A 54,765-nucleotide genomic window follows, 5' to 3' on the forward strand; every position below is an offset into this window, starting at 1 on the left:
CCCTCGGCTCGTCGCATTTGCCGGTTCCCGAGCAATGCTTGGCGCTACAGCCAGCCAACCTTGCGGAACCTGGCGTAGAGCACGAGGCAGACAAGGCCAATGCCCGCCAACACGGCGGGATACCGTAGCGGGCGTGGAGCTCGGGCATGACATCGAAGTTCATGCCGTAGATGCCGGCGACGGCGGTGGGCACGGCGAGAATGGCCGCCCAGGCGGCGAGCTGGCGGGTGATGACGCCGGTGCGTTGCTGCTCGATGAGGTTACTGAATTCGAAGACCGACGTCAGCACCTCGCGCAAGCCGCCGGTCATCGTCTCGACCCGGCGAACGTGATCGAGCACATCGCTGAAATAGTGTCGCGCCTCGGCATCCACGCCTGGCAGGTCATGACGGGCGAGCTTGCGGGCAACCTCCTCCATCGGCACCAGGATGCGGCCGAATCGCATCAGCTCGCGGCGCAGCGTGAAGATCCGCGCGATCTCCGCGCGGCCGAGAAACGCATCGAGCGTGCGCTGCTCCATCGAGGTGACCTCATCCTCGATTTCGGCAACCACCGGCACATGGCCATCAACGATGAAGTCGAGCACGGCGTGGAGCACATAGTCGGCTCCCTGGCCGAGCAGGTCCGGCGAAGCCTCAAGCTGTTCGCGCAGCGGCTGGTGCGAGCGGGTCGATCCCTGCCGCACGGTGATGATGTGGCTGTGGCCGAGAAAGATTGCGGTCTGCCCGTAAACCAGCCCGCCCTCCTCCATGTGCGCGGTACGGCCGATCACGAACAGCTGGTCGCCATAGACGTCCACCTTGGGCAACTGCCCGTCCTTCAGCGCGTCCTCGACGGCGAGCGGATGGAGGCCATAGAGCCGCTGGAGCAATTCGACGTCGGCGGCGCAGGGATCGGCAAGCCCGATCCAGACGAATTCGGAGCGATCGGTTGGGCAGTCGACCCGCTCGTCGATGGCGATCTCGCGTACCCGGCGGCCGTGGCGATAGAGGTAGGCGGCGATCAGCGGCACCGTCAATCCTCGGCGCCGAGCGGCCTGACTGCCCGGGCCGCGGCCGACGCGATCGCCCGAGCCGCCAGGAACGATCCGACTTCGTGCCGGCTGTCGAGCGGCGACCGATCGATCGGTTCGCATATCGGCTCCAGCTTGCGGTCGCGTTGAGCATCGGCATCGGCATCGGGGGTCCGCTGGGTACGCTCCAGAAGCCGCGCACCGTGGACCAGCAGCAGGATACCGGCGCAGGCGAGCACGAAGGTCATCAACCCCGCGGCGAACTCGCCCACCTGCGCCGGGCCGTGCTTGGCCTGTTCGTAGATGGCTCGGTGGACCGCGGTGGAGCCGATCGCCGCGACCAGCCCCAGCACGCCGGCGAAGCGATAGTGCTTGTCAGTCATCATCGGTGTCCTCGCCTTCGGTCCGCTTGGTTACGAGGCTCAGCCGCCCCTCCAGCCGAGCGCGTTGGGGCAGCCGCGGCCGAAAGACGGTGCGATTGCTCGTCAGCTTGGCAAATCGGCGATGAAGCAGTTCACGGTCGAACGGCATCATTGCACCGTCGCTGTCAGGACGGGGGCATCGGCACGAGGCCGGCGGGATGAGGGCGCACTGCTGCGCCGCCAGCGCGCACTGACCGCCACCTCGTCGAACAGGTGCTTCCCCCAGATCGTCAGTGCAGCGCCGGCGCTGCCGCTCAGGAAGCCGATCGCAGCGAGCGAGAAGAGGGTCGGGCCGGGCGTGGCCATGGCAGGCGGCGGCGTGGCGAACAGCCGCGCGAGCGCGGTGTAGGCGAGCGCCCACCATGCCAAGCCCAAGACCCGCAATCCTACATCAGCTTTCCACGAACGATGCCAATCCACGCCACAATCCTCATTGCGGCATGCCAGCTATCGGGCGCGGCGTAGCAATTCGAGATCGATTCTCAGGAAAAGCATAGTGCTGACGTAGTGATAATCGTCGTTTGGCTGTGCACAGCAGAGCTCCATGTAACTTCGGCATGACACAAAACCGACGTTTAGCCTGCCCCGCGCATTGCCCAATTTAGGCCCTCTGTTCCGCTCAATCAGCTATCGCCGGCAGGCAGATCAGAAGCTCTAACGCAATGCAGCGGTATTGCGAACCAACCGCTGTCGAGAACCCGATTGGCCAGGCCCCGTCCCGCATCGCGCTGCCGCCACTGAACGCAATCATCAACCGTCAGATTGCTCGGTGCTTGGTTATGCAAGCGAAATGCGTTCGAGAAGGCGGGTCGTTATCGCAGCCCCGCGCTCGCCACCGCAGTTTGTAAGCGCAGCATAGCCATGACCCGCCATACTATCGATAACCGCACTCGCGAACCAAAGGGTGTTGGACCCATCGTGCGTGAGTCTGCTCGCCGGCGCGGTAGATGGTCCGTCAAGGCTCCAGCCTCCGGCGTAACCCAGATCCGGCTCGCCTGCCATAGACAGATCATATGCCGTTCAGAGAGGTACGCAATGTCGGCTTGTGGGCGACTGCCGCCCGGCTGCTTTCCTTCCCAATAGCGGAAGGACAGCAGCCGGATTGCGAGGGGCGCAAGCGAGCTTGGCGCATATGTGACGGGGGCGTATGCCCTTCGTATGCCTCAGATCCAGCAAACCTTCGCCAACAGGAAGGATGGACCGATTTACATATCAGTCGAGCCATGGCCCGAGTGCTTCGAACTGGAGCCCGGCGATGAGCTTACGCTGATCTGGAACGCGAGGGCTGTTGGCGAGACGGCTCAAGTAGACTTTATCAACGAACGAGAACTGATCGTTCATCCCGAAGGCGCGATCGATCAGATGCAGTTCCTGATCAACGGGAAACCCGCGAGGGAAAAGAGTTGGGATTTCCGGCATCAGTGAAAAGGGCTGTCCAAACGCCTAGCGGCTGGTCCGAATGCAGCCAAATGGCTAAATTGGTGGGTTTCCGTCTGGCGGCTTTCGGCGACCAGATGCATGGAAGCTGCTGCACAATGAGGAACGCCGGGTGATCATGCTAGCTCTTATACTGGCGCAAGCCACTGATACCGTGTCGCTAGCGCAAGTCCGAGAGATGGCGCCTGCCGTGGCAGGCGAAGTCATCCTGCGCAATCAGCCGCATGGTCCGATCGAGGCGTTCGAAGCGCCGACTGGCGGAATGAACGCTCCAGGCATGGTGGACGGACAGCTGATTGAGCGGCCTATAGTAATTGGTCCTGGGTGTGTCCGAACGCGTTGGACTGTGAAGTTCCAGGCAGCGCCAGGGGCAGACATCAGTGCCGCTACGGTAATTGGCACTTACGCCGCACGTGAGATTTCTTGGTTCCTGCAAGATGCCTGCCCGTCGGGAAGATACGTGCATCTGAGCTCTGGAGTCACCGTAGATCAAGGATGGGAGGCACTTGCAAGTCTCAGAGAAGTGAGTGCCGCAGCGAGTCGGACGCGGTTTCAATGCGCTGACACGACGTCGTCTGGCCTGTGCAAAGGCAGCAAGGCAATCGGTGCAGCTCTACGCACGTTACTGCCATGGGCAGTCACCCGGGATGCCGACGAAGTGAGAGTTTGGTTGGGTGTGCCTGGCGATGCCATCGTCACCGAAGTGCGCTTCAATCCGAAGCATTTGTCGCGGGTGATCGTCACGCGCAAAGTACCAGCGCCATTCTAATGTTGAGTCTGCTTTCAGAACCCGGTTTTCGGTCGCTCAACGGCTGAATGTGGGCGACAGCGGAAAGGCCGTCCGTGGAGGCCGCTTTGCCAATCGCGGATGTCGCAACCTGGTGGAAAACGGACAGACGACTTCGGTTGATCGCGCTACTTCAAGGCGGATACCCAGCACGGTGCGAGCTTCATGAATGACCCGTTGATCCATTCGGCAATGGGTGAGTCGTCAGCTGAGGTGAGCGTCATCGACCCCATCGAGTAAGATGCGGGTGCCGTCAGCGAGTAGATGGACCCATCAAGAAAGATCCTCGTCTCTTTCGGAGAGAATCCTGGGACGGACATCTTCGGCATTGGCAGTTCCTGCAATCGTGCGATTACCTCCCGCACGGCCGGGCACGACTTACTAGTTGTCCATCTAGTTTTCGCCTTCGATCCTCGAGACACTTGAGTGAGTTTCAGCGTGTATTCGAAAGCGGGCCCCTCACTCTCGTTCGTTGCGATCTGCACGGATTGAGTCGTGTGGCTTAGGGAGCCCTCGCGCCGGAATTCGGCCCATTGCCCAGGAAGCGGCGTCTGAGCGTAAATTGCAGCGGCGATCATTATTGAGAGCATCGTATTACCTGCACAGTTCGGCGGCATGCTCGCATGAGCGCGGGAAAGTCCGCAAGTAGGCGACTGCGGAATGGCCGTTTTCCTTCCCAGTAGCTGCCTGTCGGCTTCCGGGCAGTTCACATACGCTGGGCGCAACGGAACGGCTTCAGGTGGTGGGTTGAAGACAGGCGGGTTTTGATTTGCCGGCGCAGTACAGCGGACGAGCAAGTGTTTTGAATTATGCTGCCAGAAAACAGTCTACCGCGCTCCCTCGGATTCCGACGGCCACGGCATCGACCCCACGAACACGGTCTAGGTCTGCATCGTGAGCCGCTAAGATAAAGATGTGGGCTCCGGGATCGTAGGCGACGATGGTCCATACTCCATCGTCCACTACGATGATCACATCCCTGATGATGACTTCGCCGGTTTCATCATCGCCATCGCGTACCTTGGCGTTGTGTGGTCGAACTAAAGCAGCCTGCATTTTGATTAGGCGGTCCAAAAACCAAGATTGTGGCAGAGCCGAACCCACCGCACCTTCAGGATGCGCCGGAGCAACGTAAGCTGCGATTTCTGCATCCACTCGTCGTTGTAGGTCTGAATGCAAGGTTTCCATTGTCTTGGAATAGGGGATGATCAGACGGACGTGAAGCCGTGGCGCTTGCCAACGCATTGGATGTCGGCGAACGGCAGCTATCGGCCACGAGCCACAGCGGCTTGAATGTCCAGCATTGGGCTACTGCCGACCGGCGGCATGCGGCGGCCGTAGCTGCGCCAATCATATCAGGCTCAACCTGCTTGTAAGCAGACGTTTAAAGAGGAATATTGAGCTATGGTCCCGGCGCGATATTCCATCCTGCTAATCGCCCCTGTTCTATGCGGTTGCTCACAGCAGCAAGGAAATGCACGGGCTTGCACGCCACCTCACACAAGCTGGGGAAAGCCGCATCCGCATCTTGGGCCGGATCGTCTTGAGATCGGTGTCGCGGTGGATCATGACGGAAAGCTGTACCTAGACGGAAGGCAGCTGAGCACAACCAAACTCGCGGCAGAGCTAAAGAACATTGCGACCGTAAAGAACCCTGAACCCTCAGTTTTGCTCGAAACAGAAATGGGGGCACCATGTCACGTTGTCGACCAGATCCGATCGCTGATGGAGCAGGACCTTGCTTGCACTAAGGGCGGACATTGCGACGAGGGAGTCGCGTCGATCTGGAGCAAGCTGCCTTATACTGGACATGGTGTCCCTTAGCAGCTGCGAGCGCCAAAATAAGTATCATGCCTCTCCACCGTCCCAAGTCTTGAACCTTGAAGTCTAAAGAAACGCTGCACGTGAGCAAGAGGCAGGGCCAAGCGCAGTGAACGCCCGCACTTCGTGCGCCCCGGACACGCAGTCAATTAGGATGGCGCCTCTAGTACCCGCGAGTGACACTCCGGAACCTAGCACATAGGGCTTGGGCTAGAACGGTGGCGGGGCCTTGTAGAGCATTTCGACACGAACAAGCTCGGCAAGCTGCCCCGTCGTAACATTGACTTTCCACATTAAAGTATCCGGTCCTGGGGGAAAGTAGGTAAGTTCGTAATGCTGCCAGAGCCCCGTTGATGGTAATTGCTCCACGGCATACGGCCGACCGAAATCCATAGCGAGGAAAGAGCGTCGTGGTGCAACCTCGGTCGCTGGATAGAAGGCGGGCGCTCCGGCAACAAGCTCGAACGTTAAGTTTTCGCCCGCTTTAATCCTTATTTGTGCGTTTTTTAGTTTTGCAATCAATATTGCTGCGTCGGCAGACGTTATTGCGTTGTAGTGAGCAGTCTGAGGTTGCGGCGCGAGTGCAGGAGCGATGCACGCCTTGGCCGCGTTGGTCATTTCGGCCGCTGCAATCGTCAATTCTGCTCCGGCTTCTTCTGGATTGTGGAAAGACGGAGCGCCGCGTACTACTTCAAGCCTGGCACTTCGCAACCCACAACGAACAGCACGTTGTTTGAGGCGTTCCGCGACGCTGACGCGGCCTTGGAACCGCCAATCCTCCGGCTGGTGGTTAATCGTCGGGGCGGTGACTGCGGCAAGCAGCAGGACGCTGACAACAGCATTCATCCCATCAACTCCGATTTAAAGTTCCAGCAGCGTAAATGTTCTAGGCGATTAGGCGAACGCGTCCGCTTTTCACACGAAGTACAAGCTGCGTATGGGTTGCATTTGACCGATTACGACTGGGTGTAGGTTAACGTGCGGGTCGATCGATGAAGCGAGTAGCTTAGCCTATGCCGAATGGCATCATCTGTAATGCGAAGAAGCTCGGCCTGCTTGATGTCGTCGGGCAGATTGATCGTCACCGACTCCGCTCCTACAGCTGTTGCAGCGGTCCAGTCTAGTGAAGGGTACTTCGCCGCCTGGGAGGCGGCAAAGCGACTAAGCCGGATGGAAGAACCGCGCAGGGTGAGCGTATGCTCTCTGCCGATGGTCAGTGATCGAGAGGAATGCGCGTTGCTGACTGCTACTGACGCGCCTATGAATAAAATCGCGGCGACGGTTAATTTAATCCGGGGAGACATCGGCACTCTCCTAATGACGAGCTCTCCGACCCGCCGTGTCCACCATACGCGAACAGCGGCCGCCTACAATGGCCAGCTTGAAGAACGATCGCACCAGATCTTCGATTGAGTGCTGGCAGCTAACCAAAGTCTGTAGACTGGGCGGTCGCCAGAAGGTGCACCGATGAGGCGACCGCTTCGATCTCGGAAAGCGGTAGCTGGTTGAGCATGGCAGAACTGATCTTCACCGTACCATGCTTCCTTGCTGAACGATCGTCTGCAATCGGGAAGCGTGATGGTAGGCCGGAATGGCGAGAACTGGGCGCTGTAAGCCTGGCCGCTTTCAAAGTCCGCTTTTCGGCCCACGAATGTCGCGACCTGGTGGTTAGCTGCCCTTCGCTGAACAGCTTACGAGGTCAAAGAAGTCTTTCCAGCCGAATGCTTTGTCGCCAGCACCTGCCGAGTCCGGAAAAGCATATGCGATGGCGCGCGGTCGCCCCTGTTTGGAACGCGATCAATCAGGTCATAAGCAGCATCAAAGCCGAGGTATTGTCTGTTGCCTTGTGGGCGGGGGCCACCATCCGGGCTGGGCGGCTGCCACCCCTTTGCCGTCACCTCTACCGTCGAGGCGACATTCTGAAGGCCATCGGTGCCGCCATTCCATGGCAGCCACCAGGACGTCTCGCCTGACCTTCGATCGCGGATCGCTAGGGCAAGGCCACTTGGCCAATCCGGCCCGCTGTCGACCGGGCGGTAATAAGCGGTCCAATCAGGATGGTGACGCAACACGTAGTATGCCCGCTCGACAGGACATTGGACGACCGAAGACGCGGCAAGCGCAAGCAATCCGAACATCGTCATGGTCGACTCCTGAGAAACGATCCCATCCTAGCCAAGATCGGAACGTCCACAATTGGGCGATCGCGGACAGGCTGCTCCTGGCCCCTGCTTTCCGAGCGCGAACGACTCAATCTGGTAGCGAGCGGAATGGCGGCTTTCCGGATCAATGTGTAGAATGCGGACGGCGGGCGTGGCATTGACCTCTCATGTCAGATCAACCGGACCTGCGTTTTTGTGGCTTCTCGCTCTGGGTGGATCGGCGTCAGTTTCCAAATACGTCGGATGACTTGGACGGCAACTGGCTGGTCGTTCGGGCGCGCATGGAAGCGAGCGGTGCGCGCGTAGAGTGTGAAGGGCCGGTTCTAGAGACCACGGACATCAAGCGGTTCCGCGAACAACTGGCCGCGATGGTCGCGGTCTTATCAGGTGAAGCCACGCTCGCGGGTTCTGAACCGGAAATCAATATTGTTTTGACACTGCGAAAGATAGGCCACGTTGAAGGGGCTATTGAACTTACTGCTGACCACGTGAATCAAGAGCATCGCTTCGCAGTAGAGGCGGACCAGTCCTACCTACCCGGACTTGTTCAATCGTGTGATTCAATTCTGGAACGATTTCCGGTGATAGAAGCGGGGAGCACGGCTGAACGAATGGTATGGTAGGCGAATAGGACTGCTGAGGTCGGACGTCCGCAGATAGGGCGCTTTCAGCCTGGCCGCTTCTGGGGTCCGCTTTGCCGATCGCGGACGGCGCGACCTGGTGGAAAGCGGCCTGAAGGAAATCGGCCGATGGAGCGGATCGGGACAGGCGTCTCGACCATCTTCTGACCGGTGTAGCTACCACCACGAAACTTCAGACATTGTGGCGTCTGGAAATCCATCTCGCGGGCAAATACCAGGCTCCGCATCTGATAAGTCCGCTTTACTGGGTGACTTCTCAGAGCCGCTCGCATCGCATTGGCGTCAGCAATTTGGATCCCGTTTAGGCGAGGCTCGGTCCCGACATTGGTCTCACGTCCAGTGGCACATTCGACAATGTAAACATGAGGGTAGACCTCCCAACGGGCAATCCGCTCGGCATCTTCCCGGCTGATCAAAGCCTGCAGCATGACCCAAGCTCCCGCGGCATCAGGGCGAGCCGATGAGGCTTCAGGATCGTTGTGAATTTCTTCCGGTGAGGCGGCGCGGGCAACGACTTGTGTCGGATTGATCCCCACCGAGCACCCAACGAGCATCGTTGTTAAGCCCGCTGCTATAATGAGTGGGAAGTGCTTCACCGCCTCGGTATACTGATTGTAGTTCATGTCCGCTATTGGGCGCGAGACGACTAGCCGCTTCCAGGGCCGGCTTCGCCGATCGCGAACGTCGCAACCTCGTGGAAACCGGACTGTCTGCTTTCGGATGGGTGACTGGCGATGGCGAACCTACTGATGCCTTGCGTCATGGGTAAAACGTAGGTGGCGGCTTGGCTGTCCGTCATCAAGAAATGCGAGTATATCGGACGACAGCCCGCGTAGTCGCTGGGCAACGTGTCGCGACTGCACAGGCGACCAAAGCCGCGCCGGCAGCCACCACGGCGCGCCCCAAAAGCAGATATATTGCGTCGGTCGCTTGACGACGTTTGCCGCTCGCACCCAATTCTGCGATCCCGTAGCGAGACGACGCTCAACTCGCATTTGGAGGGAGGGCCGGTGATATTTGTCGAAACTAAAGGTAATTCCCTCGACTTCTTCCTCTGTTGCACGTTCCAGCCTAATCTCTCTGGCTGAGATCACGTCGCTCTCGTCTCCCATGTACCGCGACACGCGCTCGAAGCCTTCCCTAAAGTAAAGCGGCAGGACCTCCCTGATTATCTGATCTACCAGACCAATCAGGGATGGACCGCCTAAGCGAGACCATGTTTCCAAGCTGGTTTTCAAGGTATTTGCCATTCTACGGACCTAACCCGACCGGGGAACCGGAACGAACAGCGTGTTGCGAGCAACCCATCAGAACTATTGGACGGCAGAAGGTGGGCGATCATCGCCGCTTAAACGCGATTGTCTCGCTTGTTGCGAAAGGCGGACCAACCACCGCCTCATACCAATCGCTTCGAAATTCCGGCAGAGCCGAGAGGTGGGCAACAAGTGCCTGCCACCCATCCGCCTCTTCGTGGAAGGTCCAGACGCAGCCCTGTATTTCCACGTTGCAGCAGATCAGGTCCGTTGTGATCTCGTCGCGCTTGTAAAAGGCGACTGCGTCGATCTCGGAAAGCGGTAGCTGATTGAGCATGGCAGAACTGATCGTCACCGTACCATGCTGCCCTGCTGAACGATCGTTCGCAATCGGGAAGCGTGATGGTGGCCGAGAATGGCGAGAAATGGGCGCCTGCCGTCCGTCTGCTTTTCTCCCCCGATAGCCGGCGGTCGGCTTTCAAGCGATGCGATCGCCTCGGGAGCGTCGGAACGGCTTGAGGTGGTGGAAGGCGGAACGAGCGCTTTAGAGCAGCGAGGGGTGGAAAGCTGCCGTCCTTGCGGCGATGATGCCGCATGACTGATGCCACAGAAATTGGAGTGCCATATCCGAGCGAGATGGCGGGGCCCGTCGACAAATGGTCTGAGCAAATCTACGCGGCCTTTTGCGATTGGCCTATCGCCCGGACGGGTGAGTGGACCCGCTGGGAGCCGGGCTATCTCTTGCTGACGATCACGCACGTCGACGCCAGCGAGGTGGAGCCGATTGTGCTGTATTCCGCCGATGAAGAACTGACCGTAGCGTTCGGTTATTGGGAAACTCACAACCCAGCCCCGTATGAACTCTGGGACGCGGAGGCAGGCGTGATCGCCAAACACGCCAAATTGCTTGTCGAGCAATGGTTAAACGGTAGCATTCGCACTGCCGTCCTCACTGATGCAACCGGCAAATGGTGCGGAAGTACCACCATTGAGCCGGGGGAGCTTGCGCCGCAGTTGGAGGCTGCTGCACGGTGGGTGCGCGACTTTCATCCGGAGCAGGTGGAAGTCCGCACACCTCGCAAGCGCGATTGGAAGACCTACCCTATCGAACCAGAGTGGCTGAAGCTGGCCGCGCTCTCGCCCAATAGGCTACCGGAATAAACGACGACAACGTCTGCTTTTAAGCAGGAGATAGAGGCAATCTAACGTCGGCGATTGGCCGACTGCCGTACGTCGCTTCGGATCACTACCGATCAGCAGCGCGAAGGTCGCGACGTGGTGATTGGCTGCCGTTCCGTCGCTGGGCTATCTTGCCGCATGGTTGATCGCACGATGCTCCAATTCGACTATGAGGACGTTCACGGGCAAACGGTGAGCGGGGTCGTGGGGCGCAGAGATGGGCCTGCCGGTTGGGATTCCATCGCCTTTGTAATCGAAACTCGTGCCGTCGTGCTTCGGGTTGATCCCAACACCGATGAAGTCGTCGTCACCTTGGAAGATGCCCCCGATCTTGCAAGCGACTGGATTGAAGTCGCGGAGATTGCCGGCGCCATCGGCTTTGCGCTCGGATGGTGCTGGATAGGTCGGAACTACCGTGGCTACCTCGACATGTTTACGTTGTCATTTTCCGACATCGACCCGCAAATCTGCTTCCTTGGCGAGGCCTCCACGCTCACTATCAAACACATCATCGCGAGCCGCTGAACGTCTGTAGTTGGGCGCTTTCAGCCTGGCCGCTCCGCGGGTCCGCTTTTCATCTCGCGAATGTCGCGACCTGGTGGCTAGCTGCCGTTCGATGTCGTGTCGTCGGTCGTAAGCAGCTCCGGCTTCTCAATTAAGCGGCCTTGCGGAACATCACTGGCGATCATGCCGGTTTTCGCCATCAGCCAGAGCCTCCAGAGCAAAAAGCACATCCATAATGCCGCGATCACGATGCCCGGAATGCGCCACCAGTCCCCGAAAATGGGGGTGGCGAAGAGGGGAAACGCGCCAGCAGCATACAGCAGCTTGCCCGCGTAGAGGCTTCCGGACTGGACTTCATCAACCCAGATGCGGAACCGCTGATAGATCGTCACGAAGCCTCCATTCAGCGAAACCTAACAGGTTCGCCAATGTCGGCAATTGGGCGGAAGCTGTCCGGCTGCTTCTGGGTCGGCATAGGCGATGGCGGCCGCTGGGGAGACGTGCTGGAGTTTTTGAGGCAAATTCCGGCAAAGTCTCAAATGCTCCCGATCTTACCACGGATCCGCGTCGTAAGACTCGCGATTTCATCGCTGAGTCCCTTTACCTCCAGCGCAACGACGCCAAACGTTCTGCCCTCATTGCCTGCGCGAGCAGCCTCGATTTGAGCGTTGATCGCGATCAGACGTACCCTGTCGTTTACCTGTCGCAGCTCATCGGTCAGTCTTGCCGCCACTTCCGAAGCCTGGACAGTCTTGGCGAACTCCTGCCCTGCCGATATAGCCATGACCTCCGTGCGCTCTGCGGTGTCGGTCAGCTCGGCCTCAAAGGATGCGACCAGCGCGTTCATGCAATCGAGCATGTCGGTTGCGACGAAGCGAGCCAAGGCGGCGATATCGTCTTTGAGCAGGATCAGCTCATCACCACGTCGAAGCAGCGTACCCGCGTCATGTTCGAACCGCTGGCAGACCGGCTCGTAGTGATTGAGCCTCGACGCCATATGCTCAGTCAGCCAGGAAGATAAACGGCGATCTATGTCGATCATCGAATGGTCGCCGCCGATGCCGCGCGCGAGACGACGCCATTCCTCAAAGGCTTCGACAGCAGAGGCGAGATACTTAGCTCGCTCGCGGCCGCTGGCATCCACCGCAAGCAGGAGAAACATGGCGACCCGGTGCGAAAAGAGCCGCAGGCGACCACCCTTGTTTATAAGGCGGCCGAGCAGCCCTTTCCATGCAGCGCGGACATGGGGATCGTCTTCGGGGCGTTCGAACGTGCTGGCCGTTGCCAGGCTGGTGGCAACGATTTCTTCCACAACGCCCCTTCGCGACACAGCCGAACCATAGCTGTTGTAGGGCGTGTTGCAATGGGGACAGGATGCGATCACCGTATCGGTCGTCTCGTATAGCGCGATGACGTGGTTCGGGTAGCGCTCCGACTGCAACTCTGAACGGCGAGGTCTGCGTTCGGGAAACGTCTCTCTATAGTTGGAGCGGCCAGATCTGGGTGACAGTGGAAGGGCAGCTTTGGAAAGGCATGCTGCGACAGCCAACATTGCGCGGCGCTACCTTTCCCAGAAAGGAAGGTCGAACGAGAAAGCCGGAGCGTGACGGTGGTGTCGCCACCGCTGAAAGAGCCGCGTTCCCAAAACGTGTTCCCGATTGAGTTTTCCCGAAATTGCCTGCCGGACATGGAAAAATGGGAATCGTGCGGTTGGCTCGAATGGCCGGTTCCGGGATCGCGCACACACAGACTGAACGGCCGGGAGTGGACGCATCCGGCGTCTTGCTACGGGTTTGCACTCACTCCGTCTCGGCGGCGGACCTCGGCCAGACGTCCTCGGGGATCTCGTCGAGCAGGCTCTTGCCGCTGGCAAAGCGTCGACCGAGCGTCTCCACGAAGCCCTCATAGCGCTTGCGCCCCTTCACCTGCGCCGCCGCCTGATCCTCGTCGGGAAGCGGAGGCGTCACGGACAACCAGAAGCGCACGAACAAGGTCAGCGCCTCCGTTGTAAGACCCGTGTTGCGCTCCAGCCGCTGCACCTGCCGCGACAGCCGATCGAGTCTCCGCGCGAACGCCGCCTCCATCCGGTCGGCGCCGTCGGGTGACAGGTAGGACGCCACCGCCGCCTCCACAATCGCCGATCTTGATATACGCCGCCGGATCGCCAGCTCATCGACCTGCTTGGCGAGTGTCGGCGGGAAATAGACGTTGAGCCGGGTTCGCATGACGGCCTCCTACAAGTCGATGCCATCGCCCGGATCGAGCGACGCTTGGCGTGCAAGCCCCTGTATCCGGCGGCGCACGGCCGCCTGCCGCGCCGCGTCGTCCTGTTCGTCGTCGACGATCGCGAACTCTTGGCTCGGCGGTGCGGTCGTCTCCGGCGCAATGGCGACATGCTCCGGCAGCTCGGGCTCGCGGCGCAGCCCGCCATTGGCGGCGTCCTCGGCGTCCCGGACAATGCGCGCGACCTGCTTCGGATCGGCGGATGCCTGCCGCCCGGTCCAGTCGTCGGGCCTGACCTCGGCGGCCTCCGGCGCTGGCGCCTCGGCGATCCGCTCGGCCAGGCGGCGATCCTGAAAGTACCGCGCCTTCTTCGCCCGGATCGGATGAACGCCTGCCACCATGACGATCTCGTCGTCGGGCGGAAGCTGCATCACCTCGCCGGGTGTGAGGAGTTGGCGGGCGGTCTCGGACCGCGACACCATCAAATGCCCGAGCCACGGCGACAGGCGATGCCCGGCATAGTTCTTCATCGCCCGCATCTCGGTGGCGGTGCCGAGTGCGTCCGACACGCGCTTGGCGGTGCGCTCGTCGTTGGTGGCGAAGCTCACGCGGACATGGCAGTTGTCGAGGATCGCATTGTTCGGTCCGTATGCCTTCTCGATCTGGTTGAGGGACTGCGCGATCAGGAACGCCTTGAGTCCGTAGCCCGCCATGAACGCCAGGGCGGACTCGAAGAAGTCGAGGCGGCCGAGCGCGGGAAACTCGTCCAACATCAACAACACGCGATGGCGGTTGCCCTTCGGGGTCAGTTCCTCGGTCAGCCGGCGCCCGATCTGGTTGAGGATGAGGCGGATTAGCGGCTTGGTGCGCGAGATGTCGCTGGGCGGGACGACTAGATAGAGGGTCGCGGGCCGATCGCCTTCGACCAGATCCGATATGCGCCACTGGCAGGCCCGCGTAACCTGCGCCACGACAGGATCGCGGTAGAGGCCCAGAAAGGACATGGCCGTGCTGAGCACGCCGGACCGTTCGTTGTCCGATTTGTTCAGCAGCTCGCGCGCGGCCGAGGCCACGACGGGGTGGACGCCGGCTTCGCCGAGGTGTGGCGTCGCCATCATCGCGGCCAGCGTCTGCTCGATCGTGCGCGACGGGTCCGACAGGAAGCCGGCAACGCCGGCCAGCGTCTTGTCCGGCTCGGCGTAGAGGACGTGGAGGATCGCGCCGACCAGCAGCGAGTGGGAGGTCTTCTCCCAATGGTTCCGGCGCTCCAGCGAGCCTTCGGGATCGACCAGCACGTCCGCGACATTCTGCACGTCGCGCACTTCCCACTGGCCGCGCCGCACCTCCAGCAACGGGTTATAGGCGGCCGACTCCGCATTGGTCGGATCGAACAGCAGCACGCGGCCGTGCCGTGCGCGGAAACCGGCGGTCAGCGTCCAGTTCTCGCCCTTGATGTCATGGACGATCGCGGATGCCGGCCAGGTGAGAAGCGACGGCACGACTAGACCGACACCCTTGCCGCTTCGTGTAGGCGCGAAGCACAGCACATGCTCGGGGCCGTCGTGGCGGAGATACTCGCGCGCGAGCTTGCCGAGGACGACGCCGTTCGGGCCGAGGAGCCCGGCCGCGCGCACCTCCCGCTCGCTCGCCCAGCGCGCCGACCCGTAGGTCTCGGCGTTCCTCAGCTCCCGTGCGCGCCACACCGACATGCCGATGGCGACCGCGATCGACGCGAACCCGCCAGACGCAGCGATATAGGCGCCAGTCAGGAATATGCGGGGCGCATAGGCGTCGAAGCTAAACCACCACCAGAAAAAAGCGGGCGGCGGATATACCCGCCAGCCGAGCGCCTCGAACCAAGGCGGCCCCAGCTCGGGCTGATAGGCGAGCGCGGCGGCAGTCCATTGCGTCGCGCCCCACACCCCGGCGAGCACGATCAGAAACACAATGATGATCTGGCCCCAGAGTATCTTGGTCGCGGACATGGATGTCTCCTTATTCAGATGCCGAGGCCGCGCTTGCGGCCGAGCGTCCAGTCGATGCCGCCGCCGGCGCGGACGACGCCGGACACCTGACGGCCGAGCTGCTGTTCGAGGGTGCTGGCCCAGGGGACGAGGCGAAAACCCAGGCCATCGTCGATCATGGCGAAGCGGCCGGACGCGAGCGCCAAGCGCTGGCGAACGACGCCGGCCACCTTTTCGCCGGACGCGGCGGGGCGGTAGGCAAGCCCGGTCTCGCCCGCAATCTTCGCGCCGACGGTATCCAGCTCGCGCTTACGCAACGTGTCGAGCATCCCGCGCTCGAACACCGTCCGCTCGCCGAAGCGACGCGCCAGTCCCTCGCGGACGAGATGATCGGTGCGGGCGTCCATTGCGCGGCGCACCTCGGCGCCGAACCCGCCGTCCGCGACACCGGCGCCGCGCTCGATAAGGCGATGGTCGAGCCAGGTCGCGCCGGGCGCCCTGACCTGCGCGGCAAGATCAAGGTCCGATCGCGTGGCGAGGATAAGGGTCGGCTTCTCCTCGCCGGCCCGTTCGATAGCGCGCAGCTCGACGATGTCGCCGAGCTTGGGGCTGTGCTCCAGCGCCTCGATGCCGGGCAGCCGGACATGGTGGGTGCGGCCATCGGTGCCGTCGATCACGGTATAGGCCGTGCCGGTCAGTTCGTCGTGCAAGCCCTTGTCGATCAGCCGGCCGGCGATCGGCTTCTCGGGCGCGCTGGTGACGACGGCGTAGCTGTCGAGCGGCCGGTCCTGCCCGCGATCCTTGAGCGCCGCGCCGATCGTGCGGATGATGTCCCCGCGCGTGCCCAGCTCGCGCAGCTTTGCCACCGCGCCCTCCGCCACCGCCCATCGGCCCGGATCGCCCTCGGCCGCGAGCCCCATCGTCTCCAGATGCTGCAACCGTCCGATCATCAAGCGGCGGAGCTTCGGATCGTCGGGGCCGGGCCGCTCGGGGCGCAGGTCGATCACGCCGAGCTCGTCGGCGGAGCGCTGGATCTCGGAATCGAGCCGGGTCCAGCGCTCGGCCGTCACCTCGCGGTCGAGCGCGCGCTGCACCTCATGCTCGGGCTTCGGCCCTAGCTCGGCGAAGGCTAGGTCTTGCGCGCGCGAGCGGAGATTGTGGCTGATGTAGTCACGGGAGATGACGAGATCGGTGCCCTGATCGGTAACGCCGCGCACGAGCAGATGGACATGCGGGTTGTCAGTGTTCCAGTGATCGACCGCGACCCAATCGAGCCGCGTCCCCAGGTCCGCCTCCATCTGCCGCATCAGGTCGCGGGTGTATTCGCGTAGGTCGGTCAGCTCGGCGGCATCCTCCGGCGACACGATGACCCGGAAATGGTGCCGGTCATCCTTGCACCGCTCAGTGAAACCGTGATCGTCGGCGTTGTCGCCAGCCGCGTCGAACATCCGAGTAGGCGAGCCGTCGCGGGTGACGCCTTCGCGCTTCAAATAAGCGACGTGCGCGGACAGCGGCGCCGAGCGCCGGCCACCCCGGCTGCGGGTGGTCACGGGCAGCATCTTGACCATCACGCGCCGGCCCGCGCCGAACAGGCGACTGCGGGCGAAGGCGGTGCGTCCCCGCCCGAAGGTCGATTGCGCACCCCGGCGCGCACCGCTGGCGCCGCCGCGCCGGGCGCCGCTGTGGATTGCGGCGACGCGCAGCACCTCGGCGACCAGGCCGCGCGCATTGCGGCCCTGTGCCTTGCTGCGCCTGGCCTTGCCCGGTCGGACGCGAAACTCGCTGTCCTCGCTCACGGCCGGTGCGCTTTCGGCCGAAAATGGCCTGTGGTGCCATTCGAGGCCTTGTTTTTGCTGGCTTTTCCCTTCCACGCGGCACGCGCGCCGACCGACGCCCCCGCGTGAAGCCACCGAAAAGCCACGGCTTTTCGGCTGAACGGGGCGCTGCTTATATCTTGCCCTCGTCTGTCCGTGCCGTTTTCCTCCTCCCCGGCCACTTTGCTGCTTCGGACGGATGATGGGAGCGACAGGCCGATCATTGCGGTCGACCCGCGCGGGCGCGGGACACGAACAGCGTGTCTCGGGCCACATTAATCGACGGATCGGTCGTGCGACCGTCGTCAGATTCGACGCTGCCCGTGGGCGTTTCCGGCGCGGTTTCGCCGCTGCCGGACTGCACGCCAACTGCATCTGATGCGGCGCTCCCCCTGCGGACAAACAACGCGGCGCGACGCCAGGCGAACGGATCAGGCGGCACGCTTGCCGTCACCTCCACCGCGCCCGATGCGCCGGTGACCGGCGCGAGCTGGGAGAGATAGCCGACCGTCTCGGCGGGCAGCGGACGGCCGCGCGACACGAAGTCGTCGTAGCGGCCCGGTCCCGCATTATAGGCCGCCAGCATCGCGCTGACGTTGCCATAGCGGTCGTGCATCTCGCGCAGATACGCCGCGCCCGCCATGATGTTGTCGCGCACGTCGAACGGATCGGGGCCGAGGCCGTAGCGGGTGCGTAGCCCCGCCCAGGTCGCAGGCATGATCTGCATCAAGCCCATCGCCCCGGCGCGCGACACGGCGCGGGCATTGCCGGCGCTCTCGACGCGCATCACCGCCCATAACCACGCTTCGGGGATACCGAACCGGCGCGCGGCCTCGGCAACGTGACTGCTATAAGGATGAACGGCTGCCGATCGCGCGGATGGTGTATCCTGCGCCGTCGCCGGGGCTGACGCAGAGCCGCCGGACAGCAGGACGACGGCAACCACGACCGCCGATCCGGCTCCGCTCCGCCTCCAGCCCGCCAGCGTGCTCACTGCGGCAAAGGGTGCGCGCGAAGCGCCGGCCATCGGCCGCCCTTGACCTTCGCTGCGCGCCCCGGCCGGCCTGCGACCGATCAGGACGGCTGGGGTAAGCGGTGACGGCAGCAACGCTGCTGGCGAAATGCTCCGGGGGAGCATTTCGAACCGCGAACACGATCTTCCCGCGAACAAAGGGATGAGGACGAAGCGCACGGGCTCAGTCCTGCTCGCGCGACTTCGGCTGACGCTTCCAGCGCAGCGACCACGCCGAATTGTCGTTGCCGTTCTGGAACAGGGCGGCGCGGATCGGCTGCGGAAAGCTGGGATCGTCGATACGCAGTGAGACGTAATCACCGGCGCGCTCGCCGCTCTCGTTCCAGCCGACGCCGATCTCCGGCCCTTCACCGTCGCCGCCGCGATGAACGCGCCAGTCCGGCGCCTTGTCGGTGTCGCTCGGCTCGGCCGGAACGATGGAGATTCGTATGTCGAGCGTGGCCGTCTCGATGATGCCTTCGTAGCCGTTGGCGGTGCGGAAAAAGCTGCCGATCTGCATGGGATTGTCCTTTGGGTTGGCAGGTGGATGCGGGATCAGGGGCGGCCGACGCGCCAGGTCAGCGGCGCGTCGGGTGTGTCTCGGGTGAGGATCGGGATCGCTCGGCCGAGCACGGTGGAGGCCGGCAACGGGCCGAAATAGCGGCCGTCCATGCTGTCGGCGTGATCGGGATTGAGCAGCAGCAGCTCGCCGGCCGCGAGCGTGCGGCAACCTTGCCAGACGGGCAGCGGGCGCCGGAGTGGATCGCGCGTGAGGGCCACGGCGACCGGCCGGGCGTCGACGCTAACGACGACGCCGATTCGGCAGATACGCTGCCCGGCCTTGGCCGCGACGTGCTTCAAGAGCGGCACGTTTTCGCCTAGATAGCCGCGCTTGGCCATCCATCGGGCGAGCGGCGCTGGCGGCGCAGCCGCGATCAGTGCGTAGGGCGGCGGATCGCGCTCTTGCTGTATCCGGTATAAGCCGAGCGGCGCGCTGGCACTGGCGTTCCATACCACACGCGGCAGCGGGTCGGTGATCGCTATGACGGCAAACGCGAGGGCGAAGGCAGACGCAGCGAACACCGTTGCCCAGGCGTAGAAGCGGCGCGTCATCCTTCGATCTCCCGGCGCTTTAGCCAGGCGCGATGGCGCTCAAGCGTGTAGGCGCGCGGCTGATGTCCCGCGGCGATGCGGTTGTGGACATGGCGCCAATGGTCGGGTGCGGCGTCGCACGGATCGACGCCGGTCACCTCTGTTGCGTCGATCGCGGCGAGAACTTGGCTAACCTCGGGCCAGCCTTCGATCTTGAGCAGGAGGTCGCCGCCCGGCCGCACGAACGGCAGCGTCGTGAACGGTTCGCCCACGCCGACCGCGCGCACGACGTCGATGCGCGAACTGACGGTGCCGTAGTCGTTCGCTGCCCAGCGGACGAACGCGAAAACTGCGCCGGGGCGGAAGCGAACGATGCGGCGGCGGCGGTCGACGATATCGTCCACAGCGACACGGCCGAACCTGATCCAGTGCTCGACCCGCTTCTCGATCCAGGTCAACTCGACGCGGGTCATACCGTCATCGGACGGCTGACCGTGGCGCGTAGACGATGGCGGCGCGCTCATCGCCGGCTCCGGGCGATGGCCGAGTCCGCGCGGGGCATAAGGTCGTCCTGCCCCGGATCGGAGGTCGAATGCTTGATGCCGATGTCGGCCCAGGCGCGCAGGTCATCGACCGAATAGACGACGCGCCCGCCGATTCGGCGGTAGGCGGGGCCGGTTCCGAAATAGCGGTGCTTCTCCAAGGTGCGCCCGGAGAGGCCAAGGAAGCGTGCGGCTTCCGGCGTCCGCAGGAAGCGGGGCGGCAAGTTGGTAGGCGTATCAGACAAGGGGCGGCTCCTGCGGGCGGTGGCGGCAGGAGACGAAAATGACGAAGCGGACGCGGTTCGGTGGAGTACGAAGATGTGCGGTCACACGAATGCGACCACCCCCTAGATTTGCGCGAGTTGGGCCGGTCGGTCAGCGGATGCGAAGCAGCTTGCGATAGTCGCCATTCGCGAACGCCGTGGCGTCACGGACCAGCCGCACCACGAACGAACGCGCGGCTGAGATCTTCCATTCGGTCGCGGGCAGTCGGGCAGCTTCTTCGCGCCCCAGCTCGACCGCGATCTGGCGATAGGTCGCGCCAGTGCTGCGCAGGTCGAGCGCGCGGAGCATCAGGTCGAGGCGCGCCAGCCGGTAGGCTGTCAGCGGCCAGCCACGCGGCAGCGGCCCGGGCGCCCGGCCGAGCAAACGCCGGTGAAAACGCAGGAGGCTGGCGACGCGGGTGATGAAGTCCTTGTCGAGCGGGATGACCGCGGCGAGCGGTCGGCCGGGCGTCGGATCGCGCAGCCACAGCCGATGCTCGCCGGCGGTGTCAGCGACAACAACATGGCGTTCGTCGATCCCGGCGAGGTCGGCGAGCAGCGCGCCGATCGCCAGCGGATTGACCGGGGCGGCGGTCTCGAATCCGTCCGGCGCGGCATCGAGGATGACCGTGACGGGGATCAGTTCCGGGCGCCATACAATCGGCTTCGAAAGGTCATCCGGCGCCGTGACGAAAGGATAACCCCCAGCGCCGTGCGAACGCCGCCTCGGCGGCGTTCTTTGCGACGGCGCCGTCCGCGATGCGCTTCTGCATCTGCGCATGTTCGGCGCGGTAGGTGTGGTTTCGGCGTAGAAACTCGGCGGCTAGATCGGCGCGCCCGAGCGCGTCGGACAGATCGCCGCCGCGTCGATCGCGCCGGCGCGGCTGCGTCGGCATAGAGTCCTCCCGTTCCGCGCACCCGCGGTTTTCAGGAGGCACAGCATCCGCAAGGCGTCCTCAGCGAAACAGCGCTAAGGTCGCGCGCCACTATGCCGGGCAGGCTGAGCCAACTGCAACAACCGGTCGTCCTAAGGGCGGTGAAATTAAGGTTCTAGCGGCCGATCACGACCGAGCAGGTGCGCATAACCAATCTCGGTCATCCACCGCGCCCTTGCCAGATGACTGTCGTACATTGGCTTGGCCCGATCCGGTTCGACGGCAGCGTTGATACCGAATATCCGCGTTGCGGAGACGCGCCAGTCGATACCTTCATCATCCGAGTCGAGCAGCCGCAAGTAGGTGGTAAGATGGGGTTCGAAATGCGCACCGTGCCGCTGACGACGCGGCTCAATGCTTTGCGCCGGCAGATGCGCGACCTGGAAGCCATGGAGCAGGCAGTGATGGCCGCGCCCGACCGGCAGATGCCGGAATTCTGAACGCGGTGCGCGTCAGTGCGTTGGTGTGTATCGAGAAGGGCGTCCCTCCTCGAAGCGCTAGGACAAGAGATGGCAAAACCCTTTACGATTGCGGTGCCGGACGAGCGGCTCGCCGCCATTAGCGCCAAGGTGGCATCTTTCGACTGGGGAGCGCTGCCAGACGCGGGGAGCTGGGGCTCGGGTGTCGGGCTCGCCGATCTCAAGCGGCTTGTCGATTATTGGCGTACCCGGTTCGACTGGCGGTTGCAGGAACGGCGGCTCAATGCCTTGCCGCAGTTCACCACGGAACTGCTCGGTCAGAAACTCCACTTCATTCACGCGCGAGGCGATGGGTCGCGCGCACCGCTGCTGCTACTGCATGGCTGGCCAGGCTCGTTCCTCGAGTTTGAAGCGCTGATCGTTCCACTAGTCGCCGATGGTCATGACGTGGTCGTGCCTTCGCTCCCCGGCTACGCCTTCTCCGGGCGCCCAGCCTCGCCGATCGGCCCGCGCCGAACTGCCGAGATCATGCATGCCTTGATGGCCGAATTGTTCGACGATGCCCGGTATCTGGTGCAGGGTGGAGATTGGGGAGCTGCGATCGGGGGCTGGATGGCGCACGACCATCCCGAGGCCGTCGTGGCACTGCACCTCAACATGGTTCTGATCCAGGCTGCAGACGCAGTGCCGAAGACGCCTGACGAACTCGCTTGGGCAGCGCGGCGCGCCAGCCTGGCCAAGGAGGAGACCGGCTACTCGCAGGAGCAAGGTACTCGTCCGCAGACGCTCGGCATCGCGATGGCGGACAGCCCGGTCGGCGTGGCCGCCTGGATCCTGGAGAAATTCGGCGCCTGGGCCGACGTACCGCGCGACACGCAGGGGCGCCCCGATCTGTGGAAAGCCTTTGATGAGGACCTGCTCCTCACCAACATCATGCTGTACCTGGTCGAGGGATCGTTCATCACATCCACGTGGATGTATCGAGGCCGCGTGTTGGAGGGGTCCGGGGAATTTCCAGCCGGCACCCGCATCAAGGTCCCGACCGGCGTTGCGGCCTTCCCGGATCCCGTTTTCCCGCCGCCCCCGCACTCGCAAGCGGGCAAGACCTACAAGATCGTCCAATGGACAGACATGGAGGTGGGTGGACACTTCGCCGCGCTCGAGCAGCCTGAGCGCCTCCTGTCCGATATGCGACGGTTCTTCGCAGGCCACGCGTCACCAAAGCGCAACGGACGGCGTAGCGCCGTCGGCATTGCAGGCATTGCAGGCGTCGCCGGCATCGCGGGCATCGGTCTCTGGGCGCTCGCGCGTGGCAATCAGCGCTCGGACAATGCGGCAGCCTGCGACCGTGCGACCTATCCACCGCTGGATGTTCCAAAGGCGGTCGCGGAGGGCATTTGGATCGTCGACAGCGGGCCGATCAACGCGATGGGCCTCAAGCTACCCGTGCGGATGACGATCTTCCGGCTCAATAACGGCGATCTGCTGCTGCACTCGCCAACTCCTTTTTCGACTGACGTGGCGCAGGCCGTCGAGACACTTGGGCGGGTGCGGCATCTCGTTGCGCCTAACATCGCACACTGGACCTTCCTTGCCGACTGGCAACGTGCCTTCCCTGACGCGACCACCTGGGCCGCGCCGGGGCTGCGGGACCGGGCGCAAGTTCGCGCATCGACCGTGCGGTTCGATGCCGAGCTGGGCGAAACGGCCCCTATCGAATGGGCTGACACGCTTGAGCAGGGCATCGTGCCCGGTGGTGCTGGCTTCAATGAAGTTTGGTTCTTCCACCGGAAGACCCGAACGCTAGTGCTCGTCGACCTCATCGAAAATCTTGAGCCTGACAAGCTGCCGCCGGTTGCGCGGCTGCTGATGCAGGCCTCTGCTGCCACGGACGGCACGACCGCGCGGTATCTGCGCGTGCCGGTACGGCTCGGGGGCCTACAAGCAAAAGACGCCATGCGAACGATCGTGGCACTTGAGCCTGACCGGGTGATCTTCGCCCACGGGCGCACGTTCGACAGCAATGGGGCGGCAGAGTTGAAGCGCGCGTTCGCATGGCTAGTCTAGACGAACTCAGCGTACATGTCCTGCACGCTCGATCCATAATGGGCCATGCGAAGCGGAATTGACGCTCTAAGGGGGCCATCGGCTCATGTTCGTCCGGCATCTGAACCGTGCGACGTCAGCTTGCGGAAATCGGACTGCGCAACAAGAACCGCTTGAGATCATTGCAGGCTGATGAGCACGATTATAAACTTCGAATATCCGACCCTTACGGATCTGCCTATCGGCACGATCAACGACCTGACACCTGGCCAAGTTGCCGTTTTCGGAGCGAGCGAGGCGACGCCCTACGACGCGGCCGTCGCCAGCCACTCGGCCCAGGCGCCCGGTGCGATCCGAGCCGCGTCCAAGGCGTTGGCAGGGCAACTCAAGCAGTACGATTTCGACCTGGGAACAACCCTGCTGACCGACAATCGCACCACCGAATGGCTCGGGGTGGATCTTGGCGATGTGAAGACCCGCGTGCGCGATGCCGCTGGCAACCGTAGCCGGATCAAGGCCGCAACGGCCAGCATCCTTGCAGCAGGCGCAGTCCCGCTGATTCTCGGCGGCGATGACTCTGTGCCTATTCCCGTGCTTGCAGGGTTCGAGAAGCATGGCCCCGTGACCGTCGTGCAAGTCGATGCCCACGTCGACTGGGCCGATGATATACGCGGTGAGAACCAGGGATATGGCTCGCCGATGCGCCGCGTTGCTGAGATGCCGTGGGTCACCGGCATGCTGCAAATTGGAATACGGGGCCTTGGCAGCGGCGAGGCGTGGCAACACGACGACGCTCGTCGCTGGGGCAGCAAGCTTGTCAGTAGCCGCGAGTGGAAGCAACAGGGCGCAAACGGCATCCTTGAAGAACTTCCGCTAGGTGGCCGGTTCGTTCTTTCGATCGACTGTGATGGCTTCGACCCCAGTGCCTTCCCAGCCGTGGCAATGCCCACCCCGGGCGGTCTCGATTACGAGGACATGCTCGCGCTGATCGAGGGGCTAGCGGCGAAAGGTACGCTCGTCGGAGCGATCATCGCAGAATATACGCCGCATCGCGACGATGCCGCACGTTCATCTGCGCTGCTCGCGGCAAGACTGGCGCTAACATTGGTATCAACAATGCGACGGCAGCCATGACGTGGCCAAGTTTTCTTCCGATGCAATGGCAAAAGCCGCGGGGCATCTTCCGATGATTGGATTTGGCGATCACACGCTATAAGATAGAAAGCACCCTCGAGGGCGATCCCGGTCCTCGTGGGCTATGCACTGTAACGCAAGGCTGAAGCTCACCTCAGTCGGGTAGTTTTCGCTTTGCGCCGCGCTTTCAACCGAGGCAATGAGTCGCACGCGACAGTTCCTTAAAGCAAGATAAGGCATTCAGCTTGCACCCAATCGCTGGAAGGGCAAGTGACAGATGCGATGCTGACAAGGTGTTGCCCCGGAATGAGTGCCATGGATCAATCTTCCCAATCCTTGCTTAGAACCGCGGCTAAGTTGAAGAAGACTGGCGATCTGACGAATGAGCAGTGCCATGCTCTTGTTGAGCTACCTCATCGCCTGCTGGATGTATTTCCTTCGAGGATCCTTGTCCATGAAAGAGCGGGTATCGACGATTGCTGCGTGCTCGTAAGCGGCTACGCTTGCCGCGCCAACTCACACGCAGAGGCCATCGGCAATCCTGTCGCTCCACGTTGCTGGTAACATTCTCAATGTTGAGCGCCTCCTGCTTGATCGAACAGACCACAATGCCCAAGTGCTTTCCGCGGCCACGATCGCGTTTATACCGATTGGCGATCTTGGTAAGTTAATGCGGGAAGACGAAGTCATAGGTGACGCGATTTGGCAGTATAGCCTGATTAAAGCCTCGGTAGGCCGCGAATGGTTGCTGGATGTTGGCCGGCGTGGGGCCTAGACCGGGTCGCTCATATGCTTTGTGAGTTCGTCGCACGATCACATGAGGCGGGGCTTGGTGAACCGCAAGCCTGCCCGATGCCGATCACACAAGAAACTATGGCGGACGCGGTTAACGAGCGTCCATGTCAACCGGATGTTGAAGCAATTACGGCTGGCAGATGCAATTGTGGGCGTTGGCAAAGAACTGAGGGTGCTTGACTGGGACCGTCTCAAGCGCATTGCCGAGTTTGACCCGTCCTATCTATGTTTTGATGCCTGAAGGTAGCGACGCGGGGCGGCCAGGAGCAGCGCTTTTATGAGGGCCCATGATCAGGCAATGGATGGTCTTGATTGACTGAGATGCCTTGTAGTGGGCCGCTTCGCAGACCCGGGTTCTTATCAGTCTAAACGGATGGGAACGCTTAATTTGTTGGAACCTTGGTAAGGCGTTCAGGCGTTGAGGTTGCGCCATGGGAGAAGTGCGGTGAGTGAGACTACCAGACGTCAGGTGATGACCACCGCTGCATTGGGTGCTGCGGCAGCGATCGCAGCAGCCCCGGCCGAAGCGCAGGCAACACAAAGCCCAAAATCGCGTGGAGACAAGCAGAACCCGCGAGACAAGTATTCCAAGCCACCCTTCAAGTCGCAGCAGCAGCCTTGGCCTGGACTTGCGAGCCGCATGGAGCCGCGTCCCGATCACGGCGAAACGAGCTATGTCGGTTCGGGCCGGCTGCGCGGTCGCAAGGCGCTGATCACCGGTGGCGACTCAGGGATGGGGCGAGCCGCGGCTATCGCCTATGCTCGTGAGGGGGCTGATGTGGCGATAAACTACCTGCCCGAGGAGGAACCAGACGCGCGTGAGGTAATCGAGTTGATCCGACGCGAAGGCCGCAAGGCAGCGGCCGTTCCCGGTGACCTTCGGACCGAGGCATTCTGCCAGCAACTGGTCGACAAGGCGGTCGCCGCGCTTGGTGGTCTCGATATCTTGGTGATGAATGCGGGGCGACAGCAGTCGGTACCCTCAATCATGGACCTGACGACCGACGAGTTCGATCGCACCATGAAGACCAACATTTACGCGCCTTTCTGGATCATCAAGGCGGCGTTGCCTCATCTGGAGCCGGGGGCGGTCATCATCGGTACGACATCCGAACAGGCGTATGATCCCTCGCCCGACCTTTATGCCTATGCTCAAACCAAGGCGGCGACGATGAACTACGTGAAGTCGCTGGCCAAGCAGCTCGGTGCAAAAGGCATCCGGGTGAATGGTGTGGCACCTGGGCCAGTCTGGACGCCGCTCCAGATCTCTGGCGGAGCTCAACCGGGCAAGGTTGTAACCTTCGGCGGCACGACACCGCTCGGACGCCCAGGTCAGCCAGCGGAGCTTGCAGGCATCTACGTTCGATTAGCCGAGGATGACGGCAGCTTCACTACCGGTAACATCTATGGCGCGGGTGGCGGCCAGGGACAGCCTTAGGCGGAGAAGAAGCAATGAACGCCCATCATCTTCTTGCTGCGGTGGCGATGACCGCTGCTGCGCTCGCGCCAGCCGCAGCTCAGGAACCTGGGTCGCGTGCCACGCGAGAGTTCGTCGAGGCGTCGGCCCAGTCCGACCAGTTCGAGATCCTGGAAGCGCAAACCGTGCTGGGGCAGAGCACGAGTGGCCAAGTCCGCGCCTTCGCCCTGCAAATGATCCGGGATCACGAGCGGTTGAGCGCCACGCTTCGTGAGGCAGCTGCGCACGCAGGACTGAAGCCGCCCCCGATGGGGATCAGCTCTGATCAAGCGTTGCTGCTTGGGGCTCTGCAAAGTCAGCAAAGCCCCGATCTCGACAAGACCTACCTGCGCCATCAGCTGCTCGCGCATCGCTCGGCTTTGACCGTCCAGCAAGCCTATGCAGCAACCGGTGATAATGCCGACGTGCGGCAAACGGCCGCTGAAGCAACAACGATCATCGCCTCTCACCTTGAGATGGCGGAGCGGAGGCAAAAGGAGAGTACGATCCCTTAATCCGATGGTCGCGCCGGCCGGTGTTGGCTTGGCGCATCGGGACTATCATGCCTCCTCAGCATCTACCCGTTCGCTTGCCGAAAGCGGTGTGCCCGCGCAGATGCTGACAACATAGCCTAACTGGCCGTGGAGTTCTCCGCTGCCGCGACCGCCTTGGCAAATTGTGCAGCATCCGTGGTCAGAGGCTCAAATCGGGCAAGGCGCCCTGCCGCTTTAGCCTCAGCTAAGCGCCGGCAAAATTGGTCGGGATCATGGAAACCAAACTCCCAGAGCACGGTCGGCTGGTAGTTCCACCATTCGCTCTCCAGTAACGCGCCTATGAGCTGCTCGGGAAAACGCAAACGGATGGTCCTGGCCGGCACACCGCCCACGACTGTGAAGGGGGCGACGTCTTTGGTTACGACTGCACCAGCAGCGACTACAGCACCATGTCCAATGGTGACGTCTCGCGCGATCTGCACGTTGCGCCCGATCCACACATCGTGCCCGATCACCACCGATCCGCCATAGCGGTTCGGGAACTCGGCTGGAGCGGGTAAGCCGCCACCGAAATCATGATGGGCAGCGGCGATGCCCGGATAATTGAAGTCGTAGGTGATCATCGACTGTGTCACCCACTCGCTTGGGTGCCGCTCGCCGAAGAACTCCACTCCGCTCGCAATGGATGTATAGCGCCCCACATCAACGCGGCCGAAGTAGTGTGGCGACTCGGCGTAGGAGAACGCGCCAAGGTTAAACAATTCCGGCTGCGTCGGGAAGCTACAATAAGCCTCGACAAGAACAGCTTTGGGGAAAACGATGTGATCGAAATTGCGCTCTCCAGCCGGACGAACGCCGATACGCCGAGCGCGTAGTACCGCTTCCACCTTTGGGGTTAAGCGCCACCCGGTGGATTGGTCATTGTCCCAGAGAGGCTTCTCCATTTGGGGCTAGAGCGCTTCAGGCTTTGCAGGGCCAGCGTGAATGAATTTGTGAAGCTTGATCGCCGGGAAGACGCGGCGAACACGCGGAGTACCGGTATTGAACTGGTCCACCAATTCGCGCCATTCGGCCTGCTTGAAGTGCCCGTTCGCTTCTGCGTCGCCCAAAACGAGCGCAGAGCGCGCCCGCAGGAGTAACTCCGCGCTTGCTTCAGCAATGATCCCATCCCGCTTTGAAATTTTGTGGGTGGTCTTCAACCAGGGATTTAGGCGCTTGAGGAAGTCGTGACTATAAAGGCCCAGCAAGCAGCGCGCGAGTGGGGACGCGGGAAGGTGATCCCACGCAAAGTGACGATTGAAGCTTTCGATGCTGCGACGGAAACCTGGGAAGATCACATTGGTGTCGTGCATCAGGAAGGCGTAGCCGAACTTCCAGCGGCGTGGCCCCTCATAGAGGGCGCTATACTCCCAGCCGTCGTGCATGCTGAACGCATGCTCCACACCATCGATGGTGCGGTCCTCATCGCGATCAGACCCGTTGACCACAACCTTGATCCGTTCGGCCGGGATGCCTTCGGCATAGAGCTGCTCCAGCAGCGTAGGCATGGTGTGCTCGTAAAAGCGCTGGCAAGATGCAACGAGATACACCACGTCGTCCGCCGGTCGCGGCGCGTGTACCGGCAGCAAGCATAGTCGTTGCACTGCTTGTAAGGATTCTGGCTCGTCGCAAAAGTGGCCGATCGGCATATCGCCCATCGACTGGCTCCACGTCGAGCTCGGAATATAGCCGTTTCCGCCGGATATGAAGGCGAACGCCTGATCGGCCGGCACTTCACTGAAAGAGTAGTTCTCCCACGATCCCTCATTGGGATGACCGTGACCGCCAACACGTCCGCCGGGCTGCATGACGAGATTGGCGACCGGCTCGATCATGAAGCCATTGCGCAAGGGCTTAACCCGCCCGAACAGCTGCGGCTTGCCGATTAATGCGCTCACATCAATGCCGTCGGTGATTGCGGGCAGCGAGCCTCCGGAAGTGGACTGCGAGCGGTCTGGCTCTACTCCAAAGGGTTGGACGTCGCCAGCGGCGGAGGCATTGAAAGGCAGGTGCACGCGCAATCCCCAGCAGTAAGGCTGCTGTGCAGCGTTAACGCCTTACTAGCCGCCTGCGGCGTTGTCACCATGGGTGCGTGATGGGCCAAGGCTCATCTTTTAGCTCCGTACGTCATCATGCAAATCGCTTGCCCTTGAGGCTCGGATGCCTGTGGCCCTGCGCGATCTAAAGCGACTTGCCCATAGGGCTTCAGGGAGCTTTCTGTGCGGGCTATGTCGTTTGACCTACGTTGGTCGCCTGCATTTGCCTCCGAACGGCTGTAAGGCGACTGACCGGTTCCAGGCACAAACAATCTGGAAGCAGCCTTTCCGCGTTTCCGAGACAAGCGATCGCATCCCGATTGCCGTTGTCGTCGCGCGGGGGTTGGACCTGCCGTCGTCGCGACGGCATCACCCGATCAGGCGACGATATTCAGCCTCTGCAAAACCATAGGTGTCGCCGGCGAATGCCTCCAAAGCTGCACGGTCTCGAACGATGATCCGCCCGCGATAGCCTCTGATCGCGTTCTCACCTTCTAGGATATGGAGCGCCGTGGTGATGCTGGCCCGTCGGACACCTAGCATGTTTCCAAATTCCTCATGCGTCATGGCGATTTCATCGCGCTCGACGCGGTCGTGATAGAGCAGGATCCATCGTGCCGTGCGCCGCTCGACCGAATGGATCAAATTAGATACGATCGTCCGCCCCATCTGCGCCGCGAAGATTCCTGCAAAGCGTAGTAGCAGCGTGTTCAGACGCGGGCTCACTGCTGTGGCGGCAAGCAGGGCAGCAATCGGGATGCGCTGGGCATCGCATGTCGCACGCACCTCAACATCGTACGGCCAGCGGTCATTGCCCATCAGCGCCGGCCAGCCGACGACCCCTTCCCGGCCGATCACGCCGATGACCAACCGCTGACCATCACCGAGAACATCAAGAAACCCGGCGAGGCCGCCGTTGAGAAAACAGATCGTGTCGATGGGCTCGCCCGCACGCGCCAGAACGGTGCCAATCGACAGTGACGCGCGCTCGATGTGGGGACGCAAGAGATCGTAGTCTTCGTCCGCCATATGGTTGAGCAGCATGTTCCGCGTCCCGCGCCCGGCGGCGTGAGAAATCGGTACGACCGGGAGGTGAAGCGTATCAGCGCATTGCGCAGCAGCAGCTGGGTCGACCATCGGTCCACGCTACGCGTGCCGAGCACCACGGTCCAGCATTCGTCTCGTCCCGCAAATCTCACCGATCGGTGCGGAACCGTACGGAGCTTAATGAGCATCGACCGGTTGAGTTGAGCATCGGATTAACAACAGGTTTCAGCGTCATGAGTACTAGGATCACACTGAAGGTCGCTGCACTTACAGGCATGTTCGCTGCTACCACCGCGGCGCACGCCCAATCGTCGATGTCGGTGAACGCGGCACCGCCGCCGCCGCCCGCCAAAGTCGCTTCTATGCCAGCCCGCGCCGCGTCGGACATGCAGGCCGTGCTTGATCAGCTTCCGCGCCTCGGCGCCAAGCCGATCGAGACACTGACGCCGGTCAAGGCGCGCATCCAGCCGTCCGCTGCCGACGCCGCGATGGCGGTCATGCACGCCAAGCGCATGTCGACCGCGCCCGATCCGGCCGTCGTCACGATGGACATGCCCTATGGCGCAGACCCTATGCAGTTCGCGCGCATCTACAAGCCGGCCGGTGCATCGGGCGGCAAGCTGATTCCCGTGATCGTCTATTACCACGGCGGTGGCTGGGTAATCGCCGACGTCAACACTTATGACGCGACGCCGCGGCTGATGTCCAAGCAGCTCAATGCCATCGTCGTTTCGGTCGAGTATCGCCACGCGCCCGAGGCCAAGTTCCCCGCGCAGCATGACGATGCTTCCGCCGCATACCGGTGGGTGCTGCAGAACGCGCTGTCCTGGGGCGGCGATCTCAATCGCCTGGCGCTGGCCGGCGAGAGCGCAGGCGGCAACCTGGCGGTCGCGACCGCAATCTATGCGCGCGACAACCACCTCGCGATGCCGGTGCACATCCTGTCCGTCTACCCGATCGCCAACAGTTCAATGACGCTGCCGTCGCGCACCGATAGCTTCAACGCCAAGCCGCTGAACACACCGATGCTGAAGTGGTTCGGTTATTACTACAGTAAGTCGCCGACCGACATGATGGATCCGCGGCTAAATTTGGTCGCCGCCGATCTGCACGGCCTGCCAGCGACGACGATCATCAACGCCCAGATCGATCCGCTGCGGTCGGACGGCGAGACGCTGGCGGTTGCGATGCGGGGAGCCGGCGACACGGTCGAGCAGCGCACCTTTCCAGGCGTGACGCACGAGTTCTTCGGCATGGGGAAGGTCGTCCGCGGCGCCTCTGACGCAGAGATGTTTGGCATCGGCAACCTGAAGGCTGCGTTCGACCGCATCCGCTAACATCTTGATACGAAGGAACACGCGATGAAAGTCTCCTATCTCTTCGCCGCGCCGGTTGCGCTACTGGCAGCGGTCCCCTCGATGGCTCAGGTCATGACTCCTGCCGACTATGTGAAGACCGCCAGTGCGAGCGACCTGTACGAGCGGCAGTCGGCGCAGATCGTGCTGCAGACGACGGCCAGTCCCGACGTCCGCGCCTTTGCCGAAATGATGATGAGCGCGCATGCACAAAGCACGGCTGATGTGAAAGCGGCAGCGATGAAGTCCAAGGTGGCCGCGGCGCCGCCGATGCTATCGCCGCTGCAGGCCGAAATGATCGCACAGCTCAGGGATGAAACCAGTGATTCCCGGGACGCCGCCTACATAGCGCAGCAGAAGGCAGCGCATAATCAGGCGCTAAATGTTCAGCAGGCGTATGCCATGGATGGGACCGTCCCTACACTTAAAGCTGCCGCAGCCAGGATCGTCCCGATCGTGCAAAGCCATATCGCGATGCTGATGAAGATGTGACCGGCTCTTATTGCCTACGCACCCGGCCGCTGACCTGAGGATATCGCATGACTTATCTCCGCTATAGCTCGGACATCGAGCAGCCCGACGCTGACGAGCAGGCCACGATCGACGGCATCATCAAGGGCATGACCCAGCAGTCCGAAACCGTCGAGAAACGCGAATATCATGCAGTACGCGCGAGTCATGCCAAGAGTTCGGCATGCGTCACCGGCGAGTTGACGATTGCCGCCGATTTGCCGCCCGAACTGGCGCAGGGCCTGTTTGCGGCGCCCGGCACATACGCCGTAGCGGCGCGCTTCGCGCAGGGGCCCGGTGAGACGCTCGGCGACCGCGTGTCGACGCACCGCGGCGTGGGACTGAAAGTCTTCGGCGTGGCCGGCGAGAAGCTGCCCGGTCACGAGGTAGAAACGCAGGATTTCGTGCTGGCGAGCGGCCCAACCTTTCCGTCGGGCACCGCCAAGGGCTTCCTGCGCGACGGCACCGCGATCGGCACCTCCGCCGGCCTGCCCGAGGGTGTGAAGAGCGCCGTCGCGTCGACGATGCGCAACTTCAACCGGCTGCTTCACGCCTTCGGTACCGAGAGCCCAATGGCCGATTTCTTCGGGCACCCGTTCGGCCATCCACTCGCCGACAGCTATTTCAGCCAGGCGCCGATGCGCTGGGGCGATTATGTCGCGAAGATCGCGATTATCCCGGTCTCGCCGGACCAGAAGGCGCTCGCCGACTGGCGCCTTGATCCGCATCAGGACGAAAACGGCTTTCGCCACGTGACCATTGAGTATTTCGCCGAGCACGATGCGGTTTTCGAGCTACGAGTCCAGCTGTGGAACAATGCCGAAACCCAGCCCATCGAGGATGCCTCGATCGAGTGGTCAATGGAGGAAAGCGCGTATCGCACGGTAGCGACGCTGCGGCTGCCGCGGCAGAGCGCCTACTCGCCTGAGCGCGTGCGCTATTTTGACGAAATCATGACGTTTCGCCCCGCGCGCAGCCTTGTCGCGCATCGGCCGCTCGGATCAGTAAACCGCGCGCGGTTGCAGGTCTATCAGGCGCTAAGCGCGTTCCGGCACCGGGAGAATAACATGGCTGAAGCGAATACCGCGCGGATCGAGGACGTGCCCGCTTGACGGCATCCGACCGATGTCCGGCGAGGCGAAGCAGCGATCGACACCGTCGACTGCGTGTCGAGCCACGTTGTTGAAGCTTGCCGACCGTGAGCTCGAATGCTGATCCTGCTGCACGGACTTCCATATTGTAGTTGGCGTGGCAGCGATAGGTCATGCAGCTTCCTTAGGCCGGCGATCACGCCATCGGGTACCTACGTGCTGAGGTATAACCGTACCGTGGCGTGGCGGCCGACTGCGCTATTGATGCCGGTCAATCCGGTAATCGGAGCGGGACAGGCCTGCGCGGAGTTTCGAAGCACAATCGTGGCTCACCCTGCGCAAACACCCTGCTAGCTTACAAACAGACCTGTGACGGACATGGCCACGTCATGGGGGTGCGGCAGTTTCATAAAAAGACGCCCCGCCATTCCGTAGTGACACGACACCGGGCGGGGCGCCAAGGGCGCCCAGCGTCCCGGCTGCCCCTGCGCCCCCACTAATCGCCATCGATTAACCTCGCAGAAACGAGAGGGCCAACACCGCCATCTTGCGACGATGTTCAGGCTAACCGTGTCGTTGCGGGGAACGCTCCGCCTGTCCGTAGTGACACAGAAACAAGCGAAGCGTAGAGACTGCAGCGCCTCAACGCCCAGATACCACCTGTTGGTTAACAACCGATAACGCCTGCTGAGCTTCCTCAGCCGGTCGGCCCCCGCCTAAGCACAAGCACAACCGAAGGTGACACCCGGACGCGAGGCTGAAATGCGCTGTAGGCGCTGTGTCTCAACCTCATCAGAACGTACCAGTTCTGGGTTCGAAACATATTACGGCGCCGCAGAGCGGCCATAGAGCCTTACGACTATCCGGGACAATCATAAGGAACCCTGTCTAAACATGACGAAACAGCGAGTGCCAAGGCGCTTCTGACCAACCGCCTTGATGAGCTCCTCTGACTCGCGCCAAACGCTGTGGTTTGCGCCGCTCATAGCACCCGCGCTCTTGGCGGCGATCATCACCCCCCTGACTGGCTGAGATCGGTCGCGAGGATGGGTCTATATGAACATCGCCGCACCGACAGCCTCAAGCTAAATCGTAAGCGCGAGCAGAATTGCGTGCCGCCCTTATCTGAGCTCCTTCATGGCAAGTACTGGATCTGAGCGCACGCTTTCGAGGTATTCCTGCATCGCTTCCGTCGCTTCCGCTGAGAGCTTGAGGTAGACCTTTCGGCGGTCGCGTTCGTCAGCCAAACGTATGACCATGCCTAGCTCGTGACACAGCTCTAAGTGTCGCATCACCGTAGTCTTCGAAGCCAGCGTGCGCGTCGCCGCAGTGGTGATCATCAATCGCTCGTTCCGCTGATCGGCAATGAACACCGAGAGCAGAATGTCCCAACACGGTCCGTCCATCAGGTTGACGAGCTTCGGGAAAGCGGTTGCGCGCCTCTGTCTGGCCGCATGGACGGCTTCGGCAATCTGAAGAAGGCTGGGGACAGGCTCATTCCCGTTCGGTGACTGTGTGCGGCTCATCACGTGCCCATGCGGTGTGCCGGCCCTGGATCAAGTCATATGCGGTAGATTGCCGCTGAACGGCCGCCCGTCAGGAGGACGAACGGCCGGCGAGCGCAATTACAGCTTCAGATGGTTCTTGCCGCGCTGCGCATCCCGCTTCTGTGCTAGGATATGCGAATTGGCTCGTTCCTGCTTGCGATGGATCAGACGCTTGTCTGCCGCAGTCAGATGCCCGCCATGACGAGCCTTCAGGCGGGTTTTCAGATTAGCGATCGAGCGCTGCTCTGATTTCAGGCGGCTAGCCTCGGAGTGAGTGAGCTTGCCCGATCGGGTGCCTGCGTCGATCCGACGCTCCTGGTTCAATTGACGGGCGTTTACCGGACGCTCCGCGTTTGCGGCGGCGGCCATAGTCAGCGCGGCCATGCTCATTGCCATGATCATCTTGCGCATGCATGTTCCTCACATTCATCAAGCCGGCTGCCGCAGCGGCCGACCACGTCTGAGAGCCAGACGCTGGATCATCAACGATGGCGAAGGCTGGAAGGGTCCTCGGCAGCGGGTTGGCGCGGGATGCGATGAACCGCGTCCGAAGCAGCGCTTGCTGACTGCAATATGGTCGGTATGGCGCGGCAATCTCTGACGACGGTCACGCCTTCGTCGGCAGAGCACCCACCGCGTCTGGAAAGCCCGCTAAAGAATGCAAAAGTCGACTGTCGCGAAACTCGCTGCAATGCAGGTTCATAACATGCCTTGGCGAGAGGAAGGTGTTCTGGTGAGAACCTGGCGCTCGGAGGAGGGCCTGGAACGAGAAATCCTCCTCACGGGCGTCCTATCAACGCTAGCGGAGGCGGTTAGGTCAACTGAGTTTCCGGTCGAAAGTTTGATCATTTCGCTACCCGATAGGCGCGGCAAACCCAACTGGTTTGAAGGTGATAGCCTCACCGCTCTCGTTCGGTCCTGGGAAGTTACGTTTAGTAGAATGATCGGGTAGAGAAAGTTCAGCGGGAATACGCTGCAGTACCTGAGCCGTGAGATCGGGATCAACTCGAAGGCAGATGCGAAGTGGCGTGAGAGGACACCTTCGAGGATCAGAAGACCGGCCAACGGCCCCTCATCCAACGCCCTGTCTGAAGCCGAGGAGGCGATGGTTGTGGCGTTCCGGCGCCAAGCACTGCTGCCGCTCGACGACTGCCTTTACGCCCTGCAGCCGTCGATCCCGCACCTGACACGGTCAGCGCTGCACCGATGCCTCCAGCGACACGGCATCTCCCGGCTGCCGGATGTTGAGGGCGACAAGCCGAGGACAGCGCTACCCGATCGGCTTCTTCCACATCGAAATCACCGAGGTGCAGACCGCCGGGAGGCAAGCTCTACCTGTCGTCGGCATCGACCGCACGAGCAAGTTCGCGGACACCCGACTGGTCGACAAGGCTGACAGGCGCACCGCGTGGGAGTTCCTCGAACACCTGCTGAAAGCCGTGCCGTACTACATTCACACGATCTTGACCGACAACGGCATTCAGTTCGCAGAGCAGCCGCGCAACCGGAACACCGCCTGATTGCGTTAGATGCGCTTCGACATCATCTGCGAGGCAAACGACATCGAGCACCGGCTCACCGAGCCGAACCATCCTTGGACCAACGGCCAGGTCGAGCGGATGAACCGCACCATCAAGGAAGTGACCGTCAAACGCTACCAGTACGAGAGCCATGATCAGGTTCGAATGCACCTCGCCGACTTCATGGCCGCCTACAACTTTGCCCGCCGGCACAAGACGCTCAGCGGCCTTACGCCTACGAATACACCGTCAAAATATGGACGTGAGACCCAGACCGGTCCATCGTCGTTCCGATGCGGGGACAAACATCTAAACCGCGAAAACGAAGCTGCTATCGACACACTAGCGCGGTCGAGCTGGCCTTATTGCGTGTGGCTTTGAAGATCACTGAGCCACCACGTCATCATGTGTTCATTCCGATCGGTCGATGGAGACCGCCCACTGGAGATAATACATGTCAATCCTCGCTATGCTGCTCGCGGCGCCCTCCCCGTCACTGCCGCCGTGTCGCGTGAATGGGCTTCGCGTGTCGCTCGACGACCGCCGCGGGGATTTCAACGGGATGTCGCAATCAGGGGCCGAGCTTTCGATCCGCAACTTGGGACCGGACTGCCTACTGGTTGCCCTGCCTTTGGTGCAGCTACGCGATGGCCGAAACCGTATAGTTCCAGCCGTACGTCAGGCGCCGCGTGGGATGCACCCTGGGCCGGTGATGGTGCCTGTACACTTAGCTGCCGGTCACCGCGCAGCTACAGAGCTTCGCTGGACCTCCGGTCCGCTCTTCCCCCACAGCCGACGCGTACGCGCTGCCAGGATCAGCGTAAAGATCGGTGCGGGAACGCTCACCATACCGCTCGCGGCGACCCTCTATGGAGCGGTCGGGCAACCCGTCGCGTTCGAGCAGACCCCGCTGCGTGCGGTGGAAGGCATGGCTGAGGGCTAACCTGCCGTGCTCAAGAAGCTACAGATCGTCGGCAGCAACATCGTCGATATCCCGACCTTCTACGCCGAGATCAATCGCGTCTTCATGGCGGATGAAGGCTGGGCACTTGCCGAAAGCCTCGATGCGCTGAACGACCTACTTTACGGCAGTTATGGCTCAATCACGGGAAGCGAGCCAGTTGAACTCGTCTGGCATGACATGGAGACCAGCAGATCGGCGCTCGGCATCGAGACTACCCGGTCATTCCTGATGGAGAAGCTGCAAGGGCCCACCCTGTTCAATGCGCAACTCATCGGCGGTCAGTTGAATGCGCTCGACCGGGGCACGGGGAACACCTATTTCGAAACTATCCTCGAGATCATCGGTGATCATCACAACATCACCCTCGTGGCGGCGTGACATGAAAGATCCGTAGCCAATTCCAATCGTTGCCTTAAAGGGATGACGATGCGGCCAATGGGTTGCATTATGGGAGCGGCGCTGGCGCTGGCGGCATGTGCGACGACCAAACATGGAGCCAAGCCGCAAGCCGCTGCACCTCCACGCCCACACGTTGAAAGCCTGACATACGCGACGCCGCCGTGCCACGGATCTTGCCTGGTATACAGCTTGACAATCGGTGCCGATGGCGCCGGCACGTTTACCGGCTTCACCAACACGGCGGTGATAGGTGAGCGGCGGTTCACGGCAACGCCGGCGCAGGCCGCCGACTTCTTCAACCGGCTGCAACCCTATCTCCCAGTGGGCGAACTGCTGCTGGCTGGCCCAGATGCTTGCAAGATGTATGCGACCGACCTCCCATCGATCGACGTCACGTGGACCGGCGGGGGTGACGCGGGTCACCTGCTGTACGATTGCGGCTGCAATCGCGACGTACACCGCACGCTGGCCGAAGCGTTGCGCGACGCACCACAGGCGCTGCCGATTGCCGAGTTGATCGGCAAGCGCTGATCGAGGCGCCCCCGTCATTAGTGTCTTCTGTTCAGGTTCTACCCGCTAATCCGATTGCCGAACCAGTTAGATTGAGGTGCGATAATGCGGACTTATAAGGCGATCATGGTGGCGGCCCTGCTCGGGCTGACCGCACTCGGGGCTTGCGCCACGACCGGTCCACGCGACCATGCTGGAGCGGCGACCTGCCGAGCAGCCGCTGCCGCGAAGCTTGTCGGACAGGTTGCCCCTGACGACGCCGTGATTCTACGCCGTACCGGTGGCACCACGGTCAGGCGTCTGGCGCCAGGCGACATGAGCACGAAGGATTATCGCGAGGAACGCGTCACCGTCACGATCGCCGAAGGCCGGGTGATCTCCGCCTCCTGTGGTTGAGCGCCCATGTCGCTGAGGGCGGCGGCTCCTCCCATAGCTCTGTCGATCCTGGCCGGCTGCACCGCGACTCGCCCAGTTGAGTGGCCGGTGCGGATTGGGCAGATCGCTTCGGTCAATGGACCAAAGGTACGAACGGATCGCGTTATCGAGGACAGTCGCTGTGCCGTCGATGCGCAATGCGTTTGGACCGGTCGTCTAGCCGTACGGGCAACGGTGCTGGGAGGCGGGTGGGCGAGACAGATTGACCTTACACTCGGCATACCCGTTACCGTCGCAGATGGCAGCCTGACGCTGGTAGAAGCAGCTCCGCTTCCACGCATAGCCGAACAGCGGAGCAAACTAAAGCCGTACCGCTTCACGTTTACATTCCAAGGCGGGCGGTGACGCCTCACGGCGGAACCCAGATGCCGATATTCGCGGCCATCATGTGGTTTCCAGGCACTGGAGCGATTGCCCCGTTGTTCTCGTCGCCTGGTCGTAAGCGCATCACCATGCCTTGTCGTTGAAAGCACTTCCTAACGGTCGACCTGCCGGTTCAAGACCCTACAAGGGCGATGTTGACGTTTCGAGGTTCCGATGTCCGATCGCCTGAAGGTCTTGCTCCAGTACATGCTGCCCAAGCAGCGCCTGACCACGTTCGCCGGTCGCATCGCCGGAGCGCAGGGGGGCGCAATGACAACGCGGCTGATCCGCTGGTTCGTTGGCAAATATGCCGTCGACATGAGCGAAGCCGCAGATGCGGACATCGGCAGCTACAAGAGCTTCAACGACTTCTTCACCCGGCCCCTCAAAGCTGGCCTGCGGCCGGTGGCAACCGCCGATTTCGTCTGTCCGGTCGACGGCGCGATCAGCCAGTTCGGCCCCATCGATGACCACTACATGTTACAAGCGAAGGGGCATCGTTTCACCACCACGGAGCTGATCGGCGGCGATGATGCGCTGGCCGCTCAGTTTCGCCACGGCAGCTTTGCTAACCTTTACCTGTCCCCCAAGGATTATCACCGCCTGCACATGCCCTGCGACGGCAAGCTCACACGTATGATCTACGTGCCGGGAAAGCTGTTCTCGGTGAACCCTGTCACGGCACGTGGCGTGCCGAACCTGTTTGCGCGCAACGAGCGTGTAGTTTGCGTCTTTGAGTCAGCGGAACATGGTCCTTTCGTGATGGCGCTGATCGGCGCAACCATTGTCGGAAGCATGGCGACCGTGTGGCACGGCGTGGTCAACCCCAAGCGCACCAACAAGGCGTCCGAGTGGACCTACACCGACCAGGACATCGTCTTGGAAAAGGGCGAGGAAATGGGCCGCTTCCTACTCGGCTCGACGATCCTGATGTTGTTCAGGCAGGAAACCATCACGTTCAACGAAGACTGGACGCCAGAGCGGGAAGTGCGCTTGGGCGAACGGATGGGCGATCGCCCAGCCTGAGCATTCTGTGTGCTCATTAAGCGATGCGAAAACCCATACAAGGCTAATCCTGACGGCTTTGCCGCTTCCCAACTTTACACACTCATTCAGCTTCGCTTGAACGGTCCTCGTAATCTAGCTGACCGGATGAGCCGCCCTGCGCTTGTTTTGCCTTAGACTGGAATCGGTGCGAGTCCTAGATCCGAGCGCAAACTCGTTCTCCATGGCCGAAGCTATCACAGCTTCGGGCTCCCCTGCGAGGTTATCCAGGCATCGACGCGGACCTGCGCATTACGGCGAAGGAGGCGTAGAACAGGCCATAGTCGTTGAGGTAAGCTGCCGAAAAGGGTGATCAGCTTGTCCCGGAACCCGGCGGGCGAGGACGGGGCATATCGACATCCAACAAGCCTTGACGACAGAAGGCGCCGGTCAGTTTTGCGGTAAGTGCCAGCTGTCGCGGGCCTTTACCGAACGGCGGCTTAGAAACGGCAGGCTACCCTCGTTCGCTGCTGCCGGTGCCGATCCGTCCTGGCGCGATGTGAGCGGATTGACGCAGATCGTCGGAGCCTGCCCACTGCTTCTCTCAGCGCCGCGCCGTCCAACTTGGCTGGCGTTGTAGGAAACGACGCAGCCGGTCTGGCGGGGGTGGTCGCATGCCGGCAGGCCGAGTTCGGCGAAGTCGCAGGCACATATCGCCAGCAAACATCCGTCCGAACCTGTTCCACCAAATCCGCACCGTCTCGTGGTAGATGTCGATCCCGCGCTCCAACAGCAGGTCTTCGACGTTGCGCAGCGACAAAGGGAAGCGGACATACATTAGCACCACCAGCCGGATGACCTCGGGTGACGAGTTGAAACGCCGAATCGGGCTAGGCTGCAGCGCTCTGGATTTGCGGCTCATCGGCGCCCGCTAGCAGCCCCCTGCCCCATCTGCCACGTTGCTCTGACAAAGCCCCTCGTAGTGGTCATCACCGGAGCAGCTGGGGGCACGCCGGCGCGATGGCGCCGCGCCGTCGGCAAGATCTAGAAGCTGCCCATCGCGAACAACGTTCGTTCGAATTGGCAGGTCATGCCTAAAGCCCCCGGAGCCGACTCGCAGTGATCCATCAAGCCGTCACGATCGCACGGGCCGAGCACCCGTACGTGGCGGGCTAGGCGCCTGCATGCTTCCTCGGACAAAATGCGCGATTGCTATGAAGCAGGGAGAACATGCACGCGGCCCTACAAACCTGTTCAGGAACGATGACACTGCGCCAGCGTAGGGCATGCTCATACCCGATTTCCGGGTTGAAGGACGACAAATGAAGATCACCAAGATCATCGCAGCAGCCGGATTGATGGCGGCAGCGTTCGGTGCCACCGCGAGCGCCGATGCGCAGCAGTACAACGGCAGGCCTGATCATGGCTCCTATCAGCAACGTGACGGCCGAGATGGGCAGGACGGCCCCGGTGATCGTGCTGGCCGTGGAGACCGTGATGACCGCGGTGATCGCGGTGATCGCGGTGATCGTCACTACGGGCGCGATGATCGCCGCCAGAGTTATGGACGTGGCCGTCATCAGCGCTGCCGTACGGAGTGGCGTCACCACCATCGTGTGCGGATCTGCCGCTAAGTCGCGTTTCTTGGGGTGGCGTTCCGCGCCGCCCCAGTTCAACAATTACCGTGCCCCGCTCTGAGGGGCAGACGAGCAGGAGAGCGTCATGTCCGACCCGGAACATCCAGAGCTGCCCGCGGCTGCCGCTGACGAGCCTCAAGGTGCACGCATGGCACCTCAGACCGAAGAGGATGCAGTGAAGCCGACGACCAAAGAGATCGACACGGATGACATGTTCAATGGGCAAGGGGTCTAGCTGTCCAATCAGCCTGCTGCCTGTCGTAGCTTGAGGGCATGCGCGACGCCCGAATGACGATCGCTTTGGGTTAATTAGCTCGGCGTGCCGAGGGGGCGTCGGATAGCCTCATAAGTTCGCGCCAAAGCCCTGCTACTTAGCCTCCACCTCTAAGAACAGCTTTTCACGAAACGACCGCTTCGTCACGGCGCCCATCCAAACAGCAGCCTTCTATCCCGTTCACTCATGGCGACAAGCGCGTCCAAGTCCGCGATTCCGAGGTCTTCAGATCATGCAGCGCCCGAAAGCTGAGACGCACGCCAAAGGGGTTGGAGCTGGGGGTGTACATGACACCGTTTGCGATACCCCAATTGGAGCTAAGGCGCCAACTTGAGGCTCCTGACTGGCAGCGCTCAACGCATCGATAAAGGACGCAGGCGTCTCCGCCAATGTCGGGTTGATCCGCTTGCATCAGCGAACCGCATCATCTGGTCGCCTAACGCTCACTGATATAAATGAACGCGCGAACGCCAGGGTATGGTAAACGCCGACCTCAGGGAGAGCCAAATGAACATCAGACCGTGGACAATCTGGGGCGCCGCAATCGCGGCAGTCATAATCCCGTCTACCGCCCAAGCTCAAGATAACGGATCTGTTCGGCGGAACATTGGGTTTGATCCTGACACGCCGGTCTCGCCATCAAGCGCCACTTCGACCGTGTCTCCAAGCAGCGTTCCACAAGCTATGGAACGCATTAGCCAAAGCGACTCGATTGCTGATTTCTCGTTGGGGACCATCTACGCCGAAGGGAAGTTTGGCACCGGCTCCAAAACGTCGATATGGAGTTCAGCACTGGGTGCCCGGCTGCATCTTGGCAACGCGACATTGACTGCATCCCTTCCCTGGATGCGCATTCGCAGCCGATCCACCATCTTTACCGGCATTGATGCAACTCCAGTGCTGGTCGCGCCAAACACGTCCGCGGTCAGACGCACCACGGACGGCTTTGGGGATCTTACCCTCGGCGCCTCCTACATAATCGCTCCTGAATCCTCACCGATCGAAGTCGAGCTGTCCGGCCGGGCAAAGATCAACACGGCAACAGAGCGTAGCGGGCTTTCGAGCGGTGAAAATGATTATGCCCTTGGCACTGATGTTTCCGGGACGATGGGCAAGGTCACGCCCTTTGTTTCGTTCAGCTATCGTTTCCTAGGTGATACGACAGCTTATCGGCTTCGCGATGGGCCAGCCGCTTCGGCGGGCGCATCATATGCCCTAGGCTCTAATAGCTTCCTGCTCGCATCCTATCACTACTCTCGGGCAGCAACGAGGCTCGTCGATGATGCGCACGAGCTGTTTGCGGGCATCTCCACACGCATTCCGCGATCGCCGCTTCGTGTCACCAGCTTCGCCACCGCTGGACTATCTCGAGGTGCTGCGGCAGCATCCGGTGGCCTCGCCATCTCGGCTGGGTTCGGCGGTCATAACGGACGATAGGGCATGAATCCTGATCGGGAATATGCTTCTTGCTAGGCCGGAGCCGCATCCAAAGGCGGACTGATCCGATCAGGCGTGTCTACGCGGTCGGTGATATTCATGGTCGGTACGACCTGTTTCGACAGCTAATGAACATCATCGAACACGACCGTGCGTCGCGGCCGCCAGTGGACACGCAGATCGTTCTGCTCGGCGACATTGTCGACCGGGGGCCGGACGCCGCCCGAATGGTACGAGGCTGCATGAATCTGACCGCCTCAACGGACCGCTTCTTGGTGCTGAAGGGGAATCACGAGGAGATGATGTCCAAGGCTTTAAAGGGCGACCTCTATGTCTACGGCCATTGGCTCACCTTCGGCGGCAGGGAAACTTTGCTGAGCTGGGGCGTAGACCGGCAGGTAGCTGAAGGACCTGCGACCATGGACAATCTGGCAGCCGCCGCAGACACTGTAGGGAGCGACGCCATAAGCTGGCTGGAGCAGCTGCCGCTTCACTACCGGCACGGCGATTATCTCTTCGTCCATGCAGGCATTCGCCCTGGCATCCCCTTACGCAAGCAGCATCCGGATGACCTGCTGTGGATCAAGGATGATTTCCTCGAGTCCAACGTCTCGCACGGCACCATGGTCGTGCATGGCCACACGATTGTCGAGGACGGCCCGGTTATTCGTGCGAACCGCATCGGGATCGACACCGGTGCATATCGTTCCGGCCGCCTAACTGCATTAGCGGTCGAGGGCGAGGAAACCTGGTACCTCAACACGCCGGACATACTCCAACTGACCGACGGCCAAGCTTTATCAGAGCGCTTGGTCGAGGATCGTGCACCCGCAATGCGCGCCGCTGATACGGAGGCTCAAGCGTGACTGCTCTTGCATCGCCGTTCGGTGACGAGCGCTTGGATGCCGATCTCTCGTCAATTCTCGGCCTTGAGGACGAGCGTGCGCGGAAGGCTCTGTTGGGTTCAAAGAATACGCAAGATTCCGGAGAAAGCCTGCGGCTCTCACGGCGGGCTTCCGTTACGATCGCCGCCTCACTGGGGTTCGCGGTTATTGCCTCTACGGCGTTGCTACTGCGAGATCACATACCAACCAAGACATCCAGCGTGGCAGCCGTCCCGCTACCGGATCGGCTGGCGGTTGGGCGAGGGGCGAAGCTTCAACCCGCCGTGGAGGCCCCCAAGCCGGTTCTTGCCGCGGTGCCCGATGAGGATCAAAACTCTGAGGCACCGCAAGTGACCCAGCAGCAAGGCAAGCAATCGCCTGCGCTTAACGCCGATGCTATGTCTCGACAGCCTGCTATTACTGAGCTTGCGTCAACATCCTCGGCGGTCAGCTCTTCCACCCGGCCGCCAAACAAAGATGATCCTGCAGAGGGGCATGTACAGTCAGCGACGCTCCTCGCTTTGAATGAGAACCCAGCGTCGCCAACTGCAGCTATGCCCATCAATGAATCGAGATCGGTGGTTCACCCGGACACTTTGGAGCCGACAGAGCCTTCACTTCGGCTGAAAAAGGCTCGTCGAGGGAGCATTGAGGCCATTCGCTTCCTTCGCAGACAATAGTATCCCGGCAAATTCGGGCAGCAGCTGAGGCTGGCACCGCGATAGCGACCAATACGCTCAACATCCTGCACGGGCTGGTAAATGGCTAGAGGGCAACGCTCAAGCGGATGTTCGAGGCAACTTCATGGGTGACGTGCGACAGTCGCGATGACGACGGCACACCAGATGCCGCCCGAATGAAAGCGGGACGTCCGTTCTCCACCAGGTTGTGACCTTCGCGATTGGCAAAGCGCACCTTGGTAGCGGTCGCACGGAACCGCCAAGATCACGCCGCACAGCCAATGAAGCGGGTAGACCATCTCGCCGTTGAGCTTCACGTACATCACGCCGAGGTGCGATCGCCAGTGGCGAAAGCCCCGCATCCGAGACACCCGCTGGCGGCGGATGTCACCGGCAGACATCGGCCCGACCCGCTGGACCACAAGCGGTGCTGCGTGGCCAACAATGAAGCCATCTACCGCCGCGCTTGCGGGCTAAAGAACAACACCACACAGGATGGTGAGCAGTCCTAATCCAATCGACAGCGGGATGCGCATTTCCATCCAGTGCTCGGGCGTCAGACCAGCTTGCGCTAGCTTTCGATCAAACAGCAGCGTTGTTATAATAGCCGACCCGAGTAGGACGAGCGCCCATGCCAAGGGGATCATCCGTACCACCGCGAGTAGAATGAGGAGCGTTGCCAGCAAAGACGGCGTGACCGCCGCTGATGCCACGGCACCTTGTGAAGGGGAAGATGACGCCCCCTCGTGAGCGCGCATGGCGAACCCCCACCATATGCCGCCAACAAAGCTCAGGATTAGTACTCCGTAACCGAAGGCGAACATCGCTCCGATTTTATCAGCCGACTCGAAAAAACAGGTGGCCAGTGCGGCAGTCTGCGGAAGCAGGCCTGCATACCCCAGGATCAGCGGCGCTTCGCCGACCCTGCCTCGGCGCTCCGACGCCAAATGCATCACTGACACCGACGCTTCGCACGACTCTGGGGGACAGCTCTAATGTGGATCATTGATCGTCCTTGGTCGGCTGGGCCCCTCCCAACCGCCAAACGACCCCTGCCGTTCCAAGACCCGCGCCTATTTCATTGCGCCCTCTATGTTCAAGCCCCACCTACGTTGCGCTCCTCCTCGAGCGCCTTCAGCTTGCGCGCCTGCTACACGTCCATGCCGCCATACTTGGCCTTCCATGCATACAGCGTGGCGCTGCCGATGCCATGCTTGCGGCATACGTCGGCAGGCAAACGGCTTCAGGTCTAGGAACCAGCTGAACGGGATCGCATCACTGAAAGCTACATGGAGGTAGCTCGGGCGGCTGAGTAAGCCTGAGCGCGCAGCCGATTTCGACCCGGAGCATTACGTCTTACAGTGTCATTAGCGGCAATAGTCACTGTGGCAGACTGACTTCTCATAGCGCCCGTCGCGGTGGCGCTGCGACAGGTCGCGAGTGGCTTACTTTCCGACGGCGCGTATGGCCTCGCAGAAGTCAGCCAATGACAGCAGCAGCCCTGGAGCGGCGTCGTTCGCACGAGCGGCTTCATCGGACCTCTGCACGCCGATCAGCGTCGTACCCTGCTCCATCCGCTGTGCCAGGGGCTGGAGGCGCCGAAATGCCCGCTCATCGAACAGGCCAAGGATGCAGACTGCATGGACGCCATCAATGTCGATAGGTGCCGCACCATCGCGTTGCACGGGATCGCGGGATAGCTCGCGAACCTGGCAGCCGGCCCGACGCAGGAGCTGCGTCATCATCGCCGCCACCGCACCATCAAGCGGCCCGCGTCCGGGGAAACAGACCACCGCACGGCCGGCAAGATCATCGCAGCCGTGCTCGCTACGAATGTGGGGGGACGTGGTGGGCGAGAGGTTCGCGTCAGGCATTCCGGCATCGCGATGATCTGCCAGGGCAGCGAGCACCTCGAGCGTAGTTTCGCAGACCGATCTTAGTGCCGATCGCTCGACCGCACCGCGATCGACATCGGCCACTGCCAGCCGCAGTCCACCCAACACCACTTCGTCGTAATAGGTCGCCAGGGTGCGCGTTTCGAGCAGATCTTCGGCCTGTTCGATCGCCTCGTCGGGATGACCGGCGAGGACACGCTGGTAGAAGGTCTGGGCTGGCGACAGCGCTGGCCTATCGCCGAGCAGGATATCGAACACTTCGAATGCGGGCACGTGCCGCCCAAGCACGACGAGCATCAGCGTCAGCGGCATGGAAAGGACAAGGCCGATCGGCCCCCAAAGCCATGTCCAAAACAATGCGGCGACCACCACAGACACTGGCGAGAGGCCGGTGGAATGGCCGTAAAGCATCGGCTCGACGACATAGCCGACGATTGGCTCGACGAGCACGAACAGAAGCGCGACCCAGATTGCCATTTGCCATCCGGGATCAACCGCCGCGGCCAACGCTAGCGGCGCCAACGCGGCAATGACCGTGCCGACGTAAGGAATGAAGCGCAGCAGCCCGGCGAGGATTCCCCAGAGGCCCGGTGAGGGAACGCCAATAATAAAGAGGCCGCCCCAGATCACGGCGCCGAAACCGCAGTTCACCATGAACTGCGACAGAAAATAACGGCTGAGACGCTTCGCACCATCGTTCAGCGCAACCGTGGTGCGATGAAGATCACCAGCACCCATCAGCCGGATCAGCCGATCGCGCAGGTCCTCCTGCTGGAAAAGGATGAACACAGTCACGATGAGGACCACCAGCGCCGTCTCGATCGGCGCCAGCGCCGGAACGACATAGGCCTGTACCTCCTCGAAGGCGGTGGGCGGCGCATCGTGAACCTCGACCGGAACTGCACCGCTTGCTGGGACTGGAGCAAGCGAGCGCACGCTCTCACGTCGGGCGCGCGAAGCGTTACGGTGGCCACTCCCGCCCTCTGCACTTTCGCGCAGCAGGAAGCCAAAGCGCTGCTGCACTCCCGCCCTGATTTTCGCCGCCTTGCCGGCGACGCGCTCGGCATAAAGTGGCGCATCCTTGCTGAGCGTCGCCGCCTGACTGAGGATAACGGCGCTCGTCGTTCCTATGCCAGCCAGAGCTAGCGCAACGGCCAACAGCACCGCGGCTGGTCGCGGCAGCTTTCCACGACGCAAGAGGGCGACGATGGGGGCGAGCAGGAACGACAGCAGAATGGCGAGGATGATCGGGATCAGCACCGAACGGCCAAAATAAAGGCCTGAGCTTGCAATCGCAGCGATCAACCAGGGTACCAGCGGCTCAAGACCACGCCGCGATGCGAGCATGCGATGGGCTGGTGCAGCCGCGGCGCGTCCGATCTGTCTCGTGTTGTCAGACTCCGCTCGCCGGGCGACTGCAACGCCGAGTTGGTTTGAACATTGCTCCCCTGTCATGAGCCGACCGGTAGACCAATGCGCTTACCGATAGCTGAAGATGGCAGGAACCCGCGAATTCGACTCACCGACGACGCGGCGGCACCGCAATCGTTAGGCTGCACACTTGCGCAGAGCCGTTTGGCGTAGGCTTGCCACCCAAAAACGGGTCCACTTCGCGGGTTGCGGCAGGAACGCGGTTGTCAGACAAGGCGACAGGAACAGGGCGGTTCACCCGATGCCAAAGGATCATCCATGCTGCGCAACATGCTAATTGCCTCGACCGGGCTGTGCCTCGTAGCTGGATGCGGCCAAGTAGCCGGTTCGCAGACGGCAGAGCAGCAGCGGCAAACACCTGCGGCTCCGGTCAATTACGGCAATGCGAAACCGGTCTCGATCAAACCGTTCAAGACGGTACCGATCGCTACCTTCAACTCCCCCTGGGCGCTCGCCTTTCTACCTGATGGAACAATGTTGGTGACGGAAAAGCCTGGGCACCTCTGGTTGGTGACGCCCTCCGGCACCAAGATTGCGGTCGGCGGCGTACCGACCGTGCACTTCCAGGGGCAAGGCGGCCTGCTGTTCGTCGCCACCTCCCCGGGGTTCGCGCAGGATCGCCAAGTCTACCTGACCTATGCCGAGCCGGGCGATGGTGGCGACGGCCTCGCCCTCGCCCGCGCGACCCTTGGCACGGCAGCCGGCAAACCGGTGCTGCAGGGGTTGCAGGTAATCTGGCGTCAGCTGCCACGCGGTGAGGGTGGCCAGTTCGGCGGCTACGTCGCCTTCTCGCCCGACGGCCAATATCTGTTCCTGACATCGGGCGAGCGCCAGCGCTTCACGCCCGCGCAGGACCCGAACCAGGCGCTCGGCAAGATCCTGCGGCTGACGCTGGACGGCAAGCCCGCGCCGGGCAACCCCGGTGCCGGCAAGACCGGCGCGACCACGATCGCGGTGATCGACCCGCCGGCGAACACCGGCTCCGCGGCCAAGGCACCGTCGCGCACGGCCAGCCTGGCGGGCCCGAACCTCACGCCTGCCGAAACCTGGACCACCGGTCATCGCAACCAATACGGTCTCGCCTTCGACGTGCAGGGGCGCCTGTGGGAAACCGAGATGGGACCGCAGGGAGGCGACGAACTGAACCTGATCGAGCCGGGCAAGAACTATGGTTGGCCGGTCGTGTCCTATGGCAAGAATTATGACGACACGCCGATCGCCCATCCCAACAGTCGCCCCGAGTTTCAGCAGCCCGCACTCTACTGGAACCCGGTCATCGCGCCGGCGGGGTTAGCCTTCTACAACGACAACATGTTCCCACAATGGCGCGGATCGGCATTCGTCGGCGGCCTGGCTTCGACATCGCTTGTCCGCGTTGCGTTCGACGGCACGAGGGCGCGGGAAGCAGAGCGGTGGGATATGGGCGCGCGCATCCGCGCCGTGATGGCAGGCCCCGACGGCGGATTATGGCTGCTGGAGGACGGCGACAACGGCCGCCTCCTGCACCTCACCGGCAATCGAGGAGGGTAAACGGCAAGTCTCGAGCGTCTGACTGCGCTGCGAGCGGGGATCGAGTTGGTCCGCCAAGAACCGTGAACACGCTTATCAGCAAATAGCCGAAGGGCGCATGACCACCGCCGGAATGACCCACGTCGATGCTGCGCGTGCGGACGGGCGCTGGGCCGCCGCTTACGAGTCCCCACAAGACCTCCTCGACGCACTGGCGCTCTGCCCGAGGCGTAGGCGTTCTTTTGCACGCTTGACCGCAAGAACCTTTATCCGATCTACTATCGCCTTCAGACGGCCAAGCAGCCAGGGACGCAGGGCTGTCGAATGCAACTCATTCGAGCAGCTTCTCCGTAGAGAGCGCTTCCACTGATGACTCCGATCACGCCGGGAAGCCAAGTAAGCGGATGCAGCAGTGCCGTAGGCAGTTTATAACTGTTGCCGCTCATGCACAAACCACTCGACTTGAGGCTGCACCAGAGCAACAGCGTTGTTGTCACGCAGCCAATCGGGACGGCTGCCCTGCCCCGTCAGCATGACTGTCGGGGCTCCAGCTGGTGGGAGCGGCACAAGGTCGCTCGCCATCTGGAGTGCGCTACATGACCAAGTTGAACGACCTACAAAGCCTGCTGCTCAGCCACGCCTCGCAGCGTGCAAGCGGAAGCTTGCTGCCGCTACCTTCCCACTATACAGCTGATGACGAGCGGGTCGGCAAGACCATCAGCAGCCTGCTGCGCCGCAAGCTCCTGGAGCCGCGCGAGGTCGCAGGTCCAGCTGCCGCCTGGCGCTGCACCGACGATAGCCACACCGGCTTGTTCGTCACACCGGCAGGGTTGGCAGCGATCGGAGTAGAACCCGAGGACGAGGCTGAAGACGCCGTATCTGTCGATGCACCCTCGCCTGCTCCATCCCCTCGCATCAGCAAGATTGCCGGCGTGCTCGCCCTGCTGACCCGTCCGACAGGTGCGACTATGGCGGAGATCACCGCTGCCACTGACTGGCTGCCGCATTCAAGTCGGGCGGCGCTCACCGGCCTGCGCAAGAAGGGGCACGTCATCGAGCGGTTCTCCCGCGATGACGCGACCTGCTACCGCATCGCGGAGGCGCGCTGATGGCGCGGGTAGATGAGGAACTGGAGCGGCTGGCGGAGATGCCGTCCAGCGCGCTGCGGGCGCGATGGGCGGCGCTGACCGGCAGCCTGGTGCCGCGGATCAGCCCGGCGATGCTGCGCCTGGCTCTTGGCTGGGAGATCCAGGCAAGAGCCCATGGCGGCCTCCCGCGATCAGTGTCGCAGCGGCTCGAACAGCTGGCAGAAGCCAAGACCGTCGGTCAGGATCGTGTGGATGCGGTACGGTACGGCTTTCAGCAGGTGTTCGAGGAACTCCCACGCTGTCCGTCGATCCGCCTTGTCGACCAGTTGGGCGACCGCAAACTTGCTGGTGCGGTCGATGCCGACGAACAGGTAGAGCTTGCCTTCGGCGGTCTGCACCTCAGCGATGTTGATGTGGAAGAAGCCGATCGGGTAGCGCTTGAAGCGCTGACGCTTCGGCTTGTCGCCCTCGACATCCGGCAACCGTGAGATGCCGTGCCGCTGCAGGCAACGATGCAGCGCTGACCGGGGCAGGTGCGGGATCGACGGCTGCAGGGCGTAGAGGCAGTCGTCGAGTGGTAGTAACGTGTGCCGTCGGAACGCCACAACCATCGCCTCTTCAGCCTCGGTCAAGGTAGTCGAATGAGGGGCCTTCGGCCCGGTCTTCAGATCCTCGACGGTTGCCCTCTTGTGCCACTTCGCAACCGTCTTGGGATTGATCCCCAGTTCACGGCTCAGCGTCGCGAGCGAAGCCTGCGATCGCTGTATTGCTGCTCGGACGGCGTGCGTGGTCGTGGCGCACCCATGACGAACTTGTCCCATACGGCTTCCTTCCATTCCAACGAAAGGATCGCACCATCAAACCGTGGGATCAAACACCTAGGCCGCCCCATGGCTCCAGGGGCTTTGCAGGTGTCAAAAACCTGTGCCGAAAATATTTTAGCCTTGGTGGTTATTAGTGCTGAATGCCTGCGGTAAGCGTTCGAACTGTTGCCATTGGCAGGAAGAGCCGCAACTCGTTGGAGGGCAGCGGCTCGAACCCATAGCTGGTGTACAGCGCACGACGTTTGGCTACCGCCTCCGAATTGCCGCAGTCGAGTACGTCCAGCACGACAACGGCGATACCCAGTGCATCGGCCGCGCCGGCCAGGCGCGCCAGGCAATCAACCAGCAGATCGCCACCATAGCCTTGCCTTTGGAAGCGGCGATCGACGCCGATCATCGAAATGTAGGCAGCTGGGATGCTGCCGTGGGAAGGCCGATTGCGGGCGAACTGATCGGGCAGCTGAGTATAATCAATCGCGTGGGCGTTGGTGGCGTAGAAGCCGATCACCTGGCCTTCAGGCTTGACCATCACGAAGGTGCGGACGTTCCCGGCCTTGGTAAGCTTGTTGGCGGTGCGGCGAAAGAAGTTGTCGACCTGGTCAATGCCACAGGAGAATGCCGCTCGATCGTGCCTGGCAGGATCGAGTGGCTCTATGACGGTAGGCTTTGCGTCTTTGGGCGCGGTCACCGGCTGGTGATCGTCTCGCGATGGCGCGCGAAGGCGGCCCGCAGCCGATCGTTCGGTGCCGGTGGTGTGTCGAGTGCCGCAAAGAAGCCTTCATGGTCGACCGGCTCCAAGCTGGTGCGTTCGTGCGCCGCTATCGTCTCCATCGCCAATCGGTAAGCCGCGTTCATCGTGAAGACGGAATCGTCTACTCCCGACAAAGCAGCAGCCTGCTGGATGGCACGCTTGATGCGCGGCTTGGTCCGGAAGTTCATCCGCTCGCTGCTGCGCTCCTCAACAGCGCTGACTTGATCCTGAAAGTCTAGCATGGACACCCTCATTGAGCCTCCATGTGCGTGTACGCCCCATTGGCGTACAGTTCAACAGGGCGCACGTTGTTCACCCTGCGCGACCTTCTTAGCTGCTTCGTAAGGCGGGGTGGCCAAGCCGAAGGCGGTCGCCGGTGAGGATCTGCTCTAGCTGAGCATCTGTGATGAGCCGGTCGAACGCGAGGCCCGCTCGAGGCCCGTCGGTCCATGCGACGTGAGCCAATATTTGCAGCGAGCCGCAGAGCAGGGTGATTGCCGAGCCTATCCCCAACATGCCGGAAGTATGGACCAGTGCGCCGGATCGCGAGATGTTGAGCACGTGCGCTCGCGTCTCTGTGCAGCCTTGTCGGATGGAGCACAGCTGGAACGCCTTCAGCCTGCGGGCTCGATCTTGGGGCGACCCTGGAGCGCTCACCTGTTTTCGAGCCGTGCGCGGCGCCCGTCGGACCAGCTTACCCGCGCAGGGAGCGGGATCTCGTCGGCGACCAGCAACACGAGGGCGCCTAACGGCAAGTACGCGTCTCCATAGGTCAGGGCTGCATCCTGAGCTGTGGCAACGAGGTGAACGGCGGTGGCTATGCCGTCCTGCACCACCTGGGCGGGCTTCAGGGAATAGGTAATCCCCTCGCAGTCCGTGCTGTGGCCGATACGGCTGGTATTTACGCCATTCATGCTGGACCGCTCCCCAAACGATACGTCCGTAGTCCAGTCCTATTAGCAGAGTCCAAACTATACGTGGTTAGCAGTGTGCCAACTCCAGTTATTTGGGTTGTTCATCATAGATCAAGCCACAACGTGCTGCTGGCCGAGCAGATGACCAGGAGTAGGTGGATGTATCGAATTGCCGTGGATGCCCGCCGAGGGTTAGTCGAAGTTGTCCTCAGCGGCATGCTGAGCCTGGATGAGACGGCAACATACATCAATGACCTTCGCCGCTCGTTCGTGGTCAACAAGTTGCAGCCCAATTATGCCATGGTGATCGATGTCAGCGCCTGCAACATCCAGGCGCAGGACATGATCAAGGCGATGGGCGAACATATGGCAGCCATGCCGAAGGCCAGGGCCATCGTGATCGTGACAGGTAGCTCGCTTGCCCGGATGCAGGTGCGACGGCTCTTCACACAGCCTTACGCCCGTATCGTCTCGACGCAGGAGGAGGCGCTGGCCTGGGTCAAAGACGGCGTTGAGCCTGTTAAAATTTAAACAACAGCTCCGCCGTGGGATTGCTTGCCATAGTGGTTGTAATTCCATCTGAATACGGGTGCAAATCCTAACTGCTTGCTTACGGCGCTGCTGCATAATCGATGCATGGATACGTATTCGCTGATCGCCCGCTTGAGCGAGCATCAAGGCAAGATCATGGACAACTTCGCTGCAACTGAACGGTTGGTAGCTGAGGGCATGCCTGTAAACGTCGCCACCCTGGTTCGGCTGCGCGGTGACCTGATGTCGCTGCTGACCGTCTACCAGCATTTTAAGCATCATGAGATCTTCGACGTGATGATCTCCGAGGGACCAACCGAGCAAGCTAGGATCGGGCGGCGGTTGAAGGCCGAATGCGTTAGCCTTGGCGAGGAAGTGCGCGATCATGTTCACCGATGGACTGACCGGGGTGTCGCGAAAAGCTGGGATGCTTACCGACCAGCGCTGCTTGCCTTCATTTATAGGATAAAGGCTCATATGGAGTATGAGCGGCGGGCGTCCGTGGCTGTGCTGCTGCCCGAGCAAAGCGGTGGGTGCATGCCACCGCCAGCCCTGACCATCGCCACTTAGATCTCAAGATGGCGGCAAGCTTGCCGTCGCTCGTCTCCCGGTTGCGGATCATCACCGCGCGGATAGCAAGAGGTGCACCAACATTGCTTGTGCGGGGTAGGTTATATGCTCGATCTATGTCATCTAAATTGTT

58 protein-coding genes and 4 pseudogenes are annotated in these 54,765 nt (G+C 61.8%); 26 read left to right on the top strand and 36 right to left on the bottom strand.

Translation table 11 applies throughout. From position 1 onward, the window contains the following. Positions 1-44 precede the first annotated feature (44 nt). From OXR60_RS09840 to OXR60_RS09855, 4 genes and pseudogenes are all read right to left on the bottom strand, one after another. Positions 45-1,012, bottom strand: a pseudogene (locus tag OXR60_RS09840) (magnesium and cobalt transport protein CorA). A gap of 2 nt (positions 1,013-1,014) precedes the next feature. Next, the gene (locus OXR60_RS09845) at positions 1,015-1,395 is read right to left on the bottom strand and encodes a hypothetical protein (protein ID WP_267395706.1); all 381 of its coding nucleotides are present in this window, start codon (positions 1,393-1,395) and stop codon (positions 1,015-1,017) included. Further along, positions 1,388-1,546, bottom strand: a complete 159-nt coding sequence (locus OXR60_RS09850; RefSeq protein ID WP_267395707.1) for a hypothetical protein — start codon at positions 1,544-1,546, stop codon at positions 1,388-1,390. Before OXR60_RS09850 ends, OXR60_RS09845 begins: the two co-directional genes overlap by 8 nt. Further along, a complete protein-coding gene (locus OXR60_RS09855) occupies positions 1,543-1,809 on the bottom strand; it encodes a hypothetical protein (RefSeq protein WP_267395708.1) in 267 nt (88 codons plus the stop codon). The genes OXR60_RS09850 and OXR60_RS09855 overlap by 4 nt, the downstream gene beginning before the upstream one ends. 783 nt (positions 1,810-2,592) lie before the next feature. Between OXR60_RS09855 and OXR60_RS09860 the strand changes: the two genes are divergently transcribed. Further along, on the top strand, positions 2,593-2,859 hold the full coding sequence (locus tag OXR60_RS09860; protein WP_267395710.1) for a hypothetical protein: 267 nt from the start codon (positions 2,593-2,595) through the stop codon (positions 2,857-2,859). A 1,606-nt stretch (positions 2,860-4,465) separates the two neighbouring features. Here OXR60_RS09860 and OXR60_RS09865 read toward each other — a convergent pair. The 4 genes from OXR60_RS09865 to OXR60_RS09880 all read right to left on the bottom strand — a co-directional run bounded on the left by OXR60_RS09865 (position 4,466) and on the right by OXR60_RS09880 (position 7,623). Then, positions 4,466-4,846: a hypothetical protein gene (locus tag OXR60_RS09865; RefSeq protein WP_267395711.1), complete on the bottom strand. Its 381-nt coding sequence runs from the start codon at positions 4,844-4,846 to the stop codon at positions 4,466-4,468. Between the two features lie 843 nt (positions 4,847-5,689). Next, positions 5,690-6,325 carry a hypothetical protein gene (locus tag OXR60_RS09870; protein ID WP_267395712.1) on the bottom strand — a complete coding sequence of 212 codons (636 nt, stop codon included), beginning with the start codon at positions 6,323-6,325 and terminating at the stop codon, positions 5,690-5,692. 110 nt (positions 6,326-6,435) lie between these two features. Beyond that, the gene (locus OXR60_RS09875) at positions 6,436-6,783 is read right to left on the bottom strand and encodes a hypothetical protein (protein ID WP_267395713.1); all 348 of its coding nucleotides are present in this window, start codon (positions 6,781-6,783) and stop codon (positions 6,436-6,438) included. 387 nt (positions 6,784-7,170) lie between these two features. Further along, entirely contained in the window at positions 7,171-7,623 is a 453-nt protein-coding gene (locus tag OXR60_RS09880; RefSeq protein ID WP_267395714.1) for a hypothetical protein, read from the bottom strand. 185 nt (positions 7,624-7,808) lie between these two features. On the opposite strand from OXR60_RS09880, the gene OXR60_RS09885 reads away from it, so the two are divergent. Beyond that, the gene (locus OXR60_RS09885) at positions 7,809-8,264 is read left to right on the top strand and encodes a hypothetical protein (RefSeq protein ID WP_267395715.1); all 456 of its coding nucleotides are present in this window, start codon (positions 7,809-7,811) and stop codon (positions 8,262-8,264) included. A gap of 44 nt (positions 8,265-8,308) precedes the next feature. Here OXR60_RS09885 and OXR60_RS09890 read toward each other — a convergent pair whose 3' ends face one another. Together OXR60_RS09890 and OXR60_RS09895 are read right to left on the bottom strand one after the other, a co-directional pair. Beyond that, positions 8,309-8,905, bottom strand: a complete 597-nt coding sequence (locus OXR60_RS09890; protein WP_267395716.1) for a hypothetical protein — start codon at positions 8,903-8,905, stop codon at positions 8,309-8,311. A gap of 715 nt (positions 8,906-9,620) precedes the next feature. After that, positions 9,621-9,872 carry a hypothetical protein gene (locus OXR60_RS09895; RefSeq protein WP_267395717.1) on the bottom strand — a complete coding sequence of 84 codons (252 nt, stop codon included), beginning with the start codon at positions 9,870-9,872 and terminating at the stop codon, positions 9,621-9,623. Between the two features lie 257 nt (positions 9,873-10,129). Here OXR60_RS09895 and OXR60_RS09900 point away from each other — a divergent pair, with 257 nt between their 5' ends. Then, entirely contained in the window at positions 10,130-10,696 is a 567-nt protein-coding gene (locus OXR60_RS09900) for a hypothetical protein (RefSeq protein WP_267395718.1), read from the top strand. A gap of 156 nt (positions 10,697-10,852) precedes the next feature. Next, positions 10,853-11,239 (top strand): DUF6334 family protein, encoded by a 387-nt coding sequence (locus tag OXR60_RS09905; protein ID WP_267395720.1) that lies wholly within the window; start codon positions 10,853-10,855, stop codon positions 11,237-11,239. A 77-nt stretch (positions 11,240-11,316) separates the two neighbouring features. Here OXR60_RS09905 and OXR60_RS09910 read toward each other — a convergent pair whose 3' ends face one another. The 12 genes from OXR60_RS09910 to OXR60_RS09965 all read right to left on the bottom strand — a co-directional run bounded on the left by OXR60_RS09910 (position 11,317) and on the right by OXR60_RS09965 (position 21,024). After that, the gene (locus OXR60_RS09910; protein WP_267395721.1) at positions 11,317-11,610 is read right to left on the bottom strand and encodes a hypothetical protein; all 294 of its coding nucleotides are present in this window, start codon (positions 11,608-11,610) and stop codon (positions 11,317-11,319) included. A 143-nt stretch (positions 11,611-11,753) separates the two neighbouring features. After that, complete coding sequence (locus OXR60_RS20005; protein ID WP_267395722.1) at positions 11,754-12,530, bottom strand: methyl-accepting chemotaxis protein; 777 nt, start codon at positions 12,528-12,530, stop codon at positions 11,754-11,756. A 487-nt stretch (positions 12,531-13,017) separates the two neighbouring features. After that, on the bottom strand, positions 13,018-13,443 hold the full coding sequence (locus tag OXR60_RS09920) for a CopG family transcriptional regulator (protein WP_267395723.1): 426 nt from the start codon (positions 13,441-13,443) through the stop codon (positions 13,018-13,020). Positions 13,444-13,452: 9 nt separating this feature from the next. Further along, the gene (locus OXR60_RS09925) at positions 13,453-15,426 is read right to left on the bottom strand and encodes a conjugal transfer protein TraG (protein WP_267395724.1); all 1,974 of its coding nucleotides are present in this window, start codon (positions 15,424-15,426) and stop codon (positions 13,453-13,455) included. A 14-nt stretch (positions 15,427-15,440) separates the two neighbouring features. After that, positions 15,441-17,201 (bottom strand): DUF3363 domain-containing protein, encoded by a 1,761-nt coding sequence (locus OXR60_RS09930; RefSeq protein ID WP_267395794.1) that lies wholly within the window; start codon positions 17,199-17,201, stop codon positions 15,441-15,443. 238 nt (positions 17,202-17,439) lie between these two features. Continuing rightward, entirely contained in the window at positions 17,440-18,246 is an 807-nt protein-coding gene (locus OXR60_RS09935) for a lytic transglycosylase domain-containing protein (RefSeq protein ID WP_267395725.1), read from the bottom strand. A 169-nt stretch (positions 18,247-18,415) separates the two neighbouring features. After that, positions 18,416-18,751 carry a DUF736 domain-containing protein gene (locus tag OXR60_RS09940; protein WP_267395726.1) on the bottom strand — a complete coding sequence of 112 codons (336 nt, stop codon included), beginning with the start codon at positions 18,749-18,751 and terminating at the stop codon, positions 18,416-18,418. A 35-nt stretch (positions 18,752-18,786) separates the two neighbouring features. Further along, a complete protein-coding gene (locus OXR60_RS09945; RefSeq protein ID WP_267395728.1) occupies positions 18,787-19,344 on the bottom strand; it encodes a S26 family signal peptidase in 558 nt (185 codons plus the stop codon). After that, positions 19,341-19,847: a DUF2840 domain-containing protein gene (locus OXR60_RS09950; RefSeq protein WP_267395730.1), complete on the bottom strand. Its 507-nt coding sequence runs from the start codon at positions 19,845-19,847 to the stop codon at positions 19,341-19,343. Before OXR60_RS09950 ends, OXR60_RS09945 begins: the two co-directional genes overlap by 4 nt. Next, positions 19,844-20,110, bottom strand: coding sequence for a helix-turn-helix domain-containing protein (locus OXR60_RS09955; RefSeq protein ID WP_015459426.1), 267 nt, complete (start codon positions 20,108-20,110; stop codon positions 19,844-19,846). Before OXR60_RS09955 ends, OXR60_RS09950 begins: the two co-directional genes overlap by 4 nt. A gap of 130 nt (positions 20,111-20,240) precedes the next feature. Then, positions 20,241-20,909 (bottom strand): DUF2285 domain-containing protein, encoded by a 669-nt coding sequence (locus OXR60_RS09960; RefSeq protein WP_267395738.1) that lies wholly within the window; start codon positions 20,907-20,909, stop codon positions 20,241-20,243. Further along, on the bottom strand, positions 20,803-21,024 hold the full coding sequence (locus tag OXR60_RS09965) for a DUF6499 domain-containing protein (protein WP_267395739.1): 222 nt from the start codon (positions 21,022-21,024) through the stop codon (positions 20,803-20,805). The genes OXR60_RS09960 and OXR60_RS09965 overlap by 107 nt, the downstream gene beginning before the upstream one ends. 221 nt (positions 21,025-21,245) lie before the next feature. On the opposite strand from OXR60_RS09965, the gene OXR60_RS20010 reads away from it, so the two are divergent. The 5 genes from OXR60_RS20010 to OXR60_RS09990 all read left to right on the top strand — a co-directional run bounded on the left by OXR60_RS20010 (position 21,246) and on the right by OXR60_RS09990 (position 27,428). After that, positions 21,246-21,503 carry a hypothetical protein gene (locus OXR60_RS20010; protein ID WP_346732026.1) on the top strand — a complete coding sequence of 86 codons (258 nt, stop codon included), beginning with the start codon at positions 21,246-21,248 and terminating at the stop codon, positions 21,501-21,503. A gap of 69 nt (positions 21,504-21,572) precedes the next feature. After that, positions 21,573-23,549, top strand: a complete 1,977-nt coding sequence (locus OXR60_RS09975) for an alpha/beta fold hydrolase (RefSeq protein ID WP_267395740.1) — start codon at positions 21,573-21,575, stop codon at positions 23,547-23,549. A gap of 171 nt (positions 23,550-23,720) precedes the next feature. Beyond that, positions 23,721-24,662 (top strand): arginase family protein, encoded by a 942-nt coding sequence (locus OXR60_RS09980; protein ID WP_267395741.1) that lies wholly within the window; start codon positions 23,721-23,723, stop codon positions 24,660-24,662. A 1,267-nt stretch (positions 24,663-25,929) separates the two neighbouring features. After that, positions 25,930-26,895: an SDR family oxidoreductase gene (locus OXR60_RS09985; RefSeq protein WP_276046495.1), complete on the top strand. Its 966-nt coding sequence runs from the start codon at positions 25,930-25,932 to the stop codon at positions 26,893-26,895. Positions 26,896-26,909: 14 nt separating this feature from the next. Continuing rightward, on the top strand, positions 26,910-27,428 hold the full coding sequence (locus tag OXR60_RS09990) for a DUF4142 domain-containing protein (protein ID WP_267395742.1): 519 nt from the start codon (positions 26,910-26,912) through the stop codon (positions 27,426-27,428). 116 nt (positions 27,429-27,544) lie between these two features. Here the strand turns inward: OXR60_RS09990 and OXR60_RS19895 are convergent, their stop codons facing one another. The 4 genes from OXR60_RS19895 to OXR60_RS10010 form a co-directional block, all read right to left on the bottom strand. Beyond that, the gene (locus OXR60_RS19895) at positions 27,545-28,351 is read right to left on the bottom strand and encodes a CatB-related O-acetyltransferase (RefSeq protein WP_276046494.1); all 807 of its coding nucleotides are present in this window, start codon (positions 28,349-28,351) and stop codon (positions 27,545-27,547) included. 6 nt (positions 28,352-28,357) lie between these two features. Further along, a complete protein-coding gene (locus OXR60_RS10000) occupies positions 28,358-29,461 on the bottom strand; it encodes a hypothetical protein (RefSeq protein ID WP_267395743.1) in 1,104 nt (367 codons plus the stop codon). A gap of 390 nt (positions 29,462-29,851) precedes the next feature. Beyond that, positions 29,852-30,526, bottom strand: coding sequence for a Crp/Fnr family transcriptional regulator (locus OXR60_RS10005; RefSeq protein WP_267395744.1), 675 nt, complete (start codon positions 30,524-30,526; stop codon positions 29,852-29,854). A gap of 151 nt (positions 30,527-30,677) precedes the next feature. Continuing rightward, positions 30,678-30,917 (bottom strand): hypothetical protein, encoded by a 240-nt coding sequence (locus OXR60_RS10010; protein WP_267395799.1) that lies wholly within the window; start codon positions 30,915-30,917, stop codon positions 30,678-30,680. Here OXR60_RS10010 and OXR60_RS10015 point away from each other — a divergent pair. The 3 genes from OXR60_RS10015 (at position 30,916) to OXR60_RS10025 (ending at position 33,506) form a co-directional block, all read left to right on the top strand. Continuing rightward, on the top strand, positions 30,916-31,866 hold the full coding sequence (locus OXR60_RS10015; protein ID WP_267395797.1) for an alpha/beta hydrolase: 951 nt from the start codon (positions 30,916-30,918) through the stop codon (positions 31,864-31,866). The two genes, OXR60_RS10010 and OXR60_RS10015, sit on opposite strands and share 2 nt — an antisense overlap. A gap of 24 nt (positions 31,867-31,890) precedes the next feature. Continuing rightward, positions 31,891-32,376 (top strand): DUF4142 domain-containing protein, encoded by a 486-nt coding sequence (locus OXR60_RS10020; RefSeq protein ID WP_267395745.1) that lies wholly within the window; start codon positions 31,891-31,893, stop codon positions 32,374-32,376. A 128-nt stretch (positions 32,377-32,504) separates the two neighbouring features. Further along, positions 32,505-33,506, top strand: coding sequence for a catalase family protein (locus tag OXR60_RS10025; protein ID WP_267395746.1), 1,002 nt, complete (start codon positions 32,505-32,507; stop codon positions 33,504-33,506). Between the two features lie 1,100 nt (positions 33,507-34,606). On the opposite strand, the gene OXR60_RS10030 is transcribed toward OXR60_RS10025, so the two are convergent. Further along, positions 34,607-35,011, bottom strand: coding sequence for a helix-turn-helix domain-containing protein (locus OXR60_RS10030; protein ID WP_267395747.1), 405 nt, complete (start codon positions 35,009-35,011; stop codon positions 34,607-34,609). 99 nt (positions 35,012-35,110) lie between these two features. Then, the gene (locus OXR60_RS10035; RefSeq protein WP_267395748.1) at positions 35,111-35,443 is read right to left on the bottom strand and encodes a hypothetical protein; all 333 of its coding nucleotides are present in this window, start codon (positions 35,441-35,443) and stop codon (positions 35,111-35,113) included. Between the two features lie 685 nt (positions 35,444-36,128). On the opposite strand from OXR60_RS10035, the pseudogene OXR60_RS10040 reads away from it, so the two are divergent. The 5 genes and pseudogenes from OXR60_RS10040 to asd form a co-directional block, all read left to right on the top strand. Beyond that, a pseudogene (locus OXR60_RS10040) lies at positions 36,129-36,789 on the top strand (IS481 family transposase); the annotation flags it as partial. 712 nt (positions 36,790-37,501) lie between these two features. Then, positions 37,502-37,894, top strand: a complete 393-nt coding sequence (locus tag OXR60_RS10045; RefSeq protein WP_267395749.1) for a ribonuclease inhibitor — start codon at positions 37,502-37,504, stop codon at positions 37,892-37,894. Between the two features lie 69 nt (positions 37,895-37,963). Then, positions 37,964-38,446 (top strand): DUF6438 domain-containing protein, encoded by a 483-nt coding sequence (locus OXR60_RS10050; RefSeq protein WP_267395798.1) that lies wholly within the window; start codon positions 37,964-37,966, stop codon positions 38,444-38,446. Positions 38,447-38,551: 105 nt separating this feature from the next. Continuing rightward, a complete protein-coding gene (locus tag OXR60_RS10055; protein ID WP_267395750.1) occupies positions 38,552-38,821 on the top strand; it encodes an I78 family peptidase inhibitor in 270 nt (89 codons plus the stop codon). A gap of 576 nt (positions 38,822-39,397) precedes the next feature. Continuing rightward, positions 39,398-40,249, top strand: coding sequence for an archaetidylserine decarboxylase (gene asd / locus OXR60_RS10060; protein WP_267395751.1), 852 nt, complete (start codon positions 39,398-39,400; stop codon positions 40,247-40,249). A 562-nt stretch (positions 40,250-40,811) separates the two neighbouring features. On the opposite strand, the gene OXR60_RS10065 is transcribed toward asd, so the two are convergent. Further along, the gene (locus OXR60_RS10065) at positions 40,812-41,129 is read right to left on the bottom strand and encodes a hypothetical protein (RefSeq protein ID WP_267395752.1); all 318 of its coding nucleotides are present in this window, start codon (positions 41,127-41,129) and stop codon (positions 40,812-40,814) included. A gap of 470 nt (positions 41,130-41,599) precedes the next feature. Here OXR60_RS10065 and OXR60_RS10070 point away from each other — a divergent pair, with 470 nt between their 5' ends. The 5 genes from OXR60_RS10070 (at position 41,600) to OXR60_RS10090 (ending at position 45,119) form a co-directional block, all read left to right on the top strand. Beyond that, a complete protein-coding gene (locus OXR60_RS10070) occupies positions 41,600-41,905 on the top strand; it encodes a hypothetical protein (RefSeq protein ID WP_267395753.1) in 306 nt (101 codons plus the stop codon). A gap of 24 nt (positions 41,906-41,929) precedes the next feature. Continuing rightward, positions 41,930-42,079, top strand: a complete 150-nt coding sequence (locus OXR60_RS10075) for a hypothetical protein (protein ID WP_267395754.1) — start codon at positions 41,930-41,932, stop codon at positions 42,077-42,079. Between the two features lie 723 nt (positions 42,080-42,802). Next, a complete protein-coding gene (locus OXR60_RS10080; RefSeq protein WP_267395755.1) occupies positions 42,803-43,555 on the top strand; it encodes a hypothetical protein in 753 nt (250 codons plus the stop codon). A gap of 29 nt (positions 43,556-43,584) precedes the next feature. Beyond that, on the top strand, positions 43,585-44,421 hold the full coding sequence (locus tag OXR60_RS10085; RefSeq protein WP_267395756.1) for a metallophosphoesterase family protein: 837 nt from the start codon (positions 43,585-43,587) through the stop codon (positions 44,419-44,421). After that, positions 44,418-45,119, top strand: coding sequence for a hypothetical protein (locus OXR60_RS10090; RefSeq protein ID WP_267395757.1), 702 nt, complete (start codon positions 44,418-44,420; stop codon positions 45,117-45,119). The genes OXR60_RS10085 and OXR60_RS10090 overlap by 4 nt, the downstream gene beginning before the upstream one ends. A gap of 473 nt (positions 45,120-45,592) precedes the next feature. On the opposite strand, the gene OXR60_RS10095 is transcribed toward OXR60_RS10090, so the two are convergent. The 3 genes and pseudogenes from OXR60_RS10095 to OXR60_RS10105 all read right to left on the bottom strand — a co-directional run bounded on the left by OXR60_RS10095 (position 45,593) and on the right by OXR60_RS10105 (position 48,361). Continuing rightward, positions 45,593-46,072, bottom strand: a complete 480-nt coding sequence (locus OXR60_RS10095) for a DUF3429 domain-containing protein (RefSeq protein WP_267395758.1) — start codon at positions 46,070-46,072, stop codon at positions 45,593-45,595. Between the two features lie 200 nt (positions 46,073-46,272). Beyond that, positions 46,273-46,350 (bottom strand): annotated as a pseudogene (locus tag OXR60_RS10100) (transposase); the annotation flags it as partial. A gap of 214 nt (positions 46,351-46,564) precedes the next feature. Then, a complete protein-coding gene (locus tag OXR60_RS10105) occupies positions 46,565-48,361 on the bottom strand; it encodes an AI-2E family transporter (RefSeq protein WP_267395759.1) in 1,797 nt (598 codons plus the stop codon). Positions 48,362-48,703: 342 nt separating this feature from the next. On the opposite strand from OXR60_RS10105, the gene OXR60_RS10110 reads away from it, so the two are divergent. After that, complete coding sequence (locus OXR60_RS10110; protein WP_267395760.1) at positions 48,704-49,975, top strand: PQQ-dependent sugar dehydrogenase; 1,272 nt, start codon at positions 48,704-48,706, stop codon at positions 49,973-49,975. A gap of 575 nt (positions 49,976-50,550) precedes the next feature. Beyond that, positions 50,551-51,063, top strand: coding sequence for a DUF3489 domain-containing protein (locus OXR60_RS10115; protein WP_267395761.1), 513 nt, complete (start codon positions 50,551-50,553; stop codon positions 51,061-51,063). 200 nt (positions 51,064-51,263) lie between these two features. Here the strand turns inward: OXR60_RS10115 and OXR60_RS10120 are convergent. The 4 genes and pseudogenes from OXR60_RS10120 to OXR60_RS10135 all read right to left on the bottom strand — a co-directional run. Next, positions 51,264-51,863, bottom strand: a pseudogene (locus tag OXR60_RS10120) (IS481 family transposase); the annotation flags it as partial. A gap of 133 nt (positions 51,864-51,996) precedes the next feature. Next, a complete protein-coding gene (locus OXR60_RS10125) occupies positions 51,997-52,554 on the bottom strand; it encodes a GNAT family N-acetyltransferase (RefSeq protein ID WP_267395762.1) in 558 nt (185 codons plus the stop codon). Next, positions 52,551-52,859, bottom strand: a complete 309-nt coding sequence (locus OXR60_RS10130; RefSeq protein WP_267395763.1) for a DUF1778 domain-containing protein — start codon at positions 52,857-52,859, stop codon at positions 52,551-52,553. Before OXR60_RS10130 ends, OXR60_RS10125 begins: the two co-directional genes overlap by 4 nt. Positions 52,860-53,270: 411 nt before the next feature. Next, entirely contained in the window at positions 53,271-53,531 is a 261-nt protein-coding gene (locus tag OXR60_RS10135; protein WP_267395764.1) for a hypothetical protein, read from the bottom strand. Positions 53,532-53,690: 159 nt separating this feature from the next. Here OXR60_RS10135 and OXR60_RS10140 point away from each other — a divergent pair, with 159 nt between their 5' ends. Further along, on the top strand, positions 53,691-54,062 hold the full coding sequence (locus OXR60_RS10140; protein ID WP_267395765.1) for an STAS/SEC14 domain-containing protein: 372 nt from the start codon (positions 53,691-53,693) through the stop codon (positions 54,060-54,062). Positions 54,063-54,167: 105 nt separating this feature from the next. After that, positions 54,168-54,632: a hypothetical protein gene (locus tag OXR60_RS10145; RefSeq protein WP_267395766.1), complete on the top strand. Its 465-nt coding sequence runs from the start codon at positions 54,168-54,170 to the stop codon at positions 54,630-54,632. The last annotated feature ends 133 nt before the right edge of the window (positions 54,633-54,765 follow it).

It is taken from the genome of Sphingomonas sp. GC_Shp_5, from assembly GCF_026540855.1.
Taxonomy (GTDB): domain Bacteria; phylum Pseudomonadota; class Alphaproteobacteria; order Sphingomonadales; family Sphingomonadaceae; genus Sphingomonas.

What these genes read in the sequence shown, in the direction of transcription:
- OXR60_RS09845 (WP_267395706.1), bottom strand. Translation starts at nt 1,395, where the DNA reads ATGACTGACAAGCACTATCGCTTCGCCGGCGTGCTGGGGCTGGTCGCG.
- OXR60_RS09850 (WP_267395707.1), bottom strand. Translation starts at nt 1,546, where the DNA reads ATGATGCCGTTCGACCGTGAACTGCTTCATCGCCGATTTGCCAAGCTG.
- OXR60_RS09860 (WP_267395710.1), top strand. Translation starts at nt 2,593, where the DNA reads ATGCCTCAGATCCAGCAAACCTTCGCCAACAGGAAGGATGGACCGATT.
- OXR60_RS09865 (WP_267395711.1), bottom strand. Translation starts at nt 4,846, where the DNA reads ATGGAAACCTTGCATTCAGACCTACAACGACGAGTGGATGCAGAAATC.
- OXR60_RS09870 (WP_267395712.1), bottom strand. Translation starts at nt 6,325, where the DNA reads ATGAATGCTGTTGTCAGCGTCCTGCTGCTTGCCGCAGTCACCGCCCCG.
- OXR60_RS09875 (WP_267395713.1), bottom strand. Translation starts at nt 6,783, where the DNA reads ATGTCTCCCCGGATTAAATTAACCGTCGCCGCGATTTTATTCATAGGC.
- OXR60_RS09880 (WP_267395714.1), bottom strand. Translation starts at nt 7,623, where the DNA reads ATGACGATGTTCGGATTGCTTGCGCTTGCCGCGTCTTCGGTCGTCCAA.
- OXR60_RS09885 (WP_267395715.1), top strand. Translation starts at nt 7,809, where the DNA reads ATGTCAGATCAACCGGACCTGCGTTTTTGTGGCTTCTCGCTCTGGGTG.
- OXR60_RS09890 (WP_267395716.1), bottom strand. Translation starts at nt 8,905, where the DNA reads ATGAACTACAATCAGTATACCGAGGCGGTGAAGCACTTCCCACTCATT.
- OXR60_RS09895 (WP_267395717.1), bottom strand. Translation starts at nt 9,872, where the DNA reads ATGCTCAATCAGCTACCGCTTTCCGAGATCGACGCAGTCGCCTTTTAC.
- OXR60_RS09900 (WP_267395718.1), top strand. Translation starts at nt 10,130, where the DNA reads ATGACTGATGCCACAGAAATTGGAGTGCCATATCCGAGCGAGATGGCG.
- OXR60_RS09905 (WP_267395720.1), top strand. Translation starts at nt 10,853, where the DNA reads ATGGTTGATCGCACGATGCTCCAATTCGACTATGAGGACGTTCACGGG.
- OXR60_RS09920 (WP_267395723.1), bottom strand. Translation starts at nt 13,443, where the DNA reads ATGCGAACCCGGCTCAACGTCTATTTCCCGCCGACACTCGCCAAGCAG.
- OXR60_RS09925 (WP_267395724.1), bottom strand. Translation starts at nt 15,426, where the DNA reads ATGTCCGCGACCAAGATACTCTGGGGCCAGATCATCATTGTGTTTCTG.
- OXR60_RS09935 (WP_267395725.1), bottom strand. Translation starts at nt 18,246, where the DNA reads ATGGCCGGCGCTTCGCGCGCACCCTTTGCCGCAGTGAGCACGCTGGCG.
- OXR60_RS09940 (WP_267395726.1), bottom strand. Translation starts at nt 18,751, where the DNA reads ATGCAGATCGGCAGCTTTTTCCGCACCGCCAACGGCTACGAAGGCATC.
- OXR60_RS09945 (WP_267395728.1), bottom strand. Translation starts at nt 19,344, where the DNA reads ATGACGCGCCGCTTCTACGCCTGGGCAACGGTGTTCGCTGCGTCTGCC.
- OXR60_RS09950 (WP_267395730.1), bottom strand. Translation starts at nt 19,847, where the DNA reads ATGAGCGCGCCGCCATCGTCTACGCGCCACGGTCAGCCGTCCGATGAC.
- OXR60_RS09960 (WP_267395738.1), bottom strand. Translation starts at nt 20,909, where the DNA reads ATGCGCAGATGCAGAAGCGCATCGCGGACGGCGCCGTCGCAAAGAACG.
- OXR60_RS09965 (WP_267395739.1), bottom strand. Translation starts at nt 21,024, where the DNA reads ATGCCGACGCAGCCGCGCCGGCGCGATCGACGCGGCGGCGATCTGTCC.
- OXR60_RS20010 (WP_346732026.1), top strand. Translation starts at nt 21,246, where the DNA reads ATGACTGTCGTACATTGGCTTGGCCCGATCCGGTTCGACGGCAGCGTT.
- OXR60_RS09975 (WP_267395740.1), top strand. Translation starts at nt 21,573, where the DNA reads ATGGCAAAACCCTTTACGATTGCGGTGCCGGACGAGCGGCTCGCCGCC.
- OXR60_RS09980 (WP_267395741.1), top strand. Translation starts at nt 23,721, where the DNA reads ATGAGCACGATTATAAACTTCGAATATCCGACCCTTACGGATCTGCCT.
- OXR60_RS09985 (WP_276046495.1), top strand. Translation starts at nt 25,930, where the DNA reads ATGACCACCGCTGCATTGGGTGCTGCGGCAGCGATCGCAGCAGCCCCG.
- OXR60_RS09990 (WP_267395742.1), top strand. Translation starts at nt 26,910, where the DNA reads ATGAACGCCCATCATCTTCTTGCTGCGGTGGCGATGACCGCTGCTGCG.
- OXR60_RS19895 (WP_276046494.1), bottom strand. Translation starts at nt 28,351, where the DNA reads ATGGAGAAGCCTCTCTGGGACAATGACCAATCCACCGGGTGGCGCTTA.
- OXR60_RS10005 (WP_267395744.1), bottom strand. Translation starts at nt 30,526, where the DNA reads ATGCTGCTCAACCATATGGCGGACGAAGACTACGATCTCTTGCGTCCC.
- OXR60_RS10015 (WP_267395797.1), top strand. Translation starts at nt 30,916, where the DNA reads ATGCAGGCCGTGCTTGATCAGCTTCCGCGCCTCGGCGCCAAGCCGATC.
- OXR60_RS10010 (WP_267395799.1), bottom strand. Translation starts at nt 30,917, where the DNA reads ATGTCCGACGCGGCGCGGGCTGGCATAGAAGCGACTTTGGCGGGCGGC.
- OXR60_RS10020 (WP_267395745.1), top strand. Translation starts at nt 31,891, where the DNA reads ATGAAAGTCTCCTATCTCTTCGCCGCGCCGGTTGCGCTACTGGCAGCG.
- OXR60_RS10025 (WP_267395746.1), top strand. Translation starts at nt 32,505, where the DNA reads ATGACCCAGCAGTCCGAAACCGTCGAGAAACGCGAATATCATGCAGTA.
- OXR60_RS10030 (WP_267395747.1), bottom strand. Translation starts at nt 35,011, where the DNA reads ATGAGCCGCACACAGTCACCGAACGGGAATGAGCCTGTCCCCAGCCTT.
- OXR60_RS10035 (WP_267395748.1), bottom strand. Translation starts at nt 35,443, where the DNA reads ATGCGCAAGATGATCATGGCAATGAGCATGGCCGCGCTGACTATGGCC.
- OXR60_RS10050 (WP_267395798.1), top strand. Translation starts at nt 37,964, where the DNA reads ATGGGAGCGGCGCTGGCGCTGGCGGCATGTGCGACGACCAAACATGGA.
- OXR60_RS10055 (WP_267395750.1), top strand. Translation starts at nt 38,552, where the DNA reads ATGGTGGCGGCCCTGCTCGGGCTGACCGCACTCGGGGCTTGCGCCACG.
- asd (WP_267395751.1), top strand. Translation starts at nt 39,398, where the DNA reads ATGTCCGATCGCCTGAAGGTCTTGCTCCAGTACATGCTGCCCAAGCAG.
- OXR60_RS10065 (WP_267395752.1), bottom strand. Translation starts at nt 41,129, where the DNA reads ATGAGCCGCAAATCCAGAGCGCTGCAGCCTAGCCCGATTCGGCGTTTC.
- OXR60_RS10070 (WP_267395753.1), top strand. Translation starts at nt 41,600, where the DNA reads ATGCGCAGCAGTACAACGGCAGGCCTGATCATGGCTCCTATCAGCAAC.
- OXR60_RS10075 (WP_267395754.1), top strand. Translation starts at nt 41,930, where the DNA reads ATGTCCGACCCGGAACATCCAGAGCTGCCCGCGGCTGCCGCTGACGAG.
- OXR60_RS10080 (WP_267395755.1), top strand. Translation starts at nt 42,803, where the DNA reads ATGGAACGCATTAGCCAAAGCGACTCGATTGCTGATTTCTCGTTGGGG.
- OXR60_RS10095 (WP_267395758.1), bottom strand. Translation starts at nt 46,072, where the DNA reads ATGCATTTGGCGTCGGAGCGCCGAGGCAGGGTCGGCGAAGCGCCGCTG.
- OXR60_RS10105 (WP_267395759.1), bottom strand. Translation starts at nt 48,361, where the DNA reads ATGCTCGCATCGCGGCGTGGTCTTGAGCCGCTGGTACCCTGGTTGATC.
- OXR60_RS10110 (WP_267395760.1), top strand. Translation starts at nt 48,704, where the DNA reads ATGCTGCGCAACATGCTAATTGCCTCGACCGGGCTGTGCCTCGTAGCT.
- OXR60_RS10115 (WP_267395761.1), top strand. Translation starts at nt 50,551, where the DNA reads ATGACCAAGTTGAACGACCTACAAAGCCTGCTGCTCAGCCACGCCTCG.
- OXR60_RS10130 (WP_267395763.1), bottom strand. Translation starts at nt 52,859, where the DNA reads ATGCTAGACTTTCAGGATCAAGTCAGCGCTGTTGAGGAGCGCAGCAGC.
- OXR60_RS10135 (WP_267395764.1), bottom strand. Translation starts at nt 53,531, where the DNA reads ATGAATGGCGTAAATACCAGCCGTATCGGCCACAGCACGGACTGCGAG.
- OXR60_RS10140 (WP_267395765.1), top strand. Translation starts at nt 53,691, where the DNA reads ATGTATCGAATTGCCGTGGATGCCCGCCGAGGGTTAGTCGAAGTTGTC.
- OXR60_RS10145 (WP_267395766.1), top strand. Translation starts at nt 54,168, where the DNA reads ATGGATACGTATTCGCTGATCGCCCGCTTGAGCGAGCATCAAGGCAAG.